Annotated in this window: 55 protein-coding genes (2 of these 55 only partly in view); 37 read left to right on the forward strand and 18 right to left on the reverse strand. The window is 61.3% G+C overall.

All coding sequences use genetic code 11. The features are described from left to right. A protein-coding gene (locus BMY67_RS14020; RefSeq protein ID WP_092772620.1) for a glutamate--tRNA ligase family protein crosses the window boundary here: on the reverse strand, nt 1–293 show its 5' end (the start). It extends 619 nt beyond the left edge of the window; 293 of the gene's 912 nt are visible here — the first part of the coding sequence; its start codon is at nt 291–293; its stop codon lies off the left edge, out of view. A gap of 158 nt (nt 294–451) precedes the next feature. Here BMY67_RS14020 and BMY67_RS14025 point away from each other — a divergent pair, with 158 nt between their 5' ends. The 5 genes from BMY67_RS14025 (at nt 452) to BMY67_RS14045 (ending at nt 6187) form a co-directional block, all read left to right on the forward strand. Continuing rightward, on the forward strand, nt 452–1162 hold the full coding sequence (locus BMY67_RS14025; protein ID WP_092772622.1) for a pirin family protein: 711 nt from the start codon (nt 452–454) through the stop codon (nt 1160–1162). Nucleotides 1163–1290: 128 nt separating this feature from the next. Next, complete coding sequence (locus BMY67_RS14030) at nt 1291–1890, forward strand: nitroreductase family protein (RefSeq protein ID WP_092772624.1); 600 nt, start codon at nt 1291–1293, stop codon at nt 1888–1890. Between the two features lie 228 nt (nt 1891–2118). Continuing rightward, the gene (locus tag BMY67_RS14035; protein WP_143069832.1) at nt 2119–4533 is read left to right on the forward strand and encodes an alpha/beta hydrolase family protein; all 2415 of its coding nucleotides are present in this window, start codon (nt 2119–2121) and stop codon (nt 4531–4533) included. A gap of 48 nt (nt 4534–4581) precedes the next feature. Next, entirely contained in the window at nt 4582–5514 is a 933-nt protein-coding gene (locus BMY67_RS14040) for a D-2-hydroxyacid dehydrogenase (protein WP_092772628.1), read from the forward strand. Nucleotides 5515–5611: 97 nt separating this feature from the next. Continuing rightward, a complete protein-coding gene (locus BMY67_RS14045; RefSeq protein ID WP_092772630.1) occupies nt 5612–6187 on the forward strand; it encodes a hypothetical protein in 576 nt (191 codons plus the stop codon). Nucleotides 6188–6308: 121 nt separating this feature from the next. On the opposite strand, the gene BMY67_RS19755 is transcribed toward BMY67_RS14045, so the two are convergent. From BMY67_RS19755 to BMY67_RS14060, 4 genes are all read right to left on the reverse strand, one after another. Continuing rightward, a complete protein-coding gene (locus tag BMY67_RS19755; RefSeq protein ID WP_262490356.1) occupies nt 6309–6443 on the reverse strand; it encodes a hypothetical protein in 135 nt (44 codons plus the stop codon). Nucleotides 6444–6506: 63 nt separating this feature from the next. Further along, a complete protein-coding gene (locus BMY67_RS14050; RefSeq protein WP_092772632.1) occupies nt 6507–6890 on the reverse strand; it encodes a DUF3037 domain-containing protein in 384 nt (127 codons plus the stop codon). After that, the gene (locus tag BMY67_RS14055) at nt 6877–7662 is read right to left on the reverse strand and encodes a HipA family kinase (RefSeq protein WP_092772634.1); all 786 of its coding nucleotides are present in this window, start codon (nt 7660–7662) and stop codon (nt 6877–6879) included. Before BMY67_RS14055 ends, BMY67_RS14050 begins: the two co-directional genes overlap by 14 nt. Nucleotides 7663–7830: 168 nt before the next feature. Beyond that, nucleotides 7831–9003 (reverse strand): extracellular catalytic domain type 1 short-chain-length polyhydroxyalkanoate depolymerase, encoded by a 1173-nt coding sequence (locus tag BMY67_RS14060; RefSeq protein ID WP_177189835.1) that lies wholly within the window; start codon nt 9001–9003, stop codon nt 7831–7833. Nucleotides 9004–9244: 241 nt separating this feature from the next. Here BMY67_RS14060 and BMY67_RS14065 point away from each other — a divergent pair, with 241 nt between their 5' ends. The 9 genes from BMY67_RS14065 (at nt 9245) to clpB (ending at nt 17703) form a co-directional block, all read left to right on the forward strand. Then, a complete protein-coding gene (locus BMY67_RS14065) occupies nt 9245–10195 on the forward strand; it encodes a 1-phosphofructokinase family hexose kinase (RefSeq protein WP_092772638.1) in 951 nt (316 codons plus the stop codon). An 83-nt stretch (nt 10196–10278) separates the two neighbouring features. After that, nucleotides 10279–10710, forward strand: a complete 432-nt coding sequence (locus tag BMY67_RS19030; protein WP_143069833.1) for a hypothetical protein — start codon at nt 10279–10281, stop codon at nt 10708–10710. Between the two features lie 178 nt (nt 10711–10888). Then, entirely contained in the window at nt 10889–11290 is a 402-nt protein-coding gene (locus BMY67_RS14070) for an NUDIX hydrolase (protein ID WP_092772640.1), read from the forward strand. A gap of 110 nt (nt 11291–11400) precedes the next feature. After that, the gene (locus BMY67_RS14075) at nt 11401–11631 is read left to right on the forward strand and encodes a hypothetical protein (protein WP_092772642.1); all 231 of its coding nucleotides are present in this window, start codon (nt 11401–11403) and stop codon (nt 11629–11631) included. Nucleotides 11632–12031: 400 nt separating this feature from the next. Continuing rightward, entirely contained in the window at nt 12032–12388 is a 357-nt protein-coding gene (locus tag BMY67_RS14080; RefSeq protein ID WP_143069834.1) for an ATPase, read from the forward strand. A gap of 594 nt (nt 12389–12982) precedes the next feature. Then, complete coding sequence (locus tag BMY67_RS19035; protein WP_143069835.1) at nt 12983–14101, forward strand: PDDEXK family nuclease; 1119 nt, start codon at nt 12983–12985, stop codon at nt 14099–14101. Nucleotides 14102–14208: 107 nt separating this feature from the next. Continuing rightward, the gene (locus tag BMY67_RS19365; RefSeq protein ID WP_177189836.1) at nt 14209–14376 is read left to right on the forward strand and encodes a hypothetical protein; all 168 of its coding nucleotides are present in this window, start codon (nt 14209–14211) and stop codon (nt 14374–14376) included. After that, complete coding sequence (locus BMY67_RS14085) at nt 14366–14941, forward strand: hypothetical protein (RefSeq protein WP_092772646.1); 576 nt, start codon at nt 14366–14368, stop codon at nt 14939–14941. Before BMY67_RS19365 ends, BMY67_RS14085 begins: the two co-directional genes overlap by 11 nt. Nucleotides 14942–15081: 140 nt before the next feature. Next, on the forward strand, nt 15082–17703 hold the full coding sequence (clpB, locus tag BMY67_RS14090) for an ATP-dependent chaperone ClpB (protein WP_092772648.1): 2622 nt from the start codon (nt 15082–15084) through the stop codon (nt 17701–17703). A gap of 71 nt (nt 17704–17774) precedes the next feature. Here clpB and BMY67_RS14095 read toward each other — a convergent pair whose 3' ends face one another. Then, complete coding sequence (locus tag BMY67_RS14095; RefSeq protein WP_092772650.1) at nt 17775–18182, reverse strand: putative toxin-antitoxin system toxin component, PIN family; 408 nt, start codon at nt 18180–18182, stop codon at nt 17775–17777. Continuing rightward, a complete protein-coding gene (locus tag BMY67_RS14100; RefSeq protein ID WP_092772652.1) occupies nt 18182–18400 on the reverse strand; it encodes a hypothetical protein in 219 nt (72 codons plus the stop codon). The genes BMY67_RS14095 and BMY67_RS14100 overlap by 1 nt, the downstream gene beginning before the upstream one ends. A gap of 43 nt (nt 18401–18443) precedes the next feature. Between BMY67_RS14100 and BMY67_RS14105 the strand changes: the two genes are divergently transcribed. Further along, on the forward strand, nt 18444–18611 hold the full coding sequence (locus BMY67_RS14105) for a hypothetical protein (protein WP_092772654.1): 168 nt from the start codon (nt 18444–18446) through the stop codon (nt 18609–18611). A gap of 404 nt (nt 18612–19015) precedes the next feature. Here the strand turns inward: BMY67_RS14105 and BMY67_RS14110 are convergent, their stop codons facing one another. The 4 genes from BMY67_RS14110 to BMY67_RS14125 form a co-directional block, all read right to left on the reverse strand. Beyond that, a complete protein-coding gene (locus BMY67_RS14110) occupies nt 19016–19363 on the reverse strand; it encodes a DoxX family protein (RefSeq protein ID WP_092772656.1) in 348 nt (115 codons plus the stop codon). Continuing rightward, nucleotides 19360–19710, reverse strand: a complete 351-nt coding sequence (locus BMY67_RS14115; RefSeq protein ID WP_092772658.1) for a DoxX family protein — start codon at nt 19708–19710, stop codon at nt 19360–19362. The genes BMY67_RS14110 and BMY67_RS14115 overlap by 4 nt, the downstream gene beginning before the upstream one ends. Nucleotides 19711–19803: 93 nt before the next feature. Beyond that, a complete protein-coding gene (locus BMY67_RS14120) occupies nt 19804–20196 on the reverse strand; it encodes a hypothetical protein (RefSeq protein WP_143069836.1) in 393 nt (130 codons plus the stop codon). 77 nt (nt 20197–20273) lie between these two features. Further along, complete coding sequence (locus tag BMY67_RS14125; protein ID WP_177189837.1) at nt 20274–20759, reverse strand: hypothetical protein; 486 nt, start codon at nt 20757–20759, stop codon at nt 20274–20276. Nucleotides 20760–21349: 590 nt separating this feature from the next. Here BMY67_RS14125 and BMY67_RS14130 point away from each other — a divergent pair. From BMY67_RS14130 to BMY67_RS14140, 3 genes are all read left to right on the forward strand, one after another. Next, nucleotides 21350–25264: a T9SS type A sorting domain-containing protein gene (locus BMY67_RS14130; protein ID WP_092772663.1), complete on the forward strand. Its 3915-nt coding sequence runs from the start codon at nt 21350–21352 to the stop codon at nt 25262–25264. A 124-nt stretch (nt 25265–25388) separates the two neighbouring features. Next, nucleotides 25389–25997 (forward strand): HupE/UreJ family protein, encoded by a 609-nt coding sequence (locus tag BMY67_RS14135; protein WP_092772665.1) that lies wholly within the window; start codon nt 25389–25391, stop codon nt 25995–25997. Nucleotides 25998–26236: 239 nt separating this feature from the next. After that, the gene (locus BMY67_RS14140; protein WP_092772667.1) at nt 26237–28600 is read left to right on the forward strand and encodes a M1 family metallopeptidase; all 2364 of its coding nucleotides are present in this window, start codon (nt 26237–26239) and stop codon (nt 28598–28600) included. Between the two features lie 447 nt (nt 28601–29047). On the opposite strand, the gene BMY67_RS14145 is transcribed toward BMY67_RS14140, so the two are convergent. Then, on the reverse strand, nt 29048–32236 hold the full coding sequence (locus tag BMY67_RS14145; protein ID WP_092772670.1) for a TonB-dependent receptor: 3189 nt from the start codon (nt 32234–32236) through the stop codon (nt 29048–29050). A 556-nt stretch (nt 32237–32792) separates the two neighbouring features. Here BMY67_RS14145 and BMY67_RS14150 point away from each other — a divergent pair. Then, a complete protein-coding gene (locus BMY67_RS14150; RefSeq protein WP_092772672.1) occupies nt 32793–33167 on the forward strand; it encodes a PH domain-containing protein in 375 nt (124 codons plus the stop codon). A 168-nt stretch (nt 33168–33335) separates the two neighbouring features. Beyond that, complete coding sequence (locus tag BMY67_RS14155) at nt 33336–33986, forward strand: bifunctional 4-hydroxy-2-oxoglutarate aldolase/2-dehydro-3-deoxy-phosphogluconate aldolase (RefSeq protein WP_245745055.1); 651 nt, start codon at nt 33336–33338, stop codon at nt 33984–33986. Nucleotides 33987–34072: 86 nt separating this feature from the next. Here the strand turns inward: BMY67_RS14155 and BMY67_RS14160 are convergent, their stop codons facing one another. Both BMY67_RS14160 and BMY67_RS14165 read right to left on the reverse strand, forming a co-directional pair. Next, nucleotides 34073–35458 (reverse strand): NAD(P)/FAD-dependent oxidoreductase, encoded by a 1386-nt coding sequence (locus BMY67_RS14160; RefSeq protein ID WP_092772675.1) that lies wholly within the window; start codon nt 35456–35458, stop codon nt 34073–34075. Between the two features lie 227 nt (nt 35459–35685). Then, nucleotides 35686–36384: a carboxypeptidase-like regulatory domain-containing protein gene (locus BMY67_RS14165; protein ID WP_092772677.1), complete on the reverse strand. Its 699-nt coding sequence runs from the start codon at nt 36382–36384 to the stop codon at nt 35686–35688. 110 nt (nt 36385–36494) lie between these two features. Here BMY67_RS14165 and BMY67_RS14170 point away from each other — a divergent pair, with 110 nt between their 5' ends. The 3 genes from BMY67_RS14170 to BMY67_RS14180 all read left to right on the forward strand — a co-directional run bounded on the left by BMY67_RS14170 (nt 36495) and on the right by BMY67_RS14180 (nt 38062). Next, a complete protein-coding gene (locus tag BMY67_RS14170; RefSeq protein WP_092772679.1) occupies nt 36495–36884 on the forward strand; it encodes an ArsR/SmtB family transcription factor in 390 nt (129 codons plus the stop codon). Between the two features lie 84 nt (nt 36885–36968). Next, nucleotides 36969–37295, forward strand: coding sequence for a (2Fe-2S) ferredoxin domain-containing protein (locus tag BMY67_RS14175; protein ID WP_143069837.1), 327 nt, complete (start codon nt 36969–36971; stop codon nt 37293–37295). Nucleotides 37296–37366: 71 nt separating this feature from the next. After that, nucleotides 37367–38062 carry a YjjG family noncanonical pyrimidine nucleotidase gene (locus BMY67_RS14180; RefSeq protein ID WP_092772684.1) on the forward strand — a complete coding sequence of 232 codons (696 nt, stop codon included), beginning with the start codon at nt 37367–37369 and terminating at the stop codon, nt 38060–38062. 3 nt (nt 38063–38065) lie between these two features. On the opposite strand, the gene BMY67_RS14185 is transcribed toward BMY67_RS14180, so the two are convergent. Continuing rightward, nucleotides 38066–38782 carry an SIMPL domain-containing protein gene (locus BMY67_RS14185; protein WP_092772686.1) on the reverse strand — a complete coding sequence of 239 codons (717 nt, stop codon included), beginning with the start codon at nt 38780–38782 and terminating at the stop codon, nt 38066–38068. An 84-nt stretch (nt 38783–38866) separates the two neighbouring features. Between BMY67_RS14185 and BMY67_RS14190 the strand changes: the two genes are divergently transcribed. The 4 genes from BMY67_RS14190 (at nt 38867) to pruA (ending at nt 42884) form a co-directional block, all read left to right on the forward strand. Beyond that, nucleotides 38867–39415 carry a nucleoside/nucleotide kinase family protein gene (locus BMY67_RS14190; RefSeq protein ID WP_092772688.1) on the forward strand — a complete coding sequence of 183 codons (549 nt, stop codon included), beginning with the start codon at nt 38867–38869 and terminating at the stop codon, nt 39413–39415. 164 nt (nt 39416–39579) lie between these two features. Next, a complete protein-coding gene (locus BMY67_RS14195) occupies nt 39580–40125 on the forward strand; it encodes a DsrE family protein (RefSeq protein ID WP_092772690.1) in 546 nt (181 codons plus the stop codon). A gap of 197 nt (nt 40126–40322) precedes the next feature. After that, entirely contained in the window at nt 40323–40997 is a 675-nt protein-coding gene (locus BMY67_RS14200) for an SOS response-associated peptidase (protein WP_092772692.1), read from the forward strand. Between the two features lie 222 nt (nt 40998–41219). Next, nucleotides 41220–42884 (forward strand): L-glutamate gamma-semialdehyde dehydrogenase, encoded by a 1665-nt coding sequence (pruA, locus tag BMY67_RS14205; protein WP_092772694.1) that lies wholly within the window; start codon nt 41220–41222, stop codon nt 42882–42884. A 235-nt stretch (nt 42885–43119) separates the two neighbouring features. Here the strand turns inward: pruA and BMY67_RS14210 are convergent, their stop codons facing one another. Continuing rightward, nucleotides 43120–43857: a LytR/AlgR family response regulator transcription factor gene (locus BMY67_RS14210; protein WP_092772696.1), complete on the reverse strand. Its 738-nt coding sequence runs from the start codon at nt 43855–43857 to the stop codon at nt 43120–43122. A 95-nt stretch (nt 43858–43952) separates the two neighbouring features. Continuing rightward, nucleotides 43953–44993, reverse strand: coding sequence for a sensor histidine kinase (locus BMY67_RS14215; protein ID WP_092772698.1), 1041 nt, complete (start codon nt 44991–44993; stop codon nt 43953–43955). 205 nt (nt 44994–45198) lie between these two features. Between BMY67_RS14215 and BMY67_RS14220 the strand changes: the two genes are divergently transcribed. Continuing rightward, on the forward strand, nt 45199–47607 hold the full coding sequence (locus BMY67_RS14220) for a TonB-dependent receptor domain-containing protein (protein ID WP_092772701.1): 2409 nt from the start codon (nt 45199–45201) through the stop codon (nt 47605–47607). 37 nt (nt 47608–47644) lie between these two features. On the opposite strand, the gene BMY67_RS14225 is transcribed toward BMY67_RS14220, so the two are convergent. Then, nucleotides 47645–48274, reverse strand: a complete 630-nt coding sequence (locus BMY67_RS14225) for a Uma2 family endonuclease (RefSeq protein ID WP_092772703.1) — start codon at nt 48272–48274, stop codon at nt 47645–47647. 132 nt (nt 48275–48406) lie between these two features. On the opposite strand from BMY67_RS14225, the gene BMY67_RS14230 reads away from it, so the two are divergent. The 9 genes from BMY67_RS14230 to BMY67_RS14270 form a co-directional block, all read left to right on the forward strand. Beyond that, nucleotides 48407–48799: an NADH-quinone oxidoreductase subunit A gene (locus BMY67_RS14230; RefSeq protein ID WP_092772706.1), complete on the forward strand. Its 393-nt coding sequence runs from the start codon at nt 48407–48409 to the stop codon at nt 48797–48799. Between the two features lie 76 nt (nt 48800–48875). After that, nucleotides 48876–49430 (forward strand): NADH-quinone oxidoreductase subunit B, encoded by a 555-nt coding sequence (locus BMY67_RS14235; RefSeq protein WP_092772708.1) that lies wholly within the window; start codon nt 48876–48878, stop codon nt 49428–49430. 100 nt (nt 49431–49530) lie between these two features. Beyond that, nucleotides 49531–50094: an NADH-quinone oxidoreductase subunit C gene (locus tag BMY67_RS14240; protein WP_245745056.1), complete on the forward strand. Its 564-nt coding sequence runs from the start codon at nt 49531–49533 to the stop codon at nt 50092–50094. A 108-nt stretch (nt 50095–50202) separates the two neighbouring features. After that, the gene (gene nuoD, locus BMY67_RS14245) at nt 50203–51471 is read left to right on the forward strand and encodes an NADH dehydrogenase (quinone) subunit D (RefSeq protein WP_092772710.1); all 1269 of its coding nucleotides are present in this window, start codon (nt 50203–50205) and stop codon (nt 51469–51471) included. Between the two features lie 20 nt (nt 51472–51491). Beyond that, entirely contained in the window at nt 51492–52061 is a 570-nt protein-coding gene (locus BMY67_RS14250) for an NADH-quinone oxidoreductase subunit NuoE family protein (protein ID WP_092772712.1), read from the forward strand. Between the two features lie 124 nt (nt 52062–52185). Next, nucleotides 52186–53526 (forward strand): NADH-quinone oxidoreductase subunit NuoF, encoded by a 1341-nt coding sequence (gene nuoF / locus BMY67_RS14255; RefSeq protein ID WP_092772714.1) that lies wholly within the window; start codon nt 52186–52188, stop codon nt 53524–53526. Nucleotides 53527–53676: 150 nt separating this feature from the next. After that, entirely contained in the window at nt 53677–54681 is a 1005-nt protein-coding gene (locus tag BMY67_RS14260) for an NADH-quinone oxidoreductase subunit G (RefSeq protein WP_092772716.1), read from the forward strand. Between the two features lie 87 nt (nt 54682–54768). Continuing rightward, on the forward strand, nt 54769–55848 hold the full coding sequence (gene nuoH / locus BMY67_RS14265; RefSeq protein WP_092772718.1) for an NADH-quinone oxidoreductase subunit NuoH: 1080 nt from the start codon (nt 54769–54771) through the stop codon (nt 55846–55848). 58 nt (nt 55849–55906) lie between these two features. Then, a protein-coding gene (locus BMY67_RS14270; RefSeq protein WP_092772720.1) for a NuoI/complex I 23 kDa subunit family protein crosses the window boundary here: on the forward strand, nt 55907–56088 show its 5' end (the start). 382 nt of this gene lie beyond the right edge of the window; only the first 182 of its 564 coding nucleotides appear in the window; the start codon lies at nt 55907–55909; its stop codon lies beyond the right edge, outside the window.

Consider the following 56088-nt stretch of genomic DNA (forward strand, 5'->3'; position numbering starts at 1 on the left):
TCGTATTCGGCTAGGCGGTGCTGCTGCGAGTAGTGGCGCTCGAACTCGTCGGGGCCGCTGGGGCCGTGGTCGTAGTCGAGGCCCAGCCAGGCCAGGGTTTCAAAGATGTTGGCCAGGTAGGCGGGCCGGCACCGGGCGCGGTCCAAATCGTCGATGCGCAGGTGCAGCGTGCCGCCCGCCCGTCGCGTGAGCAGCCAGGTAAGCGTGAAGTTGACGGCGTTGCCCAGGTGCAGAAACCCGCTGGGCGTGGGCGCCAGCCGCGAAACAACGGGCGCAGATGGAAACTCAAGCATCGGGCAAAGAAACTGGCTCCGGCAAAATACGCAAACCGGCCGCTGGCGGGTACGCGCACCGCCCCAGTCAGTAGCAATGGCACGACTGCGAAACTATTTTTGGCACAATCAATGTATGTACATATATTCGTATCACGAACTCATTTTCCTTCTGCCTTATGAAAACCGTTCTGCACCCGGCCGACTCGCGGGGCCACGCCAACCACGGCTGGCTCGATTCCCACCATACCTTCAGCTTCGCCGGCTACCATAACCCCGACCGCATGCACTTCGGGATGCTGCGCGTGCTCAACGACGACACCGTGGCCGGTGGCCGCGGCTTCGGGGCCCACGCCCACGACAACATGGAAATCATCAGCATCCCGCTCGAAGGCACCCTGGAGCACCAGGATGATGCCGGCAACCACGGCCTCATCCGGCCCGGCGACGTGCAGGTGATGAGTGCCGGCTCGGGCATCAGGCACAGCGAGAAAAACCACAGCGCCACCCAGGAAGTACGGTTTCTGCAGATCTGGCTTTTCCCCGACCAGCGCAACGTAACGCCTCGTTACGACCAGCAGCACTTTGCCGCCGCGGGCCGCCACAACCAGTTTCAGCAGGTAATATCGCCTTCGGCGGATGATGCCGGCGTGTGGATACACCAGCAGGCCTGGTTTCATCTGGCCGATTTCGAGGCCGGCCACGCGGCCGACTATCAGCTGAAAAAGCCCGGCAACGGCCTCTACGTATTCGTGCTCGAAGGCACGGCCACCGTGGCCGGCCAGCCCCTGCAGCGCCGCGACGGGCTGGGCCTATGGGAAACCGATTCGGTAACTATTCAGGCCGACTCCGCCACCCGGCTGCTGCTGATGGAAATTCCCATGCAGTAGCCGCCGGTTAGCCCCGCTTATCCGTTATTGCGCTGCTTTGCCCGCCTGCTTTCGTTGGCGGGAAGCAGAAGCGCCCGCCCACCCTGGGCTTCCAACAACGAAATCATTCATCAGTACCCCACAAATCCATGAGCAACCAGACCGCCGCAGACCGGCTTGCCGCCACCACTTTTCCCGTGCTCGACGTTATCCGGAACCGCTGGAGCCCGCGCGCTTTTGCCGACCGGCCCGTATCCGAAGAAACGCTGCAACAGGTATTCGAAGCCGCGGCCTGGGCCCCCAGCGCCATGAACGAGCAGCCCTGGCGCTACATTTACGCCCACCGCACCGACGAGGCGGCTTTCCAGCAGCTGTTCGATTGCCTGGTGCCCGGCAACCAGCTCTGGGCCCGCCACGCGCCGGTGCTGGTGCTGGCTCTCATGAAAACCGAGTATGCCAACGGCAAGCCCAACACAACGGCCATGCACGACTTGGGCATGGCCAACAGCCACCTGATTCTGGAAGCAACGGCCTTGGGCGTGCACGGCCACTTCATGGGCGGCTTCGACGCCGATAAAGCCCGGGCCACGTTTGGGCTACCCACCAACCTGGAGCCCGTTGTGATGCTGTCGTTGGGCTACCTGGGCCGCGCCGAGCAGCTGGAGGAGCCCTTCCTGAGCCGCGAACAGGCCCCGCGCCAACGCCATCCGGTTGCCGCCTTCGCCTTCTCCGGCCAGTTGCCCAACTGATTACCGGCATTGGCGGCTGGCCGGGCCAGCCTGGCCCTTTATTAGATAAATGCCATTACTTGTTGTCTTCCTGCAAGCCCTGCCAGCCTGGTGGGGCTTGCTGCGTTTCAATAAAAACGCTTTCAGCAGAATATAATAGCGTGAAAGCTAGATATTTATTTTACTTATTAGCGAATCCGGCGAAATCTGCCGTTTTTTGTGGGCATATTTTGGTGAGTGGTTTTTGCGATGAGAGTACATATTTTGACCCTGGCGCTGAGCGCCCTGATGGTAAGCCCGAGCCTGGCTCAATTGCTACCTTACCAACTACCGTCGCGCCCCCTGCTGGCCCTGGCCGATGCTCCCCCCATGCCCCGGGCGAGCTTCTCGAACGACGGCCAATGGCTGCTGCAGCTCGATATGCAGGAGCGCCCCACGGTGTTCGACCAGAGCCAGTCGGAGCTGCGCCTGGCCGGGCTGCGCATCAACACGGCCGTTAGCAGCGCCAGCCGCACGGCCTACGTGCGGGCGTTGCGGCTGCGGCGGCTGCCCAAAGGCCTGGAGCTGCTGGTGCAGGGGCTGCCGGCCAACGCCCGCATCAGCAACCTGCAATGGTCGCCCGACAACACCAAGATAGCCTTCACCCACAGCACCCGCGACCATCTGGAGCTCTGGATTGTCGATGTGGTTTCGGCCTCGGCCCGGCTGGTGCCCAATATTTTTCTGAACGGAACGCTGGGCATGCCCTACGAGTGGGTATCGGACAGCAAAAACGTGGTGGTAAGGGCCGTTGTGGGCGGCCGCGGGGCGGCCCCGGTGGCCGCGCCAACCGAGGCAGGCCGCCGCTACGAATACCCCGTCAAAACCCAGCTCGATGAGCAGATGCTCGGCTACTATGGCCTGAGCCAGGTAGTGCGGGTGAGCCTGGATGGCCGCATGGCCCCGCTGGGCCAGCCGGGCCTCATTGCCCAGGCCTCACCCTCGCCCGATGGGCGCTTTGTGCTGGTGCGCAGCTACCGGCGCCCCTACCCCACCACGCTCCCGCTCGACCGTTTTCCGCAGCGCGTGCAGGTGCTGGCTATGGACGGGCTGCTGGATAAGCAGCTGGCCGAGCTGCCAGCCATCGACTCGCTGCCCGCGGGCCTGGGGGCTGCCCCCGTCGGGCCCCGCGAGTTTGCCTGGCGCGAAGACGCGCCCAGCACCCTGTTCTGGGTGGAAGCCCGCGACGGGGGCAACCCCGCCACGGTTGCCCCGGTGCGCGACCAGCTGATGCTGCAGGTTGCCCCCTTCGAGGAGCCGGCCCGCGAGCTGGTGGCCCTGCCGGCCCGCTTTAAGCGCATGTACTGGAGCAGCGACCAGCTGGCGCTGGTAGAAGCCACGCGCCTCACTGATCAGAAGCAAGTCATCTGGCCGCTCGATGTGGCCACCAAAACGCTGCCCAAGCCCCTGCTGCAGTATTCGGCCCGGGATGCCTACGCCCACCCCGGTACGCCGGTGCTGCAGCCCAACGCCCTGGGCCGGCCGGTGCTGCTCACCGACCGGACTGGCACGGGGGTGTATCTTTTCGGAGCTGGCGCATCGCCCGAGGGCGACCGGCCGTTCGTGGACGAGCTGAACGTGCGCACCCGCGCTACGCTGCGCTGGTGGCGCTCCGAAGCCCCGTACTACGAGCAGCCCGTGGCCATTATCGACCCGATGCGGCGCGTGTTCATTACCCGGCGCGAATCGGATCAGCAGGCCCCCAACTACTACCTGCGCACCGGCCCGAAACTGGTAGCCCTCACCCAGTTCACCGACGCGAGCGGAGCCGCTCTGCCCAAGCCGCAGCCCCTGCGCTACCAGCGCCCCGATGGGCGGCCGCTTACGGCTACGCTTTACCTGCCGGCCGGCTACCAGGCCAGCGAAGGGCCGCTGCCCACCATTCTGGAGGCAAGCCCCACCGTGTTTTACGACAGCACCGCGACCGGCCAAGTGCGCGGCTCCCGGTACCTGTTTGCCCGCTATGGCTGGGGTTCGCCCCTCTACTGGACGGCCCAGGGCTACGCCGTTCTGCAGGACGTAGCCATGCCGGTGCCGCCGGCCGACATTGCCGCCAACCCGGCCGCCTACGCGCAGCAGCTCACGCAGGCGGCCGGCGCCGCCCTGGCCGAAGGCCGCCGCATGGGCCTCATCGATACGGCCCGGGTGGTAGTAATGGGCCAGGGGCCGGGAGCATTTCTGGCTACCACGCTGCTGACCGGCTCGCGCCAGTTCAAGGCGGGTATTGCCCTGCCCGGCCTGCACAACCAGCCCCTGCCCAACCGGCTGCCCGGCGTAGAGCAGCTGGTATCGCTTGAGCCGGTTATGCGCTACGCCGATGCCCCGGCCGTACCCTTCAGCCTGTCCGACACGCTGCGCCGGCCCATGCTGGTGCTGCCCGCCGGCTTCGATGGTCTGCCGGCCAGCCTAGCCACCCGCACCGAGCAGTTCTATGCCGATCTGCAACGCCTGGGCGGCACCAACGTGAGCTACGCCACGCTGCCCGGCGAAACCCACGGCTACACGGCCCGCGAGTCGTTGATGCAGCTGCTGGCCCAGATAGACACTTGGCTCGGCACCTACATCAAACCTACTGCCGCCGCGCAGCCGGCTACCGCGCTGCCTTCCACATCTAAAGCCGATTAAGCCGCGGTCGGTGCAACCTCACGGCGGCGGCGGGTAGTATAGGGGCCTATGCACCTGTTTGTTTATTCTGACCTCTCGGCCGCCGCCCGCACCGAGCTAAGCCGGCAGCTGCCGGCAGGCATCGAAGTTCATTTTGCCGACGACCGCCACAGCACCCGGCCGCCGGTAGCGCTGCAAAGCGCCGAGCTGCTGCTGGGCAACCCACCCGCCGCCTGGCTTACGCCGCTGCCGCCCCACCTCCGCTTCTGGCAGATCGACTCAGCTGGTATCGACCAGTACCAGGAGCTGCGGCCGGATTTTGCGGTGGCCAACATGGGCGACCTGTTTGCCTGGCCCTGCGCCGAAACCATGGTGGCCGGGCTGCTGGCCCTGCTGCGCGGGGTGCCCCAGCTGGCCGTGTGGCAACACCAGCGGCACTGGGAGGGCGGCGCGTTCCGGCGGCGGCTGGGGCTGCTGCGGGGCCAGCGGGTGCTGGTGCTGGGCCGCGGCAGCATTGGGTTGGCGGTGGCCGAGCAGCTTGGCGGCTTCGGCTGCCAGGTGCAGTTCCTGGCCCGCACCGATCCGCAGGCCCAGCTGCACACCCGCACCCAGGTGCTGGCTGCCCTGCCCGACACCGACATCGTGGTGAACTGCCTGCCGGGCAGCGCCACCGGCTACGTATCGGCCGATTTTTTGGCGGCCCTGCCGGCCCACGCCCTGTACGCCAGCGTAGGCCGGGGCTCCACCACCGACGAGCCGGCCCTGATTGCCGCCCTACAGGCCGGCCGCCTCGCCGGAGCCGTGCTCGACGTAACGGCCCGCGAGCCGCTGCCGACCGATAACCCGCTCTGGGGCCTGCCGCAGGTGCTGCTCACCCAGCATACCGGCGGCGGCTACCCCGAAGAAGAGGCTGACCGCATCAGGGTGTTTCTGCGCAACCTGGGCCACTGGCAGCAGGGCGAGCCGCCGGAGAATGAGGTAGCCCTGGGCCGCGGCTACTAGCGGGCGGCCGCGCGGGGCTGGCGCACCCACACAACCCCGGAACGGGCTGCGGAGTACGAGGAACTGGGCTCTTGCATTGCCCGCCAAACTTCTGCTTATGGATACCAACCGAACCTTTACCGCCGACTCCGAGCCGGCGCTGTGGGCGCAGGTAGCGGCCGACATGGCCCGCCAGCCCGACCTGTTCGACTACCGTGCCGACCTCTGCCAGCCGCCCTACTGCGTGCATCTGGTGCTGGACATTGACCTGGGGGGCGGCTTCGAGGGTGGCTACGAGCTGACGACGCTCCGGGCCGTGGTGCCCGGCCAGCCGGCTCTGCGCTTCGCCCTGCACGAGCAGGACTGGGTGCACGAAATCGGCAAGCTGCTGGGCCTGCAGGATGTGGAGCTGGGCTACGCCGAACTGGACCGCACGTTCATCATCAGCACCAACGACGCCAACGCCCTGCGCCAGCTGCTGGCCGACCCCGCCGTGCACCAGGCGCTGCTGCGCTACCCCGCCGCCCGCTTCACGCTGGCCCCCGACTCGGAGGCACCCGAGGCGCCGCTGCTGCTCAGCTTCAGCCTGGAACGGGCCGTAGTGGAGCCCGAGCAGTTGCGGGAGTTGTACCAGCTACTGCTGCGCGTACTCCAGCAGCTGGCCCCGCAACCCTTGTCGCCGCCCGCCGTCTGAAGCAGGTCCAGCCCCTATTGAGTCCGCTGCCTTCGACCCTGCCCCCTAGCAAGTGCCCGGCCCCGCCGCTTCCAGTATCGGATAGCGACGGGGCCGGGCACTTGCTAGGGGAGGGCTGGGGTTACTTACCCGGAATCACGCCCACCAGATAGAGAATCCAGGCGAGGCAGAATACGCCGGGAATGAAGAGCGCATACGCCCACCAGGGCAGCCGTCCGGAACCACGCTCGGCGGGCCAATAGGTTTTTACTTTCATTGGTCGAGGCATTTTAGATGACTTGATTGCTTCAATATAATAATTTCTGTATGAAATTCAAAATCAAAGCACTAGCTGGCGGTAAAGCTGTTCAAGCGTGGCGGCCGGGTCGAGGCAGAGGCCGGGGTGTACGGGCGAGGTTTGGACGATGGTGCTGCGCGTGGCCGTAAGCCAGCGGAAGCGGGAGGCCACCGCCAGCTGGCCGATGGGGCCACCCGTGCGCCGGCCCGCGCAAATCCGCTCGAAGGCCTGCAACCGGGCCCGCAGGTCGTCGAAATCCAGCTGATGCGTGGGGCCGGCAAAGGCCTGCAGGCGCGCTTCGGGCAGCTGGCAGCGGGTTTGCAGGAAACCCTGGGAGGCACAGTACAGGATTACCCCCACGTTCAGAAATTCTTCGCGCTCCACGCGGGGCACCACCCGCAGCACGGCATACTCAAACAAGTGCATGGCGGGCGGCTTCAGCTTCGGCAACGAAGGTGGCGGAATCGGCCAGGCGGGCCGTGAGGAACTGCACGTACTGGGCCCGCTGCCCGGCGGGCGATACGTCGGGCTCCTGGAGCCAGTCGTCGGGCACCAGGGCCACTACGGCCTCGATGACGGCGGGCGTGAGGCGGGCGTGGCCCTCGGCATCGGCCCAGGGCAGCGCCGTGGCCTGGGGCAGCAGCACGTGGTCTTTCACCTGCGGAAACGGGCGCGGCCTGGGTGCCGCCCAGCCGGCCCCGGCGTGGTGCACGTACAGGGCCGCGCCATGGTCGATGAGCCACAGCTCGCGGTGCCACATGAGCAGGTTGGTGTTGCGGGCGGTGCGGTCGACGTTCAGCGTCAGGCAGTCGAGCCACACGATAAGCGAGGCCAGCCGGGGCTCCACATCGAGCAACAGCGGGTCGAAGGTGCCGGCCCCGGCCAGAAAGTGCAGTCCCAGATTCAGGCCCGTGCTAAAGCGCAGCAGGTCCTGGATTTCCTCGTCGGGCTCGGTGCGGCCAAAGGCTTCATCCAAGTTGATAAACACCAGCTCGGGCATGCGCAAACCCAGCTGCCGGGCCAGCTCGCCCACCACCAGCTCGGCAATCAGTGCCTTCAGCCCCTGCCCCGCCCCGCGGAACTTGAGCACGTATAGAAAGCCGTCGTCGGCCTCCACCAGCGCGGGCAGCGAGCCGCCTTCGCGCAGCGGAATAATGTAGCGCGTCACCTCCACGGTGCGCAAAGCAAGCTCGGGCATACTTATCAAGAAGCTAGAAGTTGGGCGCTAGGAGTTAGAAGCAGGTCTGGATTGGTAATAACCGGTGTAGAGATGCATCTTGGCGTCTCCTCGTTGCTGAAGTTGACCATCTCGTAGCACCGTTCAACGAGGAGACGCAAAGATGCGTCTCTACGCCGGTTATTATCCTTACTCCGCCGCTTTCACCAACTGCCGGTACAGCGTTTGGCCTTTTACTTCGGCCCGCAGCCAGTAGCTGCCGGCGGCCCAGCCGGCCATGGAGAGCAGCAGGCTGCCATCGGGCCCGCGCCGGAAGCTGGCGGGCACCACGCGGCCCGCCGCGTCGGAAACGCGCACCCGGCCGGGCTCCAGCGGCCCCAGCGTCGAGCGGATGCTGACCTGACTGCGGGCGGGGTTGGGGGCCAGCAGCAGTTCGGCCGAATTGCGCAGGGCCGCCGCCGACGTGGCCGTAATCAGCCCGCTGAGCTGGTAGCGGCGCAGAAACTGCCACACGACCTGGCTGGCGTTGATGTCGCGGTTGGTAACGCCGATGTTGACGGGCGCGCCCGGCCAGGTGTGGCCCCCGCCGATGATGCGGTAGTGCTCGACCACGCTGCCGTTGCGCCCGCCGCCAAACACCTGCCGCTCGGCCGTGCTGCCGTCGGTGGTGTTGGTGTTGGGCACTGGCGTGATGATGGTCGTGGGGTTGCAGCCGTTGCGCCGGGCCCAGGCCGCCACCAGCTCCGGAATGGGCACGAAGGTGCCGTTGCCCTCGTAAGGCACGGTGCCGTCGGCGGTGCCGTGGATTTCCAGCACCGGCACCGGCCGGGTGGGCGCGCAGTCGGCCAGGTGGCTGGTGATCATGCTGCCGGTTACCGAAGCAATGGCGGCCATGCGGCTGTTGAGCCGGCAGGCCAGCTCGTAGCTCATGAAGCCGCCGTTGCTCATGCCGGTGCTGTACAGGCGCTGCGGATTGACGCGGTATTTGGCGCTGATAGAGTCGATAAGCGCGCTCAGGAAACCTACGTCGTCGGGGCCGCCGGCGGCGTAGGGCAGAAAGGTGTTCCAGAAGCGCTGGCCGGTGGGGCCCACCGTGCCGTTGGGGTGCACGATGAGAAAGTTGGCCGTGTCGGCAATGGCGCGGAAGTCGCCGTACTGCTCCTGCTCGGCGGCGTTGGAGCCGAAGCCGTGCAGGTTGAGCAGCAGCGGCACGGGCCGGGTGCCATCGTAGGCTTTGGGCACGTAGAGGCGGTAGTCGCGCACCGCGCCGCCGAAGCGGATGGAGCCGGTAAGGGTTTGCTGGGCGCGGGCCGATGGCGCAAACGTGAGCAGCAAGCCGGCCAGCAGGAGTAGTGGGCGCATCATAGGGAAACTGAAAAGCAGCAGGTGCCGAAGCGGCGGGGCAGTGCCTTCGGCGCGACGATACTATGCTAGACGCGAAAACTCGTGCTATGTTTAGCCGTTGGTATCAACGCTGCTCAAAATGCACGACGTAGGGGCGGGGCTGGTCCCCCCCACCGTTAAACGATTACCGTTGGAGCGGCGGGCGGGCACAAGCCCCGCCCCTACGTCGTGCTCCTGTTTCTATTACTTCTCTTCGCTTATGGCCCGCATCGTCACGCTCACGCTCAACCCCACTATCGACAAGAGCACCACGGCCGACCGGATTGTGGCCGACCACAAAATCCGGTGCGGCGCCCCCAAGTTTGAGCCGGGCGGTGGCGGCCTCAACGTATCACGGGCGCTACGGCGGCTGGGTTCCAACTCGGTGGCCGTGTTTCCGGTAGGCGGCCCCAGCGGCCAGTTGCTGTGCCAGCTGCTGAGCGAGGAGCACATTGAGCAGCGGCCAATTGCCATCGAAGGCTGGACCCGGGAGAATTTCATTGTAACGGATGCGTCTACCGGCCAGCAGTACCGTTTCGGCATGCCCGGACCCACGTTGCGGGCCGAGGAGCAGCAGCAGGTGTTGCAGGTGCTCCGCGAGTTCACGGAGCTGCCCGAGTTTCTGGTTATCAGCGGCAGCCTGCCGCCCGGCGTCGAGCCCGAGCTGCTGACCCGCATTGCCCGCGCCGCCCACGAAATGGGCGTAAAAGTAGTGGCCGACACCTCGGGCCCGGCCCTGGAGGCCCTGCTGGAAACAGGCGTGTACCTGGCCAAGCCCAACGTGGGCGAGCTGAGCAAAATGCAGGGCGTGGAGGAGCTCGACAGCCAGGCCGTAGCCGGGGCTGCCCAGCAGCTGGTGCAGGCCGGCAAGTGCGAAATCGTGGTGGTGTCGATGGGCCCGCAGGGTGCCTGCGTAGTATCGGCTGAAGGTGCCGATTACGTGCCCGCGCCCTCGGTAAAAAAGCGCAGCACCGTAGGCGCCGGCGACAGTATGGTGGCCGGCCTGCTGCACGGGCTGAGCGAGGGCCGCAGCCTGCGCGAAACGGCCCGTCTGGGCGTGGCCTGCGGCACGGCCGCCACCATGAACCCCGGCACCGAGCTATTCCGCCAGGCCGACGTGGAACGGCTCTACCAATGGCTGCTGAAAACCATGCCGGCGGCTGAGATATAAATCTAAAAAGGACGCCATGAGCAAAACAGAGACAGATCTGCTATGCTCCTATCGTATCTTGAGCCATATTTTATTTCCTGTCGATGCTTCGTTCGCGCTCCATTCTCACGCTGTTTTCGCTGATAACCCTGGCTTCCTGTAGTTCTGATAAAACCACTCCGACGCCCGTTTTATTGGAAGGGCGTTGGAATCAGGCGAGCCACACCGAGTTCTATTATGATGCGCAGGGCAATTTGCTGCGCCAGATAGCTATTCCTAAACCGACCGATACGCCCTTTCTTATTATCACCAGCACCCAGATTGAGGAGCACGCCAATAACACCGTTTCAGTCGTCCCTCGATACACGTATACCCGACAACAGAATAGGTTGAGATACTCCGATGGCACTATTCTCGAAATTACAGAGCTTACTGCCAATGCACTGACCTTACGCGGCCCGGCAACAACACTTGCCACTGGTCCTCTCAGTGACCCACAGGGCAAAGTCGTTACCGAAAAATACTACTCACGATAAGTTAGGCACGCCGTCACTACTCTGGCAGTCACCAAGCTAAACCACAAAACCTACTATGCCCTACCCTCCCAAAAAACCCGAACTGCCGGCCTGGGTGTTTCTGGCGCTGCGCTTCGGCTCGGTGGCGCTGGTGGCCGTGGTGGCCTACTTCGTGGTGCGCTGCCAGTAACCCACCGCCATGCCCCTCATCGATAAAATAGCCTGGCTGCACCTGCACGAGGGCCGCATACTGAGCACCCGCAGCCGGGGCAAAGACCGTTACTACCTGCCCGGCGGCAAGCGCGAGCCCGGCGAAACCGACGCCCAGACGCTGCTGCGCGAAATCCGCGAGGAGCTGACCGTAGCGCTGGACCCGGCCAGCCTGCAGCCGCGCGGCGTGTTCACGGCCCCCGCCCACGGCCACGCCCCCGAGGTGCTGGTGCAGATGACGCTCTACGCCGCCACCTACACCGGCACCTTGCAGCCCGCCGCCGAAATCGAGGAGGTAGTCTGGCTCAGCTACCGCCACCGCCCCCAAGTGTCGGCCGTCGACCAGTTGATATTCGACTGGCTGCACGAGCGGGGTGAGCTGGTAGAATAGCCGCCGCCCGGAAACCACCTATAGTAATGCGGCCTAACAAGCTGAACTACTTGAACTGAACCGCTCAACTAGTATCTTCGTTACCTACTCGCTACCTAACCACTAACTCTATGGCAACCCAGAAGAAACAACAGCAACTCTCCGCCGCAGGATTGAAGCGGGTGCTCAAAAATGCTTCAGGGCGAGTGGTAACTGAGAACCTTGGACGCGGAGTATCTATTACGGTGCTGGAGCAGGGCCAAATCGTGCAGATTCATCCGGACAACACGCGCCGGGTCGTCCGTCGGCAGATAGCTAGCCACCCCGTGCGCATCACCGAAACGGAGTTGTACCTTGACTGACCAGCTTCCGCGCCTACGAATGCTTGCCGGGCCTAATGGGTCCGGCAAGTCTTTTTTAGTGCCTTCGCTGGCGTAGGAAGTCAACCTGGGCGTTATCATTAACGCCGATGACATTGAGCCACGGCTCAAAGCGCAGTTCCGCCACCGCAATCTGCGGGTACTCAACCTACACGACTGGAACCTATACCTTACGCAGGCCGACCTAGAAGCTTTCTGGAATGTCGAGGACCAGCAGGCAACACCCAAGCCCGGCCAGCACGCATCCCGCCACCTGCACATCGAACAAAACGTGCTGTTGTTCAGCCGCACCAAAATTGATTCTTATCTATCGGCCCGTGTAGCGGAATTTTTGCGTTACTCCCTGCTCCGGGCCCAGCAAACCTTCACGTTTGAAACGGTTATGTCACACCCGTCCAAGCTGGAGTTCCTGCGGGAGGCCCGCGCCGCCGGTTTCCGGACCTACTTGTATTTCGTAGCAACAGAAGACCCTGAAATTAACGTGGGTCGGGTACGGGCTCGGGTGCTGAAAAACGGCCACGACGTAGCCCGCGACAAAATCATCTCCCGCTACGGCCGTTCCCTCGATTCCCTTTTCGATGCCGTGCGCCTCGTAGACCGCGCATTTCTGTTCGACAACTCCGCCGCCGCTCCTAGACTCATTGCCGAAATAGAAGAAGGGCGGAAGGTCACGTTTACCACGGACTTACTGCCTGCCTGGGTTAACACCTATTTCCGGCAGAAGGCCTTGCGGAAATAACGAATAGAATAGGCAACTTGCTTCTATATCTCCTGCTCATACAGACTCGCTGCTGCTTCAGGTACTACGCATGGGGTTTCTTGGATGCCTTACCGTTCCGTCTCCCACGCCACCATGCACAAACCCGCCGACCGCAAGTCCAGGTACCGCCGCCCCGCCCGCTACCCCCGCCGCTTGCCCGAATCAGTTGCTTCTGCGCCACTTTCGCTACCACCGCTGCCCGCCGTACCCGCGGCCCTAGCGAAACTTATGATTCTGCGCTACTTTGGTATCTGTACTCCCCCAGCCCCCCCGCAACCCCCGCCATTTGAAGGAGCTGAGGCGGCTTGAAGTTTCTAACCAAGCCCCAATTACTTTTTCAGGCTTAGCAGCTACTTATGATGTTATATCATGAATTTTCCTACGATACTATCGAAGCTCTATATTTTATAATTTGGCAAAATCGAACAAAATCAGTTATAGCGTCATAGTATTTGTTCGATGTTTATATCAGAACTGAAATTTTTCAATTATTTGTCTTTTTTTTATAAAACCATGAATGGCCACTACCCTATAGTCAAATTACCTGGGCGTTATACTGCCATATCCGACACTATGCCCCCAGACCCACCTGCACCTATACTGGCATCACCGCCAGCTCAGGAATATGTGGACAAACCTGATTCTTTATCTTTTAATATTTTAATTATTTTTTCCATCTTATTTATTGCAGCAATATACATGTCGTTTATTTATTTTGAATTCGTATATACACTACCTATACTCCTTATTTTTGCTTTTCTAATGATTCCATCGTCATGGGAAGACGGTATAAAGTATATTTCCTTAAAGAGGGAATATAAAATAAATTTAGCCTTGTCAATTGAAAAACACAAAAGAGAGTTATCAACTTATAAACATTTTACGATGGTTATCCATAACGAGTTGGTTGCAAAGTATCCTGACATTGTGCAAAAATCAAAGTCATTGGAATCTGTCAAGATTCACAGAGAGCAGCTATACAAAAAGTTTTTCAATGAGTCAAGACCGCCTTTGATACATCCCTCATATGAAAGTATTAAAAAAGGCTATTATGAAAATAATGTATACGGCATTTTAATCGAAAGATTCAATGACTTGACACTAGTAAATTATTCTGCTCAGTCAGAAGAAAACGAAGTGCATTTATATGCACCTCTACCAGATTTTGTCATACATGATTCTCACTATAATTATAGCATAGTTATTGAAATAGATGAGCCTTATGAATTGAATATGGGATATCCTATCCATTGTATAGGTTACGATGATGATAGAGATAAGTATTTTTTGGAGAGAAACTGGTTTATCATAAGATTTTCAGAGAGCCAGTTTGTTAACTACCCTCAAGAATGTTGCGATGTAATAAAACATTTTATAGATTACATTACAGCTAATTCAGAAGCCCAAGAAATATATCAACCAAATTATTCTAATATTCAAGAGAAGGCATGGAGCTATGAAGATGCCATTCATATGGAATCTGTAGATTATAGGGAAACTTACCTACCTGAACTCAATTTATATAGGAATCATCCATTCCCACGGCTTGCGCCAAAAAGTGCTTCAAGAAGAAAACACAAAAGAGTCAATTTAGAAAATCTCAAGAATTCAAAAAATTATTCATCCGGATTAAAAAATGATTATAAATCAAGCATAGATATTGACAATATTCAAAATGATTTACCTTTCTAAAGTATCATCAATATAACACACCATTGCCTTACAGGCACCTGCTGAACCTTTTATAGTCCCTTCACGGTAGTAAGAGCAATCCTACCATTATCACACAAACCGGAATCATGGGCACTACTGATAAAGACAAACCGACAGCGGCCACTGCTCCTAAACTGACCAAAGAAGAGCGGTTGGCGCAGGCCCGCGAGTATGCCAAGCAGTTCAAGTTTGAAACACTGTCGGAGGAAGACCTGATTCGCTTGCGGCGCAATGCTTACAAGTATGCTATCTGAACGCGAGTTAGGCGAGGGCTACCCGTTTCACTATCGCAAAGGGCCGTCTCACAAGGACGGCCCTTTGGTTTGTACGCACTACTACACCTTTCGCACCCGCAAGAACCGGCGCTACGTGGTAGAGGCCGAGCAGTACCAGCACCATGTGTACGTGCTCAAGTATTACCCACTGGCGCTTAAAGCCTCACCTAATCGGTTTAAGTTGCTGGTGAATGACGGCGACGCCTTCCGCATCCTGACGACTTGCACCCAGATTTTCCTGGATATCTGCCGCCGCGACCCACTCGCCTCGGCCGGATTCGTGGGGGAAGCGCTGCCGGGAGAAAGTTGGGTGGCTACCAAGCGGTTTCGGGTGTACCTAAAAATGGTTACCGCGTTTGTTGGGCCAACGCGGTTCCTGCACCACCCGCTGCCCGCCATCAGCGCATATTTTCTGGAGTGCCGGGTTAACCCGGAGCCGAACCTCAAGGGGAAAGTAGAGCAGCTGTTTCGGGAGCTGTACATCGTGCCGCAAGCACTGGAATCACCTAAGCCCGATGAGTTGGGTGCGGATGGTGGGAACTGAAATTTTGTCTTACCGAATCCCCCGAAAATTCAATTTTACCGCCAAAAAGTCCGGAAAACCACCTTCGCACCCCGTTTGCTATCTGTTGCGTAGAACTTCTCACACCCTGAAGTTCTCACCTAACACGACAACAGCAAGCCATGAACTTTAATAACTATACCATTAAGGCCCAGGAGACCGTGCAGAAGGCCACCGAGTTGGCCGGCGGCAACCAGCAGCAGGCCATCGAAACCGGGCACCTGCTCAAGGGCCTGTTCCAGAGCGACGAGAACGTGCTGTCGTTTCTGGCCAAGAAGCTGGGCGTGAACCTGAACATTCTCGGGCCCCGGCTCGATGACATCGTGGCCGCCTACCCGCGCGTGAGCGGCGGCTCGCCCTACCTGTCGAACGACGCCAACGCGGCCTTGCAGCGCGCGACCGGCTACCTCAAGGAGTTCGGCGACGAGTACGTGTCGGTGGAGCACTTGCTGCTGGGGCTGCTCGGCGGCAAGGACAGCGTGGCGACGCTGATGAAGGACGCCGGCTTCAACGAGAAGGATTTGAAAGCCGCCATTCAGGAGCTGCGCGGGGGCCGCAAGGTTACCAGCCAGTCGGCCGAAGACCAGTACCAAAGCCTTAACCGCTACGCCATCAACCTCAACGAGCGAGTGCGCACCGGCAACATGGACCCCGTAATTGGCCGCGACGAGGAAATCCGGCGGGTGCTCCAGATTCTGAGCCGGCGCACCAAGAACAACCCCGTGCTGCTGGGCGAGCCCGGCGTGGGCAAAACGGCCATTGTGGAGGGCCTGGCCCAGCGCATCGTGGCCGGCGACGTGCCCGAAAACCTGGCCGACAAAATCGTGATGTCGCTTGACTTGGGCCTGCTCATTGCCGGCGCCAAGTACAAGGGCGAGTTCGAGGAGCGCCTCAAGGCCGTTATCAAGGAGGTAACCGACGCCGACGGGCAGATTATCCTGTTCATCGACGAGATTCATACCCTGATTGGGGCCGGCGCGGGCGGCGAGTCGGCCATGGACGCGGCCAACCTGCTTAAGCCCGCCCTGGCGCGGGGCGAGCTGCACGCCATCGGGGCCACCACGCTCAAGGAGTACCAGAAGTACATCGAGAAAGACAAGGCCCTGGAGCGCCGCTTCCAGGCCGTGATGGTGGACGAGCCCAGCGTGCCCGACGCCATCAGCATCATGCGCGGCATCAAGGAAAAGTACGAGCTGCACCACGGCGTGCGCATCACCGACGACGCCGTAATTGCCGCCGTGGAGTTGAGCAACCGCTACATCACCGACCGTTTCCTGCCCGACAAGGCCATCGACCTGATGGACGAGGCGGCAGCCAAGCTGCGCATCGAGCTGAACTCCATGCCCGTGGAGCTGGACGAGGTGCAGCGCCGCATTATGCAGCTCGAAATTGAGCGCGAGGCCATCCGGCGCGAGGAAAACCACGACCGCGAGGCCGTGCTCAACCGCGAGCTGGCCGACCTGAGCGAGCAGCGCGACTCGCTGCGGGCCCGCTGGGAGTCGGAGAAGTCAGTGCTGACCAATATCCAGACCGAGAAGGAAAACATTGAGCGCTTCAAGCTGGAAGCCGACCAGGCCGAGCGCCAGGGCGACTACGGCCGGGTGGCCGAGCTGCGCTACGGCAAAATTCAGGAAGCCGAAGCCCGCCTGAAAACTCTCCAGGACGAAGCCGCCGCCAACAAGGACGGCGGGGCCATGCTGCAAGAGGTGGTAACCAGCGAGGACATTGCCGAGGTAGTGGCCAAGTGGACCGGCATTCCGGTAAGCAAAATGCTGCAATCGGACCGCGAGAAGCTGCTGAACCTGGAGGCCGAGCTGGGCCGCCGGGTGGCGGGCCAGAAGGAAGCCATTGCCGCCATTTCCGATGCCGTGCGCCGCTCCCGCGCCGGCCTTCAGGACCCCAAGCGGCCAATAGGATCCTTCATCTTCCTGGGCACCACCGGCGTGGGTAAAACCGAGCTGGCCAAGGCCCTGGCCGAGTACTTGTTCAACGACGACAACGCCCTGGTGCGCATCGACATGAGCGAGTACCAGGAGCGCCACGCCGTCTCGCGCCTCATCGGGGCACCTCCCGGCTACGTGGGCTACGACGAGGGCGGCCAGCTCACGGAAGCCGTGCGCCGCAAGCCCTATTCGGTGATTCTGCTCGACGAAATCGAGAAGGCCCACCCCGACGTGTTCAACATCCTGCTGCAAGTTCTCGATGACGGCCGCCTCACCGACAACAAGGGCCGGGTGGCTAACTTTAAGAACACCATCATCATCATGACCTCCAACACCGGGGCCGACATCATCCAGCGCAACTTCAAGAACCTGGACGAGCAAGACCCAGAGGAAGTAGAAGCCATCATCGACCGCACCCGCGACGCGGTGGTGGAGCGCCTGCGCGAGCATATGCGCCCCGAGTTCCTTAACCGCATCGACGAAATCGTGATGTTCCAGCCCCTGAGCCGCCGCGAAATCCGCCAGATCGTGAACATCCAGTTCAAGCAGATTCAGCAGCGCCTCGACGAAGCCGGCATCCGCCTCGAAGCCACCGACGAGGTGCTCGACTACCTGGGCGAGGCCGGTTTCGACCCCCAGTTCGGGGCCCGGCCGCTCAAGCGCGTGTTGCAACGGCAGGTGCTCAACGAGCTGAGCAAGGAAATCCTGAGCGGTCAGGTGTCCAAGGACGCCGTGGTGGAAGCCGTACTCGAGGATGGCGGCATCCGCTTCGTGAACGTGGAACTGCCGGCCGTGGAGTAGGTTAGGGTTGGTTGCAAATGGGAAGCCCCGCTGGCGTTGTGCCGGCGGGGCTTTTTTGCTCTGAAATCTGACTATTGAAAGAAACTCAGAAAATCCTGCAAGCTGACGACTGCCATTCGTGGGAACTCCAGTTGCTTGAGAATTTCGAAGTGCCGGTCGTTGGTGACCAAGTAGTCAGCTCCGGCTGCCAGGGCAACGTCCACGAATTTATTGTCGTCCGGGTCAGCTTCGATGAGTTGCCACTTGAAACAGGCTTCCTGAAAAGACGTGTTGGGAGCGTTCAGCAGAATTTCGGTTACTCGTTGGGCAACAATGGTGGAGTAGTGAGCCGCCAGAATTTCCTCGTATTCGGTGAGTATTTCATTGCTGAGCACCCACTCAAATACCTCGCTGGCGAACAACTCGTAGAGGCGATGAAAAGGACTGTTGCGATTGAGCGACGCGAGCAGGCAGTTGGTGTCAACGACTACCCGACGCATCAGGAAGGTGCGTTAAGCATCCGTTCGTAGTCTTCGGCCGTGTAGTCTCGCTCGGCATCAATACGCTCCACTTCGGCCAGCATCTTCTGCGACAGGTGCGCCACGATTACGCGCTGTAGCTCAAGCGTATCCTCCTCGCTCATGCCCCGCTCAAATAAGCGAAGCAGACTGATCTGCACCCTGTTTAGTTTGGTCGGCTGATTAGTAGCAGGAGTCATAGCGGTACGGGGGCTGATACGGTAACAAGATAACAAGGACTTCTTGAAAATTGGTGCCCCGTTGCGGGACATAGCATCCAGTTTCGCCAGCTTCCGCCGCGCCGCCACCGACGAAGTGCTCGACTACCTGGGCGAGGCCGGTTTCGACCCGCAGTTCGGCGCCCGCCCACTCTGGGCGCGTACTGCAACGGCAGGTGCTTGGGCGAGCTAAGCAAGGAAATCCTGAGCGGCCACGTGTCCAAGGACGCCGTGGTGGAAGCCGTGCTCGAAGACGGCGGCATCCGCTTCGTGAATGTAGAGCTGCCGGCCGTGGAGTAGGTTAGGGTTGGTTGCAAATGGGAAGCCCCGTCGGCGTTGTGCCGGCGGGGCTTTCTCATTCTGAAATAAGACTGCCTAAAACTACCCCAAGACCCTACAGGCTAACCGCCGACACCCGCAGAAACGCCAGTTGCTGGAGGACCTCGAAGTGCCGGTCGCTGGTGGGCAGGTAGTCGGCCTCGGCGGCAAGGGCGACGTTGGCGGGGTTGTCGTTGGCTGGGCTGGTTCAGAGGAGCTTCAACCGGGATTAGAATAGAAATCAGGATACCCGCCAGGAGGCTACAGATGACACCTTTGTTAGAAAGCCCGCAATGCCGCGTAAAAAATCCAGGCGTTCACCAGCATAAACAGGAACGACGGCAGCGAGGCCCGGAACCCGTCCTTTATTTTCAGCCGGACGCCAAACCCGAGCAGCATCAGCAGGGTCAGGCCCGCGGAGGCAACCAGCAGAATCAGTGGAGCGGCGAGGCCCACCAGGAGCCCGACGGCGCCCAGGATTTCCAGCGCGCCCGTTAGCGGGCCGAACCTGGCCAGGCCGAAACGCTGGAATTCTTCCTGCAGCTTGGGCGAAACGAAGTAGCCTATGCCGTAACCCAGGAAGGAAAAGCCGGAAAGCCAGATGAGCAACAGCGTAAGTGCACTCATGCGCCAACCAGACCGGCGTGCGCCGCGGCTACGAAAAGTGACAGCAGCAGCAGCACAAACGACGGCACGTACTTGATGAATGGGTTGCGCACTTTGATGTGGGCCAGCTGGGCGCCCACCATCAGTGCGGCCATCAGCAGGGCCGGCACCAGCACCAGCTGCGGGTACCAGATGCCCGCGACCAGCAGCGTGGCCAGGGCTATTTTGGTGGCCCCCACCACGTTGCGCACCAAATCGGGCAGGCCGTATTGTTTGAACTCCCGCACGATGTTATCGAAGCGGAAAACCCACACGATAACGATGGAGGCAGCAATGATGAGTTGCGCCAGAATAACCAAGCTGTCCATGAGCGTTGCCTTAGATACTGCCGGATAGCAGAGCCCGGTAGGTTAGCAACTCAAAAGCAGGCCATTAGTTATACCAGACGCCGCTCCAACTGCTCAGGAGCCTTGCTGCGGCGTAAAGTGCCTGCTCTTCAGGCGGCGGCGAATATCGCGGGGAATGGGCTTGCCGGCGCTGTAGCCAGCCACTATTTCAGCTTCGCGGGTTTTGCTGAATCGGACCGTCTTCCCGATGCCGACTCCGAGCGGCACACCGCCCAGTGCCAGCGCGCTGACAATGGCGCCGCCGGCATTGCCCCCCGAGTCGCCGCTGCTCGCGCCCCGGATGATAGCGCCCGTGGCTCCGACACCGATGGCCGTAAACACGGCCCCACCCGTGCGGCGCTGCTTGAACAGGTTTTGCACGGCCTGGGCACTGTCGGCGGCCGGGGTCTGGGCGTGTACGGCGGCGCTGCTTAGCATCAGCAGCGCGGAGAGTAGAATTTTATGCACGTAGGGGAAGTGAGCGATGAAAAGCTGTTATTGGTCTGCTTGCGGTCCAGCGCAGGTCTGCGGCCTCGTTGGCGCGGCTACCTGCTTTTGCGGGCCTGTTTGCGGGCAGCCTTTTCGCGCCAATAGTCGGCCTTGGCGAAGTGCCTGGGCCGAAGCAGCGCCGCGTAGGCCGGAGGCAGGGGCGCACCCGCCGCGTAAGTCCGCTGGAACTCGTTGAGCTTGGCCATGCTGTAGGTGGAGTTGCGGGCCAGCATGAACCCCAGGCCCGCGCCCATCAGCCCCAGGCCGGCCGCTACGGCCCCGCCCGAGGCCGGCGTATCTACCCACTGGCCATTGTATATATCGTACTCGCGTTGGCTGCTGGCCATCAGGCGCAGGCCGGGCAGCGCCAGGGCCAACGGCCAGTAGGCGGCATTACGCTTGGTGATAAACAGGGCCGTAACGGCATCGAGCGTGTCGGTGCGGGTGAATGGGGTGGCTGCCGGCACTACGGGTTGCTGGGCCGCGGCGGGCAGGCAGCTCAGGCGCAGCAAGAGCCCTAAGCTAAGTAACCGAAATAGCATGGATAGAGAAGGGCAGACAGAAATCGGCGCAATATATCATTAATCCGCGGATGCCCTGCCCTCTAAATGTCCTATTGCGGGCAGTATTTTCCGGCACCTGCCATTCGCGCTTACCCAGCCCTGGCGCGTAGCTACCCCGCCCCTGTTTTCGCCTGCTGTAAACGGGGGCGTTAAAGAACCAGCCGGGGCCGGCATTGCCCTATGATTGGCATAGTCTGCCGTTGGCAAACCGATAGACAAAGAGGACCTAAGCGCCCCTACAGGCAGTTTCAGCAGTATGGCAGCGGCCTTGGTGAAAGGAATTTCTGTAAGGCCCAAAAAAATATCTATTCAATCCGAAAACAATGGTTGTCTAATACATAATAATCCGGATATTGGGCGGCACTACGCTACGATCTACCTTATTGACTGCCGATTGACTTAGTACAATTCAGCCGTGCTTGGCTGCTCAACCTTTCCCAATCAGCTCAACCCATCAGCACTCCGCTAATAAAGGCCCGCTAGCGGCCGGCCGGCGCCGCGTGGGTGGCCATTAGTTTACCGGCGGCCGGTTGGTCGCCGGCTGTTTTCCTTTTTTCCCACTTGTCTGCATGACAAAAACCTTACTTTCTTCGCCGGCAACCGCGCCCGGGCAACTGCTGGCGGGCTGGCGTCCGGCCCTGCTGCTGACGCTGGGCCTGCTGCCGACGCTGCCGGCCGCCGCTCAGCAGCGCCCCTTGCTGAAACCCGCCGACACGGCGACCCGCATAACGCTGCCTAAGCCGGCCCCGGCACGGCCAGCCGCAGTAGTGGCAGTGCCCCGCGCCGCAAAGCGCGGCACATTAGCGGCTATTGCTTCCACTGCCACGGGCGGTAACTGGAGCGACCCGGCCTCCTGGGTGGGTGGCGCCGTGCCAACGGCCGCCGACGAGGTGACCATTGTGGCTGGTGCCACCGTAACGCTCGACGTGGCGGCCAGCGCGGCCTCGCTCACGGTGGCGGCCGGTGGCTCCCTGCTCAACTCCGCTACCACGGGCTACAGCCTGGCGGTGGCGGGCAGCGTAACCAACAACGGCACCCTCGACCTGAGTGCCACGCCGGCCATCGGCTCCGACCTGCGCTTCACCGGCGCGGGCAACGCCAGCTTCGGCGGCAGCGGCACCACCGACCTGCAGAGCCTGACGCTGGCCAAAGCAGCGCAGGCCGATGTAGTAGAAATGAACCTGCCCACGCTGTCGGTGAAGGGCAACGCGGGTAGCGAAGACGGCTTCCTGCTGACCCGCACCACGGGCGCCACGCCGGCCGACGACATGACCGGCACGCTAAAGATTTCGGGCACGGCCCCTATCAGCAGCAAAGTATTCGGCAACGCGGCAGCTTACGTTATTCCCGCTACCGGCGGCTTCTGGCTGAACAACCCCAACTTCACGGTGGTGGCTCAAACGGGCTCCGCTACTGCCAGAGGCCTGCTCCGCCTCTCGGCGGGCACCTACAACGTGGGCACCGCGGCGGGCAACTCGCTGGTGCTGGGCGCCGGATCGGCCCTAACGGTAGAAGGCGGTACACTAACTTCGGCCGGGCGGCTGGGTTCGTTTACCTCGTCCTCAGTCTCGGTTGCCACGGTTTTCACCCTCAGCGGTGGCACCGTCAATGTGTCGAACGTAGGTAACACGTCGGGTACCCCCTCGTTTGGCATCAATGGCGTTACCAACATTTCGGGCGGCACCATTAACCTGGTGCAGCGCAGCACGGCGGCCACGCCGCTCGACTACGCGGTGATAGGCACCTATAACTTCACCGGTGGCACGCTAAACATAGGCACGGCGGCCACGGCTACTAACTTCAACTTCCGTATCAGCGGCTACACGCCCAGCATCGTTGTCGACAATGCCGGTACCGCCAAGTCGGTAACGCTGGGGGGCGATACGTTCAACTTCGGCGCGCTCACGATTACCCCCGGGGCAACGTTCAACGTAGGCGCAGCCACTTTGCTGCAGATAGGGGCCTCTATCGTTAACAACGGCACGTTCACGGCAAATACGGCGGCCACCACTACTACGGCCGGCAGCACGCTGTACTTCGCAGGCAGCGTTCCGCAGACGCTGAGCGGCTCGGGCACTTTCACCAGCCCCATTCAGCAAATTGCTTTTGATAACGACGGCGGAGGCGTGTCCATCGACGTACCCGTGACGGCGCGCACCGTGAGCATGTTTACGGGCAATGTCAGCAAAGCCAACAACCTCACGATTCAAAGCACCGCCACAACGCTGGCCATACTCCGTTTTGGCTACACCAACCCCACCACCTCGGCTGGTCGCTTCGATGTAGCTCCCACCTTCGACCTGGCAACCAGCGGCTTATACTTGCTCTACAACCCGGAAACAACTTCCCGCACTACCGGGGTCGAGATTCCGGCTGCTCGTAGCGTATACTACCTCGACATAAAAAATCCGAAGGGGATTACGCTAACTGGCGGCAACTTAACGGTTACCGGCACTGCCGATTCGTTTACCCTGCAAGCAGGGGTCCTGACTACTTCAGCGGGCAATGCCCTTATTATTGGTAAAAGGGGTACCACCATTCCAACCGGCTCGGCCACGAGCTACGTGAATGGCCCGCTGGGCATTACGGTAAACAGTGCCACGGCTGTAAACCGCACCTTTGCCGTGGGCGACGCCGCCGGCTGGCGGCCGGTGGTAGTAACCGGCATCACGGCCGCTACCGACCAGATTTTTACGGCAACAGTTGTAAAGGCTGCTACGGGTGGTACCGTGTCGGGCGGGCTTTCGGGCCTGAATCCCACGCGCTACGTACGCCTCGAAAACTCGGCGGCCCTGCCGGCTACGGCCCGCGTGCAGCTGAGCTACGGCGCCGATGATGTGCCTGGTGCCCCGGCTACCGCCACAGTAGCCCAGGCGGCTACGGCCGGCGGCAGCTACGCCAGCCTCGGCGGCGCGGCGGCGACGGTGCCTACTACCGGCATCGTTTCAACCCAGGACCTGACGCCCGGCAACGACTTCTTCGCGCTGGCTAACACCGAAGGCGGCACGCTGACCTCGTCGGTAGCGGCCGTATGCGCCGGCACCAACACGGGCACCATCACGCTGACCGGCAATACCGGCACCGTGACGGGCTACGAGGCGGACTCGGGCAGCGGTTTTGCGGCCGTAGCCGGCACCAACACGGGCGCCACTTACACCTTCACCGACCTGGCAGCTACGACTATCTTCCGGGCCGTGCTCACGACGGCCGATGGCCGCACGGTGTACTCGGCGCCGGTAACGGTAACCGTGAACCCGGCCACTACGGCCACGTTCACCTACGCCAGCGCCACCTTCTGCCAGAGCGGCACCAACCCTACGCCCACCATCACGGGCACGGCGGGCGGCACGTTCAGCAGCACCAGCGGCCTCAGCCTCGATGCCGCCAGCGGCGCCATCAACCTGACGGCCAGCACGGCCGGCACGTATGTAGTTACTTACAACGTAGCGGGCACCTGCCCTTCGTCGGCCACCTTCAGCGTAACGATTACCGCGCCAGCCATGGCCGGCTTCAGCTACGCGGCCGCCAGCTTCTGCACCTCGAATACCGGCACGGCTACCCCGACGCTGGCCTCGGGCGCTACGGCCGGCACGTACTCGAGCACCGCAGGCCTGAGCCTTGACGCCGCAACCGGCGCCATTACGCCCGGCACCAGCACGCCCGGCACGTATGTGGTAACCAACACCGTGGCTGCCAGCGGCGCCTGCGCCCTAGCGACGGCTACGTTCAGCGTAACGATTACGGCTCCGGCCACGGCCGGCTTCAGCTACGCCAGTGCCAGCTACTGCGCAGGCGCCACCAATCCCAGCCCGGTGCTGGCTACGGGGGCCACGGCCGGTACGTTCAGCAGCACGACGGGCCTGGTTATCAGCGCCACCGGCGTTATCAACCTGACTACCAGCACGGCCGGCACCTACGTGGTAACCAACACGGTGGCTGCCAGCGGCGCCTGCGCGGCGGCTACGGCCACGTTCAGCGTAACCATCAACGCCCGTCCGGCTCAGCCAACGGTAACGGTGCAGTATAATGGCCCGGTTACCACGCTCACCAGCAGCGCGGCTACCGGCAACCAGTGGCTGCTGAACGGCACGGCCATTGCCGGCGCCACCAACCCGACCTACGTGGTGAACTCGGCCGCTCAGCTGGGCTCCTACACCGTAACCGCGACCAGCGCGGCCGGCTGCACCTCGCTGCCCTCGGCGCCGCTCGTAGTTACCTCGGGCACCAAGGCACTGGCCGGTTCTTCGCTGCAGCTCTACCCCAACCCCACCATCGATGGCAAGCTGCTGGTGAAGCTGGGCGGTTACACCAAGGCCGTGGAGCTGACCGTGTACAATGCCGTCGGCCAATCGGTACGCACCCTCCTGGTGCCGGCCGGCCGCCTGGAGCAGCCGCTCGATCTGAGCCAGCTGCCCAGCGGCGTGTACGTGCTGAAAGCCCGCACCGAAGGCGGCCTCGATGTTCGTCGCATTGTGAAGCAATAGCCTGAACTGCTTTCCTGCCTGATTTAAAGGGCCTGCCGACGTTTGTCGGCAGGCCCTTTTTTTGAGCCGTGCCCGGTCGGGCCGGGTTTCGGATATTTGCCGGCTCTTTGCCATTCGCATCCGCATGTCCGTTTTCACCACCTACCTCCAGCTCGGCTTCTTTCACATCTTCAACCTGCAGGCCTACGACCACCTGGTGTTCCTGCTGGCCCTGTGCGCGCCCTACGTGCTGCGCGACTGGCGGCGGGTGGTGCTGTTAGTAACCAGCTTCACGGTGGGCCACTCGCTTACGCTGGCCCTGGCTACGCTCGATATCGTGGGCTATTCGCCCCAGCTGATTGAAACACTGATTCCGGTGACTATTATCCTTACTGCGTTGCTCAACCTGGTCCGCGCTGGTCGGGCCACGCTGCGGCCGGCCGAACCAACCGCTACCCCGGCCGGCGGGCCGCTGGTACTGGCGCTGCCCAACCTGCTGGCCGTGGGCTTCGGGCTGATTCATGGGCTGGGCTTTTCGAGCTATTTGCGCGAGCTGCTGGGCCGCCAAAGCCGGCCGGTGCTGGAGTTGCTGAGCTTCAATGTGGGCGTCGAGCTGGGCCAGCTGCTGATTGTGGGGCTGATTCTGGCCCTGGGCTACGGCCTCATCAGGGGGCTGGGCGTGGCCCGCCGCGACTGGCTGCTGGTGAGCAGCGGCGCGGCGCTGGGCATTGCGCTGGTGCTGCTGCTGGGGTAAGGCGTGAGTACAGGAGCCTCATTCTGAGTGCATGGCGCCAGGGCCCGGAGGCGAAGGCGGAGGCGAAGAATCTCTGCCACAGCAGTACGCTCAACGCCTGCATAGAAGCGGTAGAGATACTTCGACAAGCTCAGTATGACGTTCTATTTTTAGTCTTTGCTGCAACTATTGGGAACATGTTGCCACTTTCCGACGCAAAAAGTCCCTAACTTTCTAGCTTAAACCCCCACCTGCCTTTTATGCTGAAAATCACTCTGCTGGCCACCGGGCTGGCGGCACTGCTGGCCCTGCCCTCGGCCGCGCAGAACACCAACTCCGGTACCGATAAATTCGCCCAGCTCGAAACGCTGCTGCCCACGCCCAACTCCTACCGCACGGCCTCCGGGGCGCCCGGCAACGACTACTGGCAACAGCGCGCCGACTACAACATCCGCGTGCGGCTCGACGACGAGAAGCAATCCATCAGCGGCGACGAGGACATCACCTACACCAACCTCTCGCCCGATGTGCTGACTTACCTGTGGGTGCAGCTCGACCAGAACATTCTCGACAAGAACTCCATCACCACTGCTACCCAGGTGGGCGAAATCCAGCCCCGGATGCCCTTCCAGGCGATGGACTACATGCAGCGCGACGGGTTTGATGGCGGCTTCAAGATTGGCGAGGTGAAGCTGAAGGGCGGCAAGGCCCTGCCCTACGTCATCAACCACACCATGATGCGGATTGACTTGCCTACGCCCCTGCGGCCCAAGCAAGCGGTTACGTTCAGCATCAGCTGGCGCTACAACATCAACGACCAGCTCAAAATCAACCAGCGCAGCGGCTACGAGTTCTTCCCCGACGACAAGAACTACCTCTACGAAATTGCCCAGTTCTACCCCCGCATGGCGGTGTACTCCGACAACCAGGGCTGGCAGCACAAGCAGTTTCTGGGCAACGGCGAGTTTGCCCTGCCCTTCGGCGACTACCGGGTAAGCATCACGGCCCCCGCCGACCACGTGGTGGGCGCTACCGGGGTGCTCCAGAACCCCAACGACGTACTCAGCAGCGCCCAGCGTCAGCGCCTGGCGCAGGCCCAGGGAGCCAAAAGCCCGGTGCTGATTGTGTCGCCGCAGGAAGCTGAGCGGGCCGAGCAGAGCCGCGCCAAAGGCACCAAAACCTGGACCTACGCCGCCAAGGACGTGCGCGACTTCGCCTGGGCCTCCTCGCGCAAGTTTATCTGGGATGCCATGGGCATCAAGCAGGGCGGCAAAAACGTGCTGTGCATGAGCTACTACCCCAAGGAGGGTAACCCGCTCTGGGGCAAGTACTCGACCGAGGTAATTGCCCACACCATCAAGGTATACTCCAAGTACACCATTCCCTACGAGTACCCGGTGGCCATTTCGGTGCACGGCCCGGTAGGCGGCATGGAGTACCCGATGCTGAGCTTCAACGGTGGCCGCCCCGAGAAGGACGGCACCTACTCGGCCGACCGCAAATACGGGATGATTTCGGTGATTATCCACGAGGTGGGCCACAACTTCTTCCCGATGATTGTGAACTCGGATGAGCGGCAGTGGACCTGGATGGATGAGGGCCTGAACTCGTTTGTGCAGTACCTGGCCGAGCAGGAGTGGGAGCGGGATTACCCCTCGCGCCGCGGCGACCCGGCCCAGATTGTGCCCTACATGCGCACTGACAAGAGCCTGCAGACCCCGATTATGACCAACTCGGAGTCGGTGCTGCAGTTTGGCAACAACGCCTACGGCAAGCCCGCCATCGGCCTCAACATCCTGCGCGAGACCATTATGGGCCGCGAGCTGTTCGACTACGCCTTCAAGGAGTATGCCCGCCGCTGGGCCTACAAGCACCCCACGCCCGCCGACTTCTTCCGCACGATGGAAGATGCCTCGGCCGTGGACCTGGACTGGTTCTGGCGCGGCTGGTTCTATACCACCGACCGCACCGACCTGGCCATTGCCGGCGTGAAGCAGTACAACATCAACTCGCAGAACCCGACCGTAGAAAAGGCTCGCCAGCGCGAGCTGCAGGAAAAAGCCCCGCGCACCATTTCGCAGCAGCGCAACCAAACGGCCATCCCGCGCACGCTGGTCGATGAGAAGCCCGAGCTGAAGGACTTCTACAATCAGTACGACCCGCTGGCCACCACCCCCGCCGACCAGCAGCGCTACCAGCAGCTGCTTAAAACCCTCACGCCCGAGCAGCAGCAGCGCCTGGGCAGTGGCCTGAACGTGTACGAGGTGAGCCTCAAGAACCTGGGCGGCCTCACGATGCCCGTTATCATGCAGCTAACCTACGCCGACGGCCAGCAGGAAATCCAGCATATTCCGGCCGAAATCTGGCGCAAGAACAACGCCGAGGTCAGCAAGGTGTTCGTGACCGAAAAGCCGGTGGCGAGCTTCGTTATCGACCCCTACCAGCAGACGGCCGACACTGACCTGAGCAACAACGCCTGGCCCCAGCAGGCCGCGCCGTCGCGCTTCGAGCTGTTCGAGTACCAGCAGCGGGCCCAGCCCAACCCCATGCAGCAGCAGTCGGCGTTGCAGCAGAAGGAGCAGAAGCCACTGAACACGCCGACCTCGTCGGGCGGCACCAACTAGCCAACCAATAGCTACAAAAAAGCCGCCGGACCCATTGGGTTCGGCGGCTTTTTTATGGCTATTGGTTGGCTACTGACTGTATTATACCTGCTTTCGGTTTCGATAAGTAAGCCAGTTAACAGCCCGTTTAGGTAGCTTTCCAGGCGCAACACACATCAGCATATCTCTCCGGACAATGTGCTCCATTATCCGGCATACCGCCGATGCTGCCAGCCATTGCGGAACTACACGGAGGCGCGTTTACCAAAAACCGCAGTCTTCCGCTCATACTTATTTTATCCTAACCCTGGCCGCCGTAGCGCCTCGCAGCGGCAACTGCGGCACCTGATTCAGAGGCTTACAGGAGCAGATGCAGAGTCGAAAACGGCCCTCTGCCTTCAGGTATAAAAAAAGCGGGCGGCAAAATTGCCGCCCGCTTTTTTGCGGAGTACTGTTGCTGAACGACGCTTAGTTGAAGATGTAGCGCACGCCCAACTGTCCCTGCCAGCGCGAGGCCAGCGACACGGCATCCCAGGCGTTGGCCCGGGCGGCAATGGTACGGGGCAGCGAGAAGGTCGGCTGCACGTTGTTGCCGGTGGACTCTACCCGGAGCAGTTCGGTTGCGTTGTTCTGCACCGAATACTGGCGGCCCCAGTCGTTGTTGAGCAGGTTGCCCACGTTGATGATGTCGAACGTCAGCTGCACGGTGTTTTTCTTGCCGCCGGCCTGGAAGTTGAAGTCCTGGGCCACGCGTACATCTATCTGGTGAGTCCAGGGCATCCGGGCGCCGAAACGCTCGGCGTACTGGCCGCGGTGGCTGCGCAGGTAGGGGTCGTTATTGATAAAGGCGTCGAGTTGGTCCTGCACCTGGGCCAGCGTGCGGCTGTCGGTGCTTACCAGCTTGATTTCGGCCTGGTCCCGGACATCACGCGGGATGTAAAGCAGGTCGTTGCCGCTGTTGCCGTCGCTGTTCAGGTCGGTGCTGTTGCCATACACGTAGGTGAGCGGCTGGCCCGAGAGGCCTTCGTACACGGCCGAGATGGTGGTAGCCAGTTTGTCGCCGGCGTAGCGGAAGGTGTAGCCCGCGGTGGCCAGCAAACGGTGCCGGCGGTCGTTGAGCGAGTAGCTCAGCTCCGGGTTGTTGGGGTCGGTGATAATTTGGTTGAAGGCGAAATTCGAGGTTGCGGTGGTGTTAAAGCCGCTGTTCACGTCTTTCGACTTGCCGTAGGTGTAGGCCACCATCGTGCTCAGGCCCTCCGAGAAGTTCTTCTGCAGCTGGCCCGTCAGGTTGTAGCGGAAGCCGCGGCTGGTGTTTTTCAGCACGTACACGTTCGTGAAGTTGGCATCGACGCGGCGGGCCGCCGTGCTGCTGGCGTACACCGGGCGCTGGTCGGGGCCGGCCAGCTTACCAACGGGGGCTGCCAGGTTGGCATCCTGGTAGTAAATGTCGTTCACCGTTTTCGAGTACACGCCTTCCAGCGTAGCCAGCACGTCGCCGGGCAGGCGGAAATCTACGGCCAGGTTGGAGCGCCACACCTGGGGCAGCTTGAAGTCGTTGGCCAGGGTGTTGATCTGCGCCGTTTTGGAAGCACCCGCGCTGTAAGTTGTCGGGATTTTGCTGATGTCCGTCTCGATGGTGGACAGGTAGCGCGGCGTAGCAGGGTTGGCCGCGTTGTACGAGGCGTTGTTGATGTCCAAGTTGCCCTGAATCATGCCGCTGTTGGTGTAGCTGTTGGCAATCCAGACGTAGGGCACGCGGCCGGTGAAGATACCCGTGCCACCCCGCACCTGTAGCTGCTGGTCGTTGTTCACGTCGTAGTTGAACCCCAGACGCGGGGCCCACAGCAGCTGGCCGTTGGGCACATTGCGGGTGTTCACGTCGCCGTACTTGGCGAAGGCGGGCTGGTTGGCCACCAGCGGGTTGTACGCCGGCTTATCCACAAACACAGGAATGTCCAGGCGCAGACCGGCCGTCAGGCGCAGGTTTTCGATGGGCGAATACTGGTCCTGCACGTAAAAGCCCAGCTGCATGGCCTTGAAGGCCGCGGCCCCGTCGCCGGAAGTTGCGTAGGCCGCCTGCACGCGCGTGGCCTTGTCGTTGTAGAAGTTCTGTAGCGAGGAGAACGTGTACGCCCCGTTGCCATCCGAAATGAACAGGTTCCGGAACTTGAAACCCTCGTTGTGCGTGCCCAGCGTGATGGTGTGCTGGCCGAAAGCAGCCGTCAGGTTGTCGGTAACTTCGATGATGTCCTGGTTCAGGCTGTTGAGGGCCGAGTTGCGCTCCGTGCCGAACAAGTAGGTATTGCCGTTGTCGGAGATGCTGAAAGCCGGCAGCGACGTGCCGCGGGTTTCGCGATTGTCGCGGATGCGGCTGTAGCTCAGCAGCAGCTTGTTGGAGAAACGGCCCAGGCGGCTGTTGAGTTCGGCCACCGAACTGTTGGTGGTGTTGCTGAAACGGTAGCCGTTGTTGCTGAAACGGAAGTTGATGGAGCTCCGGGTGAGGTTGTCGGAGAAGGCCTCCACGTAGTTGTGGCGCAGGGTGAGCTGGTGGTTGTCCGACAAGTTGAAGTCCAGCCGGCCAAACACCTTGTTGCTTTCCGTGCGGTTGGTAACCTTGTCGGCGCTGCCTACCTCGTAGCCATAGCGCTGGCGGGCGTAGTCGGCAATACCGGCCAGGGTGGCCGGATTAACGCTGGAGGCGGAGCTGCCGGGCAGGAAGCCCAGCGGCGTGCTGGCCCGGGTGATTTCGCCATTCACGAAGAAGAAAACCTTGTCGCGGACAATGGCGCCGCCCACGCGGGCCCCCGTCTGGTAGTTGTAGAACTCATCGGCCTTCACGCGCGGTTCGGTTACGCTCTTGCCAATGGTATTCTCATTCCGGCCGAATCCGTAGATGGAGGCCGACAGGTCGTTGGAGCCCGAGCGGGTGATGGCGTTGATGCCGCCGCCGGTGAAGTTGCCCAGCGTTACGTCGTAGGGCGCCACCACTACCTGGATTTCCTGGATGGCGTCGAGGGCAATGGGCTGGGTGCCCGCCTGCCCGCCGGGCGTGGCGCTGGGGGCCAGGCCAAACACGTCGTTGTTTACCGCGCCGTCGATGGTGATGTTGTTGTAGCGGTTGTTGGCGCCCCCAATCGAGCTGCTGGTGCCGCCGTTGGCCTGGGGCGTCAGGCGGGTGAAATCGCCCAATGAGCGGTTCAGGGTAGGCAGCAACTGGAGCTGCTCGCGCGAAATGCGGGTTTCCGCGCCGGTCCGGCTGGCGTTTATAACGCCATCACGACGGCCGCTTACCACTACCTCGTTCAGGGTTTCGGTGGCCTGGCTCATGTTGATGTCGAGGCGCAGGTTCTGGCCCAGGCTCAGGAAAACTCCCTCCCGAACCACATCCTGGTAGCCAATGTAGGTTACCCGCACGGTGTAGGGGCCGCCTACGCGCATGTTCTGGATGTTGAAACGGCCCTCCGAGTTGGTGGGCGCAATGTATTGCGTGTTGGTCGGACCGTGTACCGTGATGACGGTAGCGCCCGGAAGCTCCGCGCCGTCTTTGTCGGTAATGGCGCCGCTCATGGCGGCCGTGGTATTCTGGGCCACCCCTAGCTGCGCTGATAACAGCAGCAGCAACAGCAACACCAAGTGGTGTAGGCGTATGTTACTCATATAGAAAGGTTTGTTGAAAAAGCGCAGTTTTGTAAAAGGGCTGCAAAGCTATAGCCGTTTTTCATAAATTGAATTATAACGTTAAAATATAATTTACCATATCACATTACGTCGTTATAAATCAGCCGTTAAGCGCTTATAAAAAGACGTTAAAGCGGCTTTTTTCACGCCTATCAGCTTGTCACGGATCAAGGCCGATTTATAAAAAATTATCTTTTTCAAATAAACATGGTTCTTGCTGCCAGTATTCACAGCAAAACCGGCATTCCGTTAAAATTCAATTTGAAGTTTCCATGATATTCCGTTCATCCCGCTTTTTCCGGCTTACCTGACTGCTTCCTTTGGCCGAGTGGCCACTGCCTGAAAACTGGTAGCGCCACGGCCGCCGACAGCCCCGCCAAAGCCCGGCTTGCTGGCGGGCATAGCACCACAGGACGCGTCGCGGTCGGGTGCTACTCGCAACGCCGGGCACTCGAACGAAAAGCGCCGGCCTATCTTTAAGCCAGCGCTTTTCGTTTAGCAACTACTCCTTTCTCACGAACCTAACCACCTTAGTATGGGACTCCTCGACGGCCTGCTGGGCAACGCTTCCGAAACCGACACCCACGCCATTCAACTGGAGCTGAGCCAGTTGCTGGCTCCGGGCGAAGAGGTATGCAAATCCTACGTCGTTATCCGCGACCTGCTGGTGTTCACCACCAAACGCCTGCTGCTGATTGACAAGCAGGGCGTAACGGGCAAAAAGCGCGAGTACCACAGCATCCCCTACCGCAGCATTGAGCGCTACAGCACCGAAACCACCGGCCACTTCGAGCTCGATGCGGACCTGAAAATTTGGGTGCGCGGCATGGCCGAGCCCATCAGCCGGAGCTTCCGGGGCGACAAGCTCATCTACGAAGTCAGCCGCACCCTGAGCGAGTACACGCTCTAGCGGTGAGATGGTGAGCGGTGAAATGGTGAAATGGTGAGATGGTGAGTTGATGTTCTGCGGGCCCGTTTGCGCCGCTTGTGCCACCTGGACGTAAACTCACCACTCACCATCTCACCACTCACCACTCACCATCTCACTACTCACCATCTCACCTCAAGCTCACCGCTTATGCCTTCGTTCTCTTCGGCGCACATGCTGGCCCGGGCCCGGCAGCACCCGCTGATTCCGGTTTTCTATCACGCCTCCGAGAAGTATGCCCGCACGGTGCTGGCGGCGGGGTATGCGGCGGGGGTGCGGCTGTTCGAGTTTACCAACCGCGGCCCCGAAGCCCCGGCCATTTTCGCCCGGCTTCAGCGTTTCGTGGAAGCCGAGTACCCCGATTTGCTGCTGGGCGCCGGCACCATCTACACCGCCGAGGAGGCCGGGCGCTTCATCGAGGCCGGGGCCGATTTCCTCATTCAGCCCATCACCAGCCCCGAGGTGGCCGCCATCTGCCGCAGCCACGATCTGGCCTGGCTGCCCGGGGCCCAGACGCTGAACGAAGTATACGCGGCCCATCAGCTGGGTGCCACGGTGGTCAAGCTGTTCCCCTCGGCCTACCTCACGCCCGCTTACCTCGGCATTCTGCGCGGCCCGCTCCCCCACGTACCCCTCATGGCCACCGGCGGCATCCAGCCAACCGTTGAAACGATGGCCGCGTGGCATAGCGCCGGGGCCACCTGCGTGGGCCTCGATGCGCGCCTGCTCGATACTACCGAGCCGGCCCGGCTAACCGCCCAGCTAACGGAACTGCTGGCGGCGCTACAGCCAGCGCCATAGTAGCGGGCACATCATACCCCTTAAAGCAGCAGGCCCCCACCTTTCCAGATGGGGGCCTGCTGCTTTGGTGGGCACCATTACGAAACTCAGCCACCCACCACCGGGGCTTCGGGGGCCGCAACCGATGGAATGTATTCGGCTGTAGCTGCTTTTTGCTCGGCGGCTTTGGTCTGGAGCTGATGCTCGTTGAAATCGTGGCGGTTGAAGGGGCGGATGATAAGGCGCAGGGCCTTGTCGGAGCTGAAGTAGCTGATGGCCCAGCCCACGAGCGTAACTGCCTTGTTGCGGAAACCCACCAGCGTCATCAAATGCACAAACAGCCAGGTAAGCCACCCCAGGAAACCGCCAAAGTGCAGGTCGCCGGGCAGATCGACCACGGCGCGGTTGCGGCCCACAATGGCCATACTGCCCTTGTTGGTGTACTGGAATGGCTGCATCTCTTCGCCTTTGAGCAGTCGTCCGAGGTTCTCAGCCAGCTGCTCGGCCTGCTGAATGGCCACCGGGGCCAGCATGGGGTAGCCGCGGGGCATTTCCTCGGTTATCATGTTGGCCACGTCGCCGATGGCGTACACGTTGCGCAAACCAAGGATGCGGTTCCGGGTGTCCACGTTTACGCGCTTGTTGCGGGCCACCACCTCTTCGGGCAGGCCGTCGAGGGCGGCACCGTTCACGCCGGCCGCCCAAATCAGGTTCTGGGTGCGGATAAACTCGGTTTCAGAGTAGTATAAGCGGCCGTCTTCGTAGCGCTGGGCGTGGGTGTTGAGGCGGATATGGATGCCCTTCTCTTCGAGGTACTTTTTACCTTTCTCCTGGGCAAACTTGCTCATCGGCCCCAGCACTTCGGCCCCCGATTCAACCAGGTAGATTTCCATCTGCTTGAGGTCGAGCTCGGGGTAGTCTTTGGGCAGCACGTCCTTGCGCATTTCGGCCAGCGAGCCGCAGATTTCGACCCCCGTGGGGCCGCCGCCCACCACTACCACGTTCATCAGGGCCTGGCGCTGGGTGGGGTCTTCGGTGAGGATGGCCTTCTCGAAGTTCTGGAACAGGTAGCTGCGCAGATTCAGGGCGTTGGGCACGCTCTTGATCTGCATGGCGTTCTGCTCGATGCTGTCGAGCCCGAAAAAGTTGGTGAGCGAGCCGGTGGCCAGCACCAGGTGGTCGTAGTGAATGTCGCCGATGTTGGTTTTCACCAGGTTCTGCGCCGGCTCCACCCGCTCCACATCGGTCATGCGGTAGTAGAAGTTGTGCTGGCCGGCGAAGATTTTACGAATCGGGTAGGCGATGCTATCGGCTTCGAGGCCGCCGGTAGCCACCTGATACAGCAGGGGCTGGAAGTTGTGGTAGTTGTTGCGGTCGATGACTACCACCTGCACCGGCAGCTTAGCCAGGTCTTTGGCCAGCCGGAGCCCGGCAAAGCCGCATCCGACGATGACGATGCGGGGCTGAGAGGTTTTCGGCAGATTGGTATCCATAAGCAGGAAGATGCGTGGGGTCAAACACTTCCTTTACCCCGAAAGCGCCGGCAGGGTTGTAGTTTGAGGAAGGCGGAAAAAAGGAATGTCATTCTGAGCGCAGCGGAGCGCAGTCGAAGCATCTCGCGGGCAATGCTAACTCCTGGATAGCAGGATTACTGTGGCACGCGAGATTCTTCGCTCTGCTCAGAATGACACCCTTTTTACTGAACGTCCCCGCACTATTCTCAATAGTCCACGCCCTCTTTCTTCTTGAACTCGCCGGATTTCACCTGCTTGATGAGCTGGAGCCAGCTGAAGGGGTTGAGCAGCGGGTTGTTGGTGGCCGGCGTGGCACCGAAGCCCATGCGGCGCTGCTGGTCGTACTCCTGGTTCTGCATGGTCTGGCGGTAGTTGCCCATGCTGGTAACGGGCAGCGTATTGAACATGCGGCGCATGGTCTTCTCGTTGAGGCGCTCGGCGGCCGAGCGGTCGTTTTCCGAGGGCACTTTCATGGCCAGAAACGCCTCCTTGAAGGCCCGCTCGGTGGCGTAGGGAAAGATGCGGACCTCGGGCAGAATGGTAGCGTCTTCCTGCAACTGCACAATCACCGAGTAGCTCTGGCGCGGATACGTTTCGGGCACGATGACGTACTGGTTGCGGTAGCCCAGGCTGCGAATCACGATACTGTCGCCGGCCAGCACGGGCAGCGAGAAGTAGCCGTACTCGTTGCTGGTGGTGCCGCGGCCGGCCTTGGGCACAAAAATGGCCGCGCCGGGTACGCCCAGCAGCGAGTCGCCGGAGGCCACAATGCCGGTAAACTGCACTACTGGCCGCTGGCCCTGGGCCCGGGCCGCGCCGGGCGTCAGCAGCAAGCCCAGGGCAAGCAGCAGCGCTGTCAGCAGAAAAGAAACTCGAACCGGAATCAAAACGGGCAGATAAGTCATTAGCGGATACCAAAGATACGGCACTTTCGGGGGCTGTTGGCGGGTTTGGCTTAAATTCGGGCCGGCGCCGGGCCGCAACCGCCGCCCTGCTCCCCCGCTTTCGCCTAAAGATGCGCCTCAAACACTTTACCGTTGCATTTGGCCAGCAAGTATTCCGGGCCCTGGCTGACGAAAGCCGGGTGCGCATCCTGCATTTGCTGTGGCGCAACCAGGAAATGTGCATCTCCGACCTGGAACAGGTGCTCGACTTCACCCAGACCAAAACCTCGCGCCAGCTGGCCCACCTGCGCAGCGCCGGCCTCGTCAGCTTCCGCCGCCTCGACAACTGGGTGTTCTACTTCATCAAAGATGAGGCCCAGGATTTATTGCGCCAGCAACTGGGTTACATGGAGCGCGACGCCCAGCTGACGCAGGACCAGAAAATCTACCAAACGCTGTGGTCGAACCGCGAGCTGGCCGCGTACAAGCTGCAAAACCGCCGCTGGCAGGGCACTAACTGACTCACGCCGATTTTTTCACTGATGAAATTGTTCCTAGCGGCGCCTGTTTTCTCATCCTATTAGTCGTCACAAGCTTAGCATATCGTGAAATCAGGTGATAATGTGGCCCGCCTGTTCGTGTGCGCGGCTCAGAAGGACGAAATCGGCCGCGACGTGGCCAAGGCGCTCAAGCTGGAGCTGAAGAAGCAGGGCCTGAAAAACCGACTCCTTGACGGGGAGAAGCACAAGGTGCGGGTGCAGACCTGTAACTGCCTCGACCTCTGCAAGCACTGCAAAAAAGGCCCCGGTGCGGCCCTCATCATCTATCCCGAGGGCGTAGCCTACGGCGACGTGCGCCCCCGCGACGCGGCCGAAATCGTGCACGAACATCTGGGCGAGGGCCGGGTTGTAAAGCGGTTACAGCTTGACTGATTGCCAGTTATAAATCCGGCCGCACCAGCGTTCTTAGTTCTTTCTTACCTTTCCCCTCAGCGCCACCCAAAGTGAAATACCGTCACCTTTTCTTCGACCTCGACCACACGCTTTGGGATTTCGAAACCAACGCCGACCAGACGTTGCGCCACCTCTACGAGCAGCACGAGCTGAGCCGCTACGGCACGTTCACGGTCGAGGAGTTTATTCGGGTGTACTCGGATATCAACCACGGGCTGTGGCGGCTGTACCAGAACGGTAAAATCGGGCAGCAGCAGCTGCGGGCCACCCGGTTTCCGCGCACGTTTACCAAGCTAGGCCTGGCCGAGGCCGATTCGCCGGCCGATATGTCGGAGCAGTTCACCGATATTCTGCCCCTGAAATCGGCCGTGTTTCCTTACACCCACGAGGTGCTCGACTACCTGCAAGGCCAGGGCTACGCACTGCACCTGATTACCAACGGCTTCCGCGACACGCAGCGCGTGAAGCTCAAGTCCGCTAACCTGACCGATTACTTTCAGGAAATCGTTACTTCCGAGTGCTGCGGCCACCTCAAGCCCGACACCCGTATTTTCGAGCACGCCCTCCAGCGCAGCGGGGCCACCGCCGCCGAGAGCCTGATGGTGGGCGACAACCTGGAGTGCGACGTGCTGGGGGCCTACAACGCCGGCCTCGACCAGGTATACTTCAACCCTGCCAAGCGCCGCCACTTCAACCAGGTAACCTACGAAATCAGCTGCCTGAGCGAGTTGAAGGACTTTTTGTAGCCACTACTCCAGCGCTACCGTGGTTTGCACCCGGCCGCCGAAGGTCATCAGCTCGGGGGTGAGGCGGAAGCTGCGGCCGCCCATGCTTTTGCCGTAGAGCTCCATATCCAGCTCGCCCCCGCCCCAGTCGGAGCCCGAGCGCCGGTCCGCTTCGGCCTCTATTACCTGCAACACCGCGCCGCGCTTGCGGCTCAGCTCCGCGCAGAGCTTATCGGCGGCTTTCAGCGAGTTGCGCAGGGCAATCAGGTTGGCCTGCTGCTGGAGGCTGTCGGTTTGGCTGTGCGAGTAGGTGAGGCGTTTAATCCGGCTGATGCGGGTGGCCAGCAGCTTCTCCATAAACGCTTCGAGCCGCGTGAGGTCCTGCAACTTTACCGTGAGCGACTGGGTAGCCTGAAAACCATCGAAAACCTGCTTGTTGTTACGGTAGGTGTACTCTTTGTTGGTCGAAACGAAGCTGGTGCGGATGTCCGGGCTGCGGCGCACGAAGGGCTGGATGGTGGTCGTTACGTCGTTGATAACCGCCTGCACTTCGGCCACCGACTCCTTGAGGCGGGGCCTGGTGAAGGAGACTTCCACCGTTACTTCGGCCTGATTGGGGTAGGACGTAACCTCGCCCATGCCCGTCACCTCCAGATGCGGCCGCTGGTCGTTGGGAACCGAAGAGGAAGGAGCCGCACAACCGGCCAGCAGCAGGGCACTCAGCACAAGAAAAGACCGCATAAACTGATTAAGAAGGGTAACCGCGGAAGAGCCCGGCGGCAGCTGCTAACGTAGTCAAATACGCCAATAGTATACCTTCGCCCCATGATTAAACTGATTGGTTTTTCGGGCCGCCGGGGCAGCGGCAAAGACACCATTGCGCGGCTGATGCAGCAATTGCAGCCCGAGCGCAGGTGGCATATACGCTCGGTGGGCGAGCCCATTAAGGCCGTGTGCGCGGCGCTGGCCGGCGAGGGCACGGCGCCTTACTTTTCGCAGCCCGGCAAGGCCGAGGTCCTGCCTGCCTTCGGCCGTACCCGGGGCGAAATGCTCCAGCAGGTGGGCCTGGCGCTGCGCCTCTGGGAGCCCGATATCTGGGTGCAGGCCTTCTTCTCGCAGCTGCCCACCGACCAGCACACGCTCATTCCCGACGTGCGCTTTCCCAACGAGGCCGACCTTATCCGCCGCCGCGGCGGCCTGATGCTGCGCGTGGAAGGCGACCCGCTGCACCAGCGCGGCGACGGCACCCGCGACGACGACCACCCCAGCGAAACCGCCCTCGACGACTACCCGCACTTCGACGCCGTGCTGCACAACGCCGGCTCGCTGCCCGACCTGGAGCAGCAGGTGCGCGAGCTGCTAACGCGGGTGTAGCGCAGGATTGAGCCGCAGGTAGTTAGTCTGCCCCCTGCCATCGGCTAAAGTTCGTTGCCACTCGGTGGCGCGGCGGCTACGGATAGTTGCGTGGGCACATAGAAGTAGAAATCCTGGGTGCTACCTTGGCCTTCAACTACATCGCACCTGCAAAACCGTTTTGTATGTCTCTCTACTCCTCTTGCTGGCTGTTTGCCACGGCCGCACTGCTGACTCTTACCGCCGCGCCGGCGTGGGCTCAGACGCCCTCCGCCCCGGCTCCGGCCGCTGCGCCGGTTGCTGAGCCAGCGCCGGTGCTGGGAGAGCCCAATGCCGCAGTGGCAGCTCGGGCCCTGGTGTTTAAAGGCGCTCCGGCCCGCAAGGCCCACTACCGCGCCATCTATCAGCTCAACAGCAACGACCCCAAGGTAATAGCCAAAACGCTCCAGGCGATGAAGGCGGCCCTGGATGATCCGCGTCTGAAAGGCAAGCTCGCGCTGGAGCTGGTGGTATTCAGCGGGGGCACAACCGCACTGCGCAAAAACCAGCCTTACGAAGCCGATGTGCTGGCGTTGCAGAAAGCGGGCGTCATCCTGTCGCAGTGCGAAAACTCGATGAAAGCCCAGCAGCTCACCCGCGACGATATGCTGCCCTACATTTCCTACGTACCCACGGCCAACGGGGAGCTTATCATCCGTCAGGCGGATGGCTGGGCCCTGTTTCATTTGTAGCACCAACGGGCTACCGGCCTCCTGATTGCCGGAACGCCGCACTCCAGCATGCACGCAGGGGCGTTGCTTAGGACTGGAGGCCAGCCGTCCGGACCAATTGCCAGCGCACATACCGGCAACGAGCGGCTTGGCTACTCATGAACACCCTGCCGGCCCGGTGCGTAAGATGAACCCTCACATCTTACCTCCCTTTGATTATGTGCGGACGCTATTCCCTGATTTCCCCGCCCGGCCTTATAAAAGAACGATTTGGGGCCGATATAGCCGAGGATTTCGCCCCGACTTACAACGCCGCGCCCTCGCAGCACCTGCCCGTGATTACCAATGCCGCGCCCGGGCAGGTGCGGCTGATGCAGTGGGGCCTGGTGCCGGCCTGGGTGAAAGACCGCACCAGCGGCCCCCAGCCCATCAACGCCCGCGCCGAGACGCTGGCCGAAAAGCCCTCGTTCCGGCAGCTGCTCCAGCGCCGCCGTTGCCTGGTGCTGGCCGATAGCTTTTATGAGTGGCAACAGAAGGAAGCCCACGGTCTGCCGCCCAAAACGCCCCACCGCATCCTGCTCACCTCCGGGCAGCCCTACGCCTTCGCCGGCCTCTGGGACGAGTGGCTGGACCGCGCCACCGGCGAAATCCTGCCCACCTTCACCATCGTCACCACCGAGCCCAACGCCCTGATGCAGCCCCTGCACCACCGGATGCCCGTTATCCTGGAAGACCCCGAAGCCGAGCAGGCCTGGCTGAGCGACGCCATTTCGCCCGCCGGCCACCAGGCCCTGCTCCGCCCCTACCCGGCTGAGTTGATGCGCGAGTACGTTATCAGCAAGCTGGTAAACTCGCCCGCCCACAACGAGCCGGCCGTGCTGGAGCCGGTTTAGATTGAGTTGTCAGTTGTCAGTTGTCAGTTGTCAGTTGTCAGTTGTCAGTAAAAGAACGTCATGCAGAGCGGAGCGAAGCAGCTCGCGTGCTGACGTTGTAATAGTAATCCAACGTCAGCACGCGAGCTGCTTCGCTCCGCTCTGCATGACGTTCTTATGCCTCTAACCCCGAAGCCTTACCTTTGTACTCTATCCACCCAGCCACCTAAAAACACCCGTTTTATGGCCAACGCCTTTTTCAACGTTCCGCTGCCGATTAATGAGCCCGTGAAGGGCTACGCACCCGATTCGCCCGAGCGGATTGAGTTGCTTAAGACCCTCAAGGAGTTCAAGCAGCAGGAGCGCGATATTCCCATGCACATTGGCGGGCAGGAAGTGCGCACGGGCAACACCAAGCGCATGAGCCCGCCCCACGACCACCAGCATACGCTGGGCCACTTCCACCGCGGCGACGCCTCGCACGTGCAGCAGGCTATTGATGCCGCCCTGGCCGCCCGCACCGAGTGGGCCGAACTGCCCTGGGAGCAGCGGGCCGCCATCTTTCTGAAAGCCGCCGACCTGCTGGCTGGCCCTTACCGGGCCCGCCTCAACGCGGCCACTATGCTGGGCCAGAGCAAAAACGCTTTCCAGGCCGAAATTGACGCCGCCTGCGAGTTTATCGACTTCCTGCGCTTCAACGTGTACTACATGAGCGAGCTGTACAAGCAGCAGCCCGCCTCGTCGCCCGGCATGTGGAACCGCCTGGAGCACCGGCCCCTGGAGGGCTTCATCTTCGCCCTCACGCCCTTCAACTTCACGGCCATTGCCGGCAACCTGCCCACTTCGGCGGCCATGCTCGGCAACGTCATCGTCTGGAAGCCCGCCGACACCCAGATTTACTCGGCCCAGGTGCTGATGGAGCTGTTTGAAGAAGCCGGCGTACCCGCGGGCGTCATCAACCTGGTGTACGTGGACGGTCCCACGGCCGGCAACGTCATCTTCCAGCACCCCGACTTCGCGGGCATCCACTTCACGGGCTCGACCGGCGTATTCCAGCACATCTGGAAGACCATCGGCGAGAATATCAGCAAGTACAAAACCTACCCGCGCATCGTGGGCGAAACCGGCGGCAAGGACTTCATCGTGGCGCACAAATCGGCCAAGGCGAAGGCCGTAGCCGTGGGCATTTCGCGCGGTGCGTTTGAGTATCAGGGTCAGAAGTGCTCGGCCGCCTCGCGGGTGTACCTGCCTTCCAACCTGGCCGACGAAATTCTGGGCTACGTGAAGGAGGACATTGCTTCGTTCAAGATGGGCGACGTGGAGGACTTCTCCAACTTCATCAACGCCGTGATTGACGAGAAGTCGTTCGATAAGCTGGCCAAATACCTCGACGCCGCCAAGGCTGACAGCAGCGTGGAAATCATTGCCGGCGGCGGTTACGACAAGAGCAAAGGCTACTTCATCGAGCCCACCGTCATCGTCACCAAGGACCCCAAGTACGTAACCATGTGCGAGGAGCTCTTCGGGCCCGTCGTGACGGTGTATGTGTATGAGGCCGACAAGTATGAGGAGACGCTGGAGGTAGTCGACCAGACGTCGCCTTACGCCCTCACCGGCGCCGTTTTCGCCCAGGACCGCTACGCCATCGACCTGGCCACGCGCAAGCTGGTGCAGGCGGCCGGCAACTTCTACATCAACGACAAGCCCACCGGGGCCGTGGTGGGCCAGCAGCCCTTCGGCGGCGCCCGCGCCTCCGGCACCAACGACAAGGCCGGCTCCATCCTCAACCTGCTCCGCTGGGTGTCGCCGCGCACCATCAAGGAAACCTTTGTGCCCGTGATGGACTACCGCTACCCCTTTCTGGGCGCCGCCCCGGCCGAGGATTTGAACCGGGACAAGGGCATCTAATAGGAAGCGTTGCTTCTTCTTGCCTGAATTGAAACGGCCGCCCTGCTTATTGGGGTGGCCGTTTTTGTTTGTCAGAACGGTGTCATGCTGAGCGAAGGCGGAGCGTAGCCGAAGCATCTCACGTGCAACAGTAATCAGACGACAGGGTTACCATTGCACGCGAGATGCTTCGGCTACGCTCCGCTTCGCTCAGCATGACACTGTTTTTTTTCTTTGCAATCAGCAACCTCCCTTACTACCGAATCAGCTGGTACAGCTGCTCGCGGTAGGTTTCGCTGACGGGAATTTCCTTGTCGCCGATGTAAATCGTGTTGCCATCGACCATGCGGATTTTGCTTAGCGACACGATGTAAGACTTGTGGACCCGCATAAACGGCGGCTGGGGCAGCAGGTCGGTCAGGTCTTTGAGGGTGTGGTAGGTAACCAGCCGCAGGCCGGGCAAATGGATGGCCACATAGTTGCTCAGGCCCTCGATGTAGAGGATGTCGGCGTACTCCACCCGCAGAAACTTGTTCTTGCTCTCGCCCTTTACGAACATGTGGTCGGCGGGGGGCGCTGGGGTCAGCACCGGGGCCGGTGGCGGGGCCAGGGGCGCGGCAGGGGCCGCAGGGGGCGGGCCGGGCAGCAGGGTCAGCGCCTTTTGGGCCGCTTTGAAGAACCGCTCGAACGAGACGGGCTTGAGCAGGTAATCGACCACGTCGTTTTCGTAGCCTTCGAGGGCGTACTCGGGGTAGGCGGTGGTGAGGATGACCCGGCATTTGTTGCCCGCCAGCTTGAGGAATTGCAGGCCCGTGAGCCGGGGCATCTGAATGTCGAGGAACACCAAATCTACCCCGCCCTGCTGCACCAGCGTGAGGGCCTCGATGGGCTTGGTGGTCGTGCCCACCAGCGTCAGGAAGGGCACCTGGCTGATGTAATCGGCCAGAATAGCCAAGGCCGGCGCTTCGTCGTCAACAACCAGGCAACGAATCATAGGAGTGTTTAGCTATTAGCTTTCAGCTGCTAGCTGTTAGCTCTTGTTCTGACAGACTAGGGACGGCAACGAAATTTGGGGTCTTCACTTCCGATTTATTCTTCGGCAAGTTGCAAGGAAGTAACGAATTGCTCCGCCTCCGTTGCCACGCGCAAAGAATGGCGGCCGGGATACAGCAGTTCCAGCCGGCGCCGCAGGTTGGGCAGGCCCACGCCGGTGGTGGCGTCCTTGTGGTCGGCCGGGTCGAGGGGGCGGTTGCGGACTTCAAACTGGATTTCGTCGGGGCTCAGTGCCAACCGGATGCTAACGGGGTGGGCGGGGTCGTCGAGGGTGCCGTGCTTGAGGGCGTTTTCCACGAACGGGATGAGCAGCAGCGGCGCGATGCGGTGGCCGGTGGGGTCGCCAGTGAGTTGGAAATCCACGAAAAACTGGTCGGCGAACCGGAGGCGGTACAGGTCGAGGTAGTTGTGGAGGTAGTCGATTTCGTCGGTTAGCGGCACCTGGCCATCGGGCGTGTCGTGGAGCATATAGCGCATCAGGTCGGCCAGTTTGAGGATGGCGCCGGCCAGTGGCTTGGCTACGGGGTAGGCCAGGCCGTAGAGCATGTTGAGCGTGTTGTAGAGGAAGTGGGGGTTTATTTGAGTTTTGAGAAAGGCTACCTCGGCCGCCCGCTTCTCGCCCCTTAGCAGCTGGTTTTCCCGCTCCCGCAGCAGCGTGGCCCGTCCGGCCCACAGCGCGGCGCTGATAACGAGCATGGGCGTGGCGAAGTAGGTATTATCGAGGATGTAATACCAGACTTTGGTGTCGGGATGGTAATTGCCAAAGCCCAGCACGGCCGGGAACAGAACTTCCTCGATAAGCGCCCGCAGGCCGATGTATACGGCTACCACGCCCAGCAGCGCCCCCACTAGCCGCCAGCCCCGACCGGGCCGCAGCAGCCGCGGATACACTACTAGGTAGCACAGATAAAACTCTAGCATGCGAATAAACAGCACAGAGTTCGTGAGCCAGACAGCCTGCGGAGCCGGCGAATTGCGGCCGATAAAGAGTCCCAGCGACTCGTAGCTGCCATAGAGCAGCCAGCCCAGTAGGTGCCAGTAAACCGCGGGAATAGTCGGGAGCCGGAAAGAAGCCATAGATGCAGCAGGTTAGGCTTCAAAACTACGCTGCCCCAACTGGCAGGCCTATTTTTTTATGCCACCTCCCCGGTTTGGGATGCGAAACCGAAAGCCGGGCTTTTAGCGCATTGACAACGGGTTTTCGGGCAGTGGAATAATCTTTTTTCGGGGGCCGGACGGGTAGCTAACCTTTGGCTTACTCTTTCACCCAACCCGCTTCCCGATGCGCTCCGCTCCCCTACTCCTGCCCCTGCTGCTGCTCGCCGGCCTTGCCGCCGCCCAAACCACCGCCCCCGTTACGGGCCGCGTAACCGATGCCCAGGCCCGGCCGCTGAGCTTTACCACCGCCGTGCTGCTGCACCTGCCCGACTCGACCGTAGCGGCCTCGCTGGCCACCACTGAGCAGGGCAGCTACACCTTCGCAAGTGTGCAGCCGGGCACCTATTGCGTAAAGGCGCTGCTAATCAGCTACCGACCCGCCCGCAGTGCTGCCTTCGTGGTGGCCGCTGGCCGGCCCGTAACGGTGCCCACGCTGCGGTTGGCGGCGGCCTCCACCGCGCTACGCGAAGTAATGGTAACCGGCCTGCCGCCCCGGCTGGAGCAGCACGCCGACCGCACCGTTATCAATGTGGCCCGCCTGAACACGGCCGGCACCAACGCGCTGGAAGTGCTGCAGCAGGCCCCCGGCATCCGGCTCGACAAGGACGAAAACATCGTGTACCGGGGCAGCACGGGCATCAACGTGCTCATCGACGGCAAGCTCACCTACATGTCGGGCGAGGTGCTGAAGAACTACCTCAAGTCGCTGCCGGCCTCGGCCATCAGCCAGATTGAGCTACTGCCCAACCCACCCGCCTCCATGGACGCGGCCGGCACGGCCGGGGTGCTTAATATCCGGCTCAAGCGCAACCAGCTGCCGGGCCTAAGCGGCACGTTCAACGTGGGCGGTGGCTATGGCCGCTTCGAGAAAAGCTGGGCCGGCACCAACCTGGCCTACAACGCGGGCAAAGTGCGCCTGTTCGCCCGCCTCGACGGGGGTCGCTACAACTCGTTCAACCGCCTCACCATGCGCCGCATCATCCGCGACACCGTGTTCAACCAGGAAAACTACTGGCGGCCCCTCACCTACACCGGCAACTACGCCGCCGGGGCCGATGTGGCCCTGAACGCCCGCCACAGCCTGAGCCTGGGGCTGCGCGGGTCCGGCGACCAGACCACCGCCCTGAGCACCGCCAACTCGGTTACCACCGACGCGGCCGGCCGCTTCGTGGAGCGCCGCCAGCTTTTCAACCCCCAGGACGAGCACGGCGCGCCGCGGGCTCTCAACCTCAACTACCGCTGGACCATCGACAGCACCGGCCGCGAGCTGAGCGCCGACGCCGACTACGTGCGCTACACCAGCGCCAAGGAGCAGCAGTTCCGCAACCTGGCCTTTGCGTGGGAAAACGCGGGTCCGGGCCAGGATGTCGGGCAGCTGCGGAGCGCCAACTCGTCGGGCACCACCATCCGGGCCGCCAAAATCGACTACGTGCATCCTTTCGCGGGCACCCAGTGGCGGGCCGAAACCGGGGCCAAAACCAGCCGGGTCAGTTCGCGCAGCGCCATTCAGTTCGACCAGCTGGCCGGCTCGCGGTGGCGGCTCGATACGCTGCGCACCAACTCGTTTCAGTACGACGAGCACATCAGCGCCGGCTACGTTTCGCTGAGCACGACGCTGGGCAAGCTGGAGCTGAAAGGGGGGCTGCGGGGCGAGCTGACCCAATCGAAGGGTAACTCGCCCACCACCGGCCAGCGCGTGGAACGGCGCTACTTCCAGCTGTTTCCGAGTGCTTTCGCCGCGTATAAAATCAACGACAACAACCAGCTCAGCGCTTCCGTCAGCCGCCGCATCACCCGGCCCTCGTACCAGGACCTCAACCCCTTCCTGCACTACACCGACTTCTACACGGCGCACCAGGGCAACCCCTTCTTGGCCCCTTCGCTTTCGCAATCATTGGTAGCCAGCTATATCCACAAAGATTTTCAGGTACTGAGCCTGAGCTACCTGCGCGAAACCAACGCGGTAAACGAGGTGGTAACCCAGGATGACCAGACCAAGGTATCCACCACCATGCCCCGCAACCTGGGCCGGGCCACCACGCTCACGCTCAGTTCGGGCGGCCACACCACCCTTACCAAATGGTGGGGCATGGACAACGAAATCAGCGGCAGCTACAACGTGGTTACTACGGAACTGGAAGACCGGCACGTGCGCCTGGCCCGCTTCGGTGGGTCGGCCAGCTCCAACCACACCTTCACGCTGCCCCGGCAGTACCAGTTGCTGGTGGGCGGCTACTATAACTCGCCCTCAGTGCAGGGACTGTTCTACACTCGCTCAGCAGGACTACTTAATCTGGGCTTGAAAAAGCAGTTGTGGGCCGAAAAAGCCAGCCTGAGCCTGCGCCTGAGCGACGTATTCGCCACCAACCGCTTCCGTAGCGACCTGCGCTACAACAACGTTAACCAGACCTGTACCAACCAGTGGGAAAGCCGCCGGCTGACGCTGACGTTTGCCTGCAAGCTGGGCAGCGGCAAAACCCGTAACCAGCGCAACGCCGGCAGCCAGGAAGAGGAAGGCCGGGTAGGTCGGTAGGCGGATTGGAGTTACCGTACGCACCAAAACGGCCGCCCTACTCGGGGCGGTCGTTTTGCTTTTCCATGCCGGCGTTGTCGTCCGTTACCAGCGGCACGCCCAGGTCGGCGTAGATGTCGGCCAACAGCAACCGAGTGGCTAGCTCCGGAATTTCGGCGGCTTCGTCGGGCATCGTCAGCACCTGGTGCTGCCAGTCGGCGGTGTCGGAGGCGCGGTGGTACCAGTCGACGGCCTGGTATTGCTGCGACACGAGCAGGTAATGCCGCAACGAGGGCAACTGCTGATAGCGGAACCGTTTCCAGACCCGGTCGTAGTCGGCGGTCGAGGGCGACAGCACTTCAATCAGTAGCACCGGATTGCGCATGGTACGCTCGGCCAGCACGTCCTCGTCGTGGCAGGTGGCCATCACGTCGGGGTAAGTGTAGAACCGGCCGTCGGCTACGGCTAGCTGCACGTTCTCTGAGAAGACTTTGCAGCCCTGTTTCCGCGCAGCACCTTTGAGGGCAGCAGTGCAGCTATAGCACAATTCATTGTGCAGGGCTGTTGCGCCGGCCATTGCCCACACTTCGCCCTGGTAGAATTCGTGGCGGTGTTCGGCCGTTTCTTCCAGCGCCATATACTCTTCGACGGTGTAGCGAGCGGGTAACCTGCGTTGCGGAGAAGCCATTTTGGGCGGGGTTTGGTTGAATCAAAGATACGCCTTTGCGCCCTGGCCCGCTTTCACCTTTGTTCCCAACCGCGAAGGGCCTACCTTTGCCTCCCATGCCGTCTCAACCCGGCCTTTTACCCCGTTGCTGCCATGCTGCTCGCCGTTCCCGTTCAATACCAGCCCCAGGATTTTCTCCCCATTATCGTCCAGTTCGTGCTGGCTATAGCCTTTGTGGCTTTTGCCATGATTGTCTCGCACCTGGTGGGGCCGCGCCGCAAAAGCGTGGTGAAGGATGAAGCCTTCGAGTGCGGCATCGAGTCGGTGGGCAACGCCCGCACCCCGATTTCGGTGAAATACTTCCTCACGGCCATTCTGTTCGTGCTCTTCGACGTCGAGGTCATTTTCATGTACCCCTGGGCCGTGAATTTCCGGGAACTGGGCACCACCGGCTTTTTGCAGATGCTCGTGTTCCTGACGCTGCTGATGGCCGGCTTCGTGTACGTCATCAAGAAGGGCGTTCTGAACTGGAACGAAAGCCGTTAGGCCAAACTTTTGCCCGCCGGCCCGTGTTGGCCTAGAGTGGAATTAATCCACTTTTTCTTCCCTGACTTTCTGCTTTATGGATACCCGAGTTCCCGAAATCAAGATGGTGGACGCCCCCGACGGCCTCGAAGGCGCGGGCTTCTTCGCCACCTCGCTGGAGAAGGTGGTGGGCATGGCCCGCGCCAACTCGCTCTGGCCCCTGCCCTTCGCCACCTCCTGCTGCGGCATCGAGTTCATGGCCACTATGGGCGCCCGCTACGACATCTCGCGCTTTGGCTCCGAGCGGCCCTCGTTCTCGCCCCGGCAGGCCGATCTGCTGATGGTGATGGGCACAATTGCCAAGAAGATGGCCCCCATCGTGAAGCAGGTGTACGAGCAGATGGCCGAGCCCCGCTGGGTGCTGGCCATGGGCGCCTGCGCCTCCTCGGGCGGCATTTTCGATACGTACTCGGTGCTCCAGGGCATCGACCGCATCATCCCGGTTGATGTGTACGTGCCCGGCTGCCCGCCCCGCCCCGAGCAGGTGCTCGACGGCCTGATGCGCGTGCAGGATCTGGCCCGCAACGAATCCATCCGCCGCCGCAACTCGCCCGAATACCAGGCCCTGCTGGCATCGTACAACATTAAGTAGCTAGGAGATAGGAGCTAGGAGTTAGAATTCGTTCTGAGCTGCTGGTTTCGCCCCTTGACATTCTAGCTTCTAACTTCTAGCTCCTAGCTTCTCAAAAAGAATGGCTGACCAGAACGAATCCATCCCGGCTCAGGAAGAAGCCGCTGCCCAGGACCCGGCCGCGCAACAGAATGCGGAGCTGCTGGCTCTGCTGCACCGACTTTTCGGTGCCGACGCCTTTACTGATGTGGAGGAGCCCTACGGCTTGCTCACGGTTACCACGACCCGGGAGCAGATTCACGGCATCATCGCCGGGTTACAGAAGGACCAGGAGTTGCAGCTGAACTTCCTGACGACCATGTGCGGCATGCACTGGCCCGACCGGGCAGGCCAGGAGCTGGGTATGGTCTACCACCTGCACAGCCTCACGCGCAACATCCGGCTGCGGCTGAAAATCTTCTTCCCCATCGCCGACCCGGTAGCCCCTACCCTGACGGACCTGTACTCGGCCGCCAACTGGATGGAGCGTGAGGCCTTCGATTTCTACGGCATCATCTTCCCCGGCCACCCCAATCTCATGCGCATCCTCAACGTGGAGGACATGGACTACCACCCCATGCGCAAGGAGTACGCCCTCGAAGACGGCACCCGCGAAGACAAAACCGACCTGTTCTTTGGTCGATAGAGTGTTTTAGTAGGGAGTAATTGGTACTGAGTAGTGAGATTTTTGTTCTTACGGCAACTCAAAACACCGATACTCAATACTCAATACTAACTACTCAATACTAGCAACATGGCAGTAAACGACACGCTGGAAGGCACCCATAAGATAATCGAGTCGGCGCGGGAGCAGCAGGCGCACCTGAACCCGCTGGCCCCCACCGTCAACGACTTCAACCAGGAGCTCACGACCCTCAACCTGGGCCCCACGCACCCGGCCACGCACGGCATTTTCCAGAACATCCTGCAAATGGACGGCGAGCGGATTATCTCCGGCGTGCCCACCATCGGCTACATTCACCGCGCCTTCGAGAAGATTGCCGAGCGCCGGCCCTTCTACCAGATTACCACCCTGACGGACCGGATGAACTACTGTTCGTCGCCCATCAACAACTTCGGCTGGCACCTGACGGTGGAGAAGCTGCTGGGCGTAGAAGTGCCCAAGCGCGCCCAGTACATCCGGGTGATTCTCATGGAGCTGGCCCGCATCACCGACCACCTCATCTGCAACGGCATTCTGGGCGTGGATACCGGTGCCTTCACCGGCTTCCTGTATCTGATGGATGAGCGGGAGAAGGTATACGAGATTTACGAGGAAGTAAGCGGCGCGCGCCTCACCACCAACATGGGCCGGGTGGGCGGCATGGAGCGCGACTTCTCCGACATTGCCATTGCCAAGCTCCGGGCCTGGCTGAAGACTTTCCCGGCCGTGATGCGCGAGTTTGAGGCCATGTTCAACCGCAACCGCATCTTCATGGACCGGATTGTGGGTGTAGGGGCCATTTCGGCCGAGCGTGCCCTCAACTACGGTTTCACCGGCCCCAACCTGCGGGCCGCCGGCGTCGATTACGATGTGCGGGTGATGAACCCCTACTCCAGCTACCAGGATTTCGATTTCGAGATTCCCGTGGGCACCAAGGGCGACACCTACGACCGGTTTATGGTGCGCAACGAGGAAATCTGGCAGAGCCTGCGCATCATCGAGCAGGCCCTCGAAAACCTGCCCGCCGGCCCCTACCACGCCGATGCGCCGCACTTCTACCTGCCGCCCAAGCAGGCCGTGTACCAGAACATGGAGGCCCTCATCTACCACTTCAAAATCGTGATGGGCGAGATTGACGCGCCCGTGGGTGAGGTGTACCACTCGGTGGAAGGCGGCAACGGCGAGCTGGGATTCTACCTGGTGTCCGACGGCGGCCGCACGCCCTACCGCCTGCATTTCCGCCGGCCCTGCTTTATCTACTACCAGGCCTACACCGAAATGGTGGTGGGCCAGACCCTCTCCGACGCCATCGTGACGCTGAGCTCGATGAACGTCATTGCCGGGGAGCTCGACGCGTAGTTTTTCTGAATACAACTGATATGGAATCGACCGCCCTCAAACCGCAATTTTCCGAAGCCGCCAAGGCCGAGATTGAGCGCATCTGCCAGCAGTACCCCGAGGAGCGCCGCAAGTCGGCCATGCTGCCGGTGCTGCACATTGCCCAGGCCGAATTTGGCGGCTGGGTGAGCCCCGAAGTGCAGGATCTGGTGGCCGAAGTACTGGGCGTGAAGCCGATTGAGGTCTACGAGGTGTCGTCGTTCTACACCATGTTCAACCTCAAGCCGGTAGGCAAGCACGTGCTGGAAATCTGCCGCACCGGCCCCTGCATGCTGCGCGGCTCCGAGGAGCTGACGGCCCACCTGGAGCGCATCACCGGCGCCAAAGTAGGCGGCCCGGCTTCCGAAGACGGCTTATTTACCCTCAAGGAAGTGGAGTGCCTGGCCGCCTGCGGCTTCGCCCCCATCGTGCAGGTGCGCGAGCAGTACTACGAGCAGCTCGATACACCCGAAGCCGTGGACGCCATGCTCACGGAGCTGCGCAACCAGGTGCACCGCCCCGCCCTGCCCTGGGAGGAAAACGGCCTGCCCAACGCGCTGGCGCGGAATTAAGCGGTTGGCTATTAGCTGTTAGCTGTTAGCCGACCTGAAAGAAAACATTGTTCATCAGAAAATTTCTGATTGCCTACATACCTAGCTAACAGCCAACAGCTAGCAGCTAATAGCTTAGAACAAGATGGGACGCAAACTGCTGACCGAACATATCAACGTTGAAGGCATCGAGACATTCGACGTGTACCGCAAGCACGGCGGCTACCGCTCGGTGGAGAAGGCCCTCAAAACCATGACCCCCGATGAGGTGGTGGAGGAAGTCAAGAAGTCGGGCCTGCGCGGCCGCGGCGGCGCGGGCTTCCCGACGGGCCTGAAGTGGAGCTTCTTGGCTAAGCCTGAGGGCGTGCCGCGCTACCTCGTCTGCAACGCCGACGAATCGGAGCCGGGCACCTTCAAGGACCGGCAGTTGATGTCGAAACTGCCCCACCTGCTGATTGAGGGCATGATTACGGGCTCGTACGCGCTGGGTGCGAACACCTCGTACATTTACATTCGGGGCGAGTTGTTGTACGTGCTGCGCATCCTCGAAAAAGCTATTGCCGAAGCCTACGCGGCCGGCTTCCTGGGCAAGAACATCCTGGGCTCGGGCTACGACCTCGACCTGTTCGTGCATCCCGGTGGCGGCGCTTACATCTGCGGCGAGGAAACTGCCCTGCTCGAAAGCCTGGAGGGCAAGCGTGGCAACCCGCGCAATAAGCCGCCATTCCCGGCTGTGCAGGGCCTGTACGCCCGCCCTACCGTAGTCAACAACGTGGAATCCATTGCCGCGGTGCCGGTGATTGTGAACGAGGGCGGCGACGAGTACGCCAAAATCGGGGTGGGTAAAAGCACCGGCACCAAGCTGTTCTCGGCCTGCGGCCACCTCAACAAGCCCGGCATCTACGAAATCGAGCTGGGCCTGCCCGTCGAGGAGTTTATCTACTCCGACGAGTACTGCGGCGGCATCTGGAAGGGCCGCGACCTGAAGGCCGTGGTAGCTGGCGGCTCCTCGGTGCCGATTCTGCCCAAGGAGCTCATCCTCAAAACTGCCGCCGGCGAAGACCGCCTGATGACCTACGAGTCGCTCTCAGACGGGGGCTTCGTAACGGGTACCATGCTCGGCTCGGGTGGCTTCATTGCCATGGACGAGACGACCAGCATCGTGCGCAACACCTGGAGCTTCGCCCGTTTCTACCACCACGAGTCGTGCGGGCAATGCTCGCCCTGCCGCGAGGGTACCGGCTGGCTCGAAAAGGTGTTGCACCGCCTCGTGCACGGCCACGGCCAGATGCACGACATCGACCTGCTGGTGAGCGTGGCCAAGCAGATTGAGGGCAACACCATCTGCCCGCTTGGCGAGGCTGCCGCCTGGCCCGTCGCCGCCGCCGTGCGCCACTTCCGCGACGAGTTTGAGTGGTACGTAACCCACCCCCAGGAGGCCACCAAGCCCGGTGCAGTGTATCCCGGTAAGCTGGTGACTGCTTAGTAATGAGGTGATGAGGTAAAACGTGATGAGGCTATGTATCTCCTCCGTCTGGCTCTCCTAACTTCATATATTTCCCAAATCGACTGACAAAAAGTAATGTCGGTGAACGGACCTCTTCCCTTTCACCTCATTACTTCATCACCTCAGATAATGGCTAAAATAACCTTCGACGGCATTGAGATAGAAGTTCCGGACGGGACGACTATTATGAATGCGGCCCGCCAGATTGGCGGCAGCATCGTGCCCCCGGCCATGTGCTACTACACCCCGCTGAAAGGCTCGGGCGGCAAGTGCCGCGCCTGCCTGGTGAAGGTGGCGGCCGGCTCGGCCAAGGACCCGCGCCCCATGCCCAAGCTGGTGGCCTCGTGCATCACGCCCGTGCAGGACGGCATGGTGGTGGAAAACACGACCAACGACAGCGTGCTCGACGTGCGCAAGGGTATCGTGGAGATGCTGCTCATCAACCACCCGCTCGACTGCCCCGTCTGCGACCAGGCCGGCGAGTGCGATTTGCAGAACTTCGCCTTCGAGCACGGCCTGAGCACGACCCGCTACGAGGAAGAACGCCGCACGTTCGAGAAAATCGACATTGGCCCGCTGATTCAGCTGCACATGACGCGCTGCATCCTGTGCTACCGCTGCGTGTACACCGCCGACCAGATTGCCCAGGGCGACCGGGTGCACGGGGTGCTGGGCCGCGGCGACGCCGCCGAAATCGGCACCTACATCGAGAACATTATCGATAACGACTTCTCCGGCAACGTCATCGACGTGTGCCCGGTGGGTGCGCTGACCGACAAAACCTGGCGCTTCAAGTCGCGGGTGTGGTTTACGAAGCCCGTAGACGCCCACCGCGACTGCCCGAAATGCTCGGGCAACGTGGTGCTCTGGTACAAGGGCAACGAGGTGCTGCGCACTACCGCCCGCAAGGACCAGTATGGCGAGGTGAAGGAGTGGATTTGCAACGAGTGCCGCTTCGAAAAGAAGGAAACATCTGACTGGACCATCGAAGGACCGGCGCACATCGACCGTTCTTCCGTAATTTCGGCCAACCACTACGAACTGCCCGTGCTCAATCAGTCGGTTATTGCCGACCTGCCTGCCAGCACCCAGCGCGAGTTGGAAAAGAACCCGCCGCTTAAATTAGGCAATTAGTTGTTGGTTGTTAGTTGTCGGTTGTCAGTCATTTGACAGCATAACCTGCACTAACAACTGACAACCAACAACTGACAACTAATCCAAATGATTGAACTACCCGCTCTCGGCTGGCAATCCATCGTCATCTTCGTCGTTTTCGCGCTTTCGCTGCTGATTGCAACCTACTGCACCTATGCGGAGCGCGTAATTGCGGCTTTTTTGCAGGACCGTGTGGGCCCCGACCGCGCCGGCCCTTACGGCCTGCTGCAGCCGCTGGCCGATGCCGTGAAGATGTTCACCAAGGAAGAGTTCTTCCCCGGCGGCGCCAACAAGGTGCTGTTCGTGGTGGGCCCCTGCCTGGCCATGATTACGGCCCTGATGTCGTCGGCGGTTATTCCGTTCGGCAACACCATGAGCTTCGGCAACAACGCCTTCTTTTTGCAGGGCATTGAGGTGAACATCGGCATGCTCTGGATTTTTGGGGTCGTGTCGCTGGGCGTTTATGGGGTGATGATTGGCGGCTGGGCCTCCAACAACAAGTTCTCGCTGCTTGGCGCCGTGCGGGCCGCTTCCCAGAACATCAGCTACGAGCTGGCCATGGGCATGTCGCTGATTGCGGTGCTCATGATTTCGGGCACGCTGAGCCTGCGCGAAATCACCTTGCAGCAGTCGGTAGCCGGCGAGTGGCAGATGTGGAACATCGTGAAGCAGCCCATCGGCTTCCTCATTTTCCTGGTTTGCGCCTTCGCCGAAACCAACCGCACCCCCTTCGATTTGCCCGAGTGCGAAACCGAGCTGGTGGGCGGCTACCACACCGAGTATTCGTCGATGAAGCTGGGCTTGTACCTGTTTTCGGAGTACGTGAACATCTTCGTGGTATCGGCCGTGATGAGCGTGCTGTACTTCGGCGGCTTCAACTTCCCCTTCCAGTACGAATTGCGCGACTGGTTCGTGAACAGCCAGGGCTGGGAGCTGAACTCGGCCCAGAACCTGATTACGCTGCTGGGCACGGTGGGCATCTTCCTGAAGATTTTTGCCTTTATCTTCTTCTTCATGTGGGTGCGCTGGACCCTGCCGCGCTTCCGCTACGACCAGCTGATGCGCCTGGGCTGGACCATTCTCATCCCGCTGGCCGTGTTCAACATCGTGCTCACCGGCGCCCTCATCCTGTTCGGGGTGATTTAACAACTCCACTCACTTTGCCGGTCTGAGCGCGCTCAGACCGGCAGAAGGACTCCATAGCATGCAACTCACCAACCGAGCCAAGGTATTAGAAAAGAAGCCGATGACGCTGGCCGAGCGGGCCTACCTGCCGGCCATCTTCCAGGGCCTGAGCATCACGATGCGCCACTTCTTCATGAAGAAGGCCACCGTGCGCTACCCCGAAGAGGTGCGGCCATTCTCGGGCTTCTTCCGGGGCCTGCA

Source organism: Hymenobacter actinosclerus, assembly GCF_900111515.1.
Taxonomy (GTDB): Bacteria; Bacteroidota; Bacteroidia; order Cytophagales; family Hymenobacteraceae; genus Hymenobacter; species Hymenobacter actinosclerus.

What these genes read in the sequence shown, in the direction of transcription:
- pruA (WP_092772694.1), top strand. Translation starts at nt 41,220, where the DNA reads ATGGCCAACGCCTTTTTCAACGTTCCGCTGCCGATTAATGAGCCCGTG.
- BMY67_RS14130 (WP_092772663.1), top strand. Translation starts at nt 21,350, where the DNA reads ATGACAAAAACCTTACTTTCTTCGCCGGCAACCGCGCCCGGGCAACTG.
- BMY67_RS19755 (WP_262490356.1), bottom strand. Translation starts at nt 6,443, where the DNA reads ATGAAAGTAAAAACCTATTGGCCCGCCGAGCGTGGTTCCGGACGGCTG.
- BMY67_RS14190 (WP_092772688.1), top strand. Translation starts at nt 38,867, where the DNA reads ATGATTAAACTGATTGGTTTTTCGGGCCGCCGGGGCAGCGGCAAAGAC.
- BMY67_RS14100 (WP_092772652.1), bottom strand. Translation starts at nt 18,400, where the DNA reads ATGACTCCTGCTACTAATCAGCCGACCAAACTAAACAGGGTGCAGATC.
- BMY67_RS14140 (WP_092772667.1), top strand. Translation starts at nt 26,237, where the DNA reads ATGCTGAAAATCACTCTGCTGGCCACCGGGCTGGCGGCACTGCTGGCC.
- BMY67_RS14045 (WP_092772630.1), top strand. Translation starts at nt 5,612, where the DNA reads ATGGATACCAACCGAACCTTTACCGCCGACTCCGAGCCGGCGCTGTGG.
- nuoF (WP_092772714.1), top strand. Translation starts at nt 52,186, where the DNA reads ATGGGACGCAAACTGCTGACCGAACATATCAACGTTGAAGGCATCGAG.
- BMY67_RS14070 (WP_092772640.1), top strand. Translation starts at nt 10,889, where the DNA reads ATGCCCCTCATCGATAAAATAGCCTGGCTGCACCTGCACGAGGGCCGC.
- BMY67_RS14065 (WP_092772638.1), top strand. Translation starts at nt 9,245, where the DNA reads ATGGCCCGCATCGTCACGCTCACGCTCAACCCCACTATCGACAAGAGC.
- BMY67_RS14135 (WP_092772665.1), top strand. Translation starts at nt 25,389, where the DNA reads ATGTCCGTTTTCACCACCTACCTCCAGCTCGGCTTCTTTCACATCTTC.
- BMY67_RS19365 (WP_177189836.1), top strand. Translation starts at nt 14,209, where the DNA reads ATGGGCACTACTGATAAAGACAAACCGACAGCGGCCACTGCTCCTAAA.
- BMY67_RS14150 (WP_092772672.1), top strand. Translation starts at nt 32,793, where the DNA reads ATGGGACTCCTCGACGGCCTGCTGGGCAACGCTTCCGAAACCGACACC.
- BMY67_RS14125 (WP_177189837.1), bottom strand. Translation starts at nt 20,759, where the DNA reads ATGCTATTTCGGTTACTTAGCTTAGGGCTCTTGCTGCGCCTGAGCTGC.
- BMY67_RS14025 (WP_092772622.1), top strand. Translation starts at nt 452, where the DNA reads ATGAAAACCGTTCTGCACCCGGCCGACTCGCGGGGCCACGCCAACCAC.
- BMY67_RS14195 (WP_092772690.1), top strand. Translation starts at nt 39,580, where the DNA reads ATGTCTCTCTACTCCTCTTGCTGGCTGTTTGCCACGGCCGCACTGCTG.
- BMY67_RS14110 (WP_092772656.1), bottom strand. Translation starts at nt 19,363, where the DNA reads ATGAGTGCACTTACGCTGTTGCTCATCTGGCTTTCCGGCTTTTCCTTC.
- BMY67_RS14185 (WP_092772686.1), bottom strand. Translation starts at nt 38,782, where the DNA reads ATGCGGTCTTTTCTTGTGCTGAGTGCCCTGCTGCTGGCCGGTTGTGCG.
- BMY67_RS14165 (WP_092772677.1), bottom strand. Translation starts at nt 36,384, where the DNA reads ATGACTTATCTGCCCGTTTTGATTCCGGTTCGAGTTTCTTTTCTGCTG.
- BMY67_RS14160 (WP_092772675.1), bottom strand. Translation starts at nt 35,458, where the DNA reads ATGGATACCAATCTGCCGAAAACCTCTCAGCCCCGCATCGTCATCGTC.
- BMY67_RS14050 (WP_092772632.1), bottom strand. Translation starts at nt 6,890, where the DNA reads ATGCACTTGTTTGAGTATGCCGTGCTGCGGGTGGTGCCCCGCGTGGAG.
- BMY67_RS14215 (WP_092772698.1), bottom strand. Translation starts at nt 44,993, where the DNA reads ATGGCTTCTTTCCGGCTCCCGACTATTCCCGCGGTTTACTGGCACCTA.
- BMY67_RS14240 (WP_245745056.1), top strand. Translation starts at nt 49,531, where the DNA reads ATGGCTGACCAGAACGAATCCATCCCGGCTCAGGAAGAAGCCGCTGCC.
- BMY67_RS14080 (WP_143069834.1), top strand. Translation starts at nt 12,032, where the DNA reads ATGTCACACCCGTCCAAGCTGGAGTTCCTGCGGGAGGCCCGCGCCGCC.
- BMY67_RS19035 (WP_143069835.1), top strand. Translation starts at nt 12,983, where the DNA reads ATGCCCCCAGACCCACCTGCACCTATACTGGCATCACCGCCAGCTCAG.
- BMY67_RS14040 (WP_092772628.1), top strand. Translation starts at nt 4,582, where the DNA reads ATGCACCTGTTTGTTTATTCTGACCTCTCGGCCGCCGCCCGCACCGAG.
- clpB (WP_092772648.1), top strand. Translation starts at nt 15,082, where the DNA reads ATGAACTTTAATAACTATACCATTAAGGCCCAGGAGACCGTGCAGAAG.
- nuoD (WP_092772710.1), top strand. Translation starts at nt 50,203, where the DNA reads ATGGCAGTAAACGACACGCTGGAAGGCACCCATAAGATAATCGAGTCG.
- BMY67_RS14210 (WP_092772696.1), bottom strand. Translation starts at nt 43,857, where the DNA reads ATGATTCGTTGCCTGGTTGTTGACGACGAAGCGCCGGCCTTGGCTATT.
- BMY67_RS14115 (WP_092772658.1), bottom strand. Translation starts at nt 19,710, where the DNA reads ATGGACAGCTTGGTTATTCTGGCGCAACTCATCATTGCTGCCTCCATC.
- BMY67_RS14155 (WP_245745055.1), top strand. Translation starts at nt 33,336, where the DNA reads ATGCCTTCGTTCTCTTCGGCGCACATGCTGGCCCGGGCCCGGCAGCAC.
- BMY67_RS14220 (WP_092772701.1), top strand. Translation starts at nt 45,199, where the DNA reads ATGCGCTCCGCTCCCCTACTCCTGCCCCTGCTGCTGCTCGCCGGCCTT.
- BMY67_RS19030 (WP_143069833.1), top strand. Translation starts at nt 10,279, where the DNA reads ATGCTTCGTTCGCGCTCCATTCTCACGCTGTTTTCGCTGATAACCCTG.
- BMY67_RS14230 (WP_092772706.1), top strand. Translation starts at nt 48,407, where the DNA reads ATGCTGCTCGCCGTTCCCGTTCAATACCAGCCCCAGGATTTTCTCCCC.
- BMY67_RS14225 (WP_092772703.1), bottom strand. Translation starts at nt 48,274, where the DNA reads ATGGCTTCTCCGCAACGCAGGTTACCCGCTCGCTACACCGTCGAAGAG.
- BMY67_RS14260 (WP_092772716.1), top strand. Translation starts at nt 53,677, where the DNA reads ATGGCTAAAATAACCTTCGACGGCATTGAGATAGAAGTTCCGGACGGG.
- BMY67_RS14075 (WP_092772642.1), top strand. Translation starts at nt 11,401, where the DNA reads ATGGCAACCCAGAAGAAACAACAGCAACTCTCCGCCGCAGGATTGAAG.
- BMY67_RS14235 (WP_092772708.1), top strand. Translation starts at nt 48,876, where the DNA reads ATGGATACCCGAGTTCCCGAAATCAAGATGGTGGACGCCCCCGACGGC.
- BMY67_RS14060 (WP_177189835.1), bottom strand. Translation starts at nt 9,003, where the DNA reads ATGCGCCCACTACTCCTGCTGGCCGGCTTGCTGCTCACGTTTGCGCCA.
- BMY67_RS14030 (WP_092772624.1), top strand. Translation starts at nt 1,291, where the DNA reads ATGAGCAACCAGACCGCCGCAGACCGGCTTGCCGCCACCACTTTTCCC.
- BMY67_RS14250 (WP_092772712.1), top strand. Translation starts at nt 51,492, where the DNA reads ATGGAATCGACCGCCCTCAAACCGCAATTTTCCGAAGCCGCCAAGGCC.
- BMY67_RS14170 (WP_092772679.1), top strand. Translation starts at nt 36,495, where the DNA reads ATGCGCCTCAAACACTTTACCGTTGCATTTGGCCAGCAAGTATTCCGG.
- BMY67_RS14095 (WP_092772650.1), bottom strand. Translation starts at nt 18,182, where the DNA reads ATGCGTCGGGTAGTCGTTGACACCAACTGCCTGCTCGCGTCGCTCAAT.
- BMY67_RS14200 (WP_092772692.1), top strand. Translation starts at nt 40,323, where the DNA reads ATGTGCGGACGCTATTCCCTGATTTCCCCGCCCGGCCTTATAAAAGAA.
- BMY67_RS14035 (WP_143069832.1), top strand. Translation starts at nt 2,119, where the DNA reads ATGAGAGTACATATTTTGACCCTGGCGCTGAGCGCCCTGATGGTAAGC.
- BMY67_RS14145 (WP_092772670.1), bottom strand. Translation starts at nt 32,236, where the DNA reads ATGAGTAACATACGCCTACACCACTTGGTGTTGCTGTTGCTGCTGCTG.
- BMY67_RS14055 (WP_092772634.1), bottom strand. Translation starts at nt 7,662, where the DNA reads ATGCCCGAGCTTGCTTTGCGCACCGTGGAGGTGACGCGCTACATTATT.
- BMY67_RS14085 (WP_092772646.1), top strand. Translation starts at nt 14,366, where the DNA reads ATGCTATCTGAACGCGAGTTAGGCGAGGGCTACCCGTTTCACTATCGC.
- nuoH (WP_092772718.1), top strand. Translation starts at nt 54,769, where the DNA reads ATGATTGAACTACCCGCTCTCGGCTGGCAATCCATCGTCATCTTCGTC.